The sequence below is a fragment of the Lancefieldella parvula DNF00906 genome (assembly GCF_000758945.1).
Lineage (GTDB): Bacteria > Actinomycetota > Coriobacteriia > Coriobacteriales > Atopobiaceae > Lancefieldella > Lancefieldella parvula_C.
This window is the reverse complement of the sequence record NZ_JRND01000004.1, coordinates 1-57,671: the sequence shown is the minus strand read 5'-3', so window position 1 is coordinate 57,671 and position 57,671 is coordinate 1. Positions and strand designations below refer to the sequence as shown.

Genomic DNA, 57,671 nt, shown 5'->3' with positions numbered 1-57,671 from the left:
CGTACAATCAGGTTAAAGCTGTCGTTGAGGTTCTTGTTGATTCTCCTGTACATAACGTTGAAGTAACCATGAACACTCCAGAAGCTGCTTCGTTAATTCAGAAGCTGTCCAGTGAATATAGTTCTGATATCAATATTGGTGCTGGTACCGTGCTTACTCTTGAAGATCTTCAGACGGCTCATAAAGCTGGCGCCACGTTTGTTTTAGCACCAACACTGTTCTCTGAAGAGATGTTTGACTACTGCAAAGAGCATGAGATTTTGAGTGTTCCGGGAGCGTTTACGCCAACAGAGATTGCTCATGCATTTGCTCTTGGTGCAGATATTGTCAAAGTATTCCCCGCAAATGAGGTTAGTTATGGATACGCCAAAAAGGTGTGTGAGCCTTTAGGAAACTTGCCTCTTATGGCGGTTGGTGGCGTTACAACAGATAATCTTGCTGAAGTATTTGCTGGCGGTTATGCCTATGTAGGAACTGCTAACGGCATCTTCAACAAAAACGATATCCTAGCTGAAGACAAGACTGCCTTAAAACAGTCAGTACGTAAGCTTGCAGAAGAGCTGGAGCGTCTAGGACGTTAGTCTTCTTTTGCTAGCTCAATCAGCTGTTTAAGTTCTGCAAATGATTTGCGCTCAATACGCACATCACCAATGCCATAGATAAGCGCCATATCAATTGAATTTGCGTGGCTTTTCTTGTCATGAAGTGCTGCGCTGTAAAGTTCTTCCACAGTAAATGAAGTGCTGGTAGGAAGGTTATAAGCTTGAGTGAGCGCGGCGATGTTCTCTGCGTCTTCAACAGAACAAAGACCAAGCTTGGAACAGGCTTTTGCCAACAGGGAAGTTCCAGCAGCCACACAGGAGCCGTGTCCAAGTTCAAAGTTGCTGAGCGTCTCAATAGCATGGCCAAGTGTATGGCCCAGATTGAGCAATTTTCTAGACCCTGCTTCTTTGAAGTCTGCTTCAACGATTGTCTTCTTTATTTCAATGCACTCTTGAATGAGCTCTTGTCTATGCGTCACGTCGATGACCTGCACAGGGTTTCTCGCCAAAGAGATTTTATTGAAGAGCTCATGTCCAGAAAGAACGCCATATTTAATAAGCTCTCCGCAGCTATCTTGTAAGAGGGGAGTCGGAATAGAGTTCAGCAGTTCAAGGTCAACAATAACGGCCTTGGGATTATAGAAGGCTCCAACCAGATTTTTCCCAAACGGTAGGTCAATAGCAGTTTTTCCACCAATTGAGGAGTCAATCATCGCTAAAAGAGAGGTGGGGATGTGTACGAGCGCACAACCTCGCATGTAGGTTGCTGCAACAAATCCCGCAAGATCACCAATAACACCTCCGCCAAATGCCACAACAATGTCTTCTCGCGTAAAACGGTTTTCTGCAAGGACGCTTACCAGCTTTTGATACGACTCAAATGATTTTGCGTGCTCACCTGTGGACACTGTGGCGGTTGTAACGGAGTAGCCAGCTGACTCCAACGAGGTAAGAAGCTCAGAGCCAAAGAGCTTGTTCAAATCTGGATGAGTGACCACAAGAATCTTTGACCCTGAGGTGCAGGAACGAATGAGCTTACCAGCCTGCGTAAGCAGGTGATGCCCTACATGAATTTGATATGAGTCGGATGTTAGGTCAACGGAAATAGTATTCATGAGCTCCTCATTTGCTGGTTGAATTCATTTTAGCATGGGAAAATACCAGAAGAAAATTACGCAAACCGTTACAAAAGGCAGTAAGTAGGCTGGGGTATACTTATGCACCATGACTCCGTAGCTCAGTGGATTAGAGCGTTTGCCTCCGGAGCAAAAGGTCGTGGGTTCGAAACCCACCGGGGTCACCACGTGCAAAAAACCGGCCATCACTGACTGGAGATTGTTTATATGTCATTGCAGGGTACTGAAGGTAAGAAGAGTGTACGTTTAGAAGAAACGTATGAAGGTCTGACATCAAAAGAAGTTGCAGAAAGAGTTTCTGCAGGTAAAGTTAATACTAATACAGACGTCAAAACTAAATCTATTGCTCAGATCATTGCAGAGCACAGCCTTACGCTCTTTAACATAGTTAATGTTTTGATGGCGCTCCTTGTTGTTGTAACGGGACAGTACAGAAATGCGCTTTTCATGAGCGTAGTTCTTGCAAACCTGGTCATTGGCATTGTGCAAGAGATTCGTGCAAAACGCATGATTGACCGACTATCTCTTATGACGGCTCAGAGTGTTTGTGTCATCCGTGATGGCAAAGATACCTTCATCAAACCTGACCAGCTTGTCATTGACGATCTTGTGCGCTTGAAGACGGGCGATCAAATTCCTGCTGACAGTATTCTTGTATCAGAGCACGTAAGCGTTGATGAAAGCCTTCTAACTGGTGAGGCAGAGCCCGTACAAAAGACCACGGGAGACGAGCTTCTCTCTGGTAGTTTTGTCGAGAGGGGCGGTCTTGTTGGTAGGGTATGCCGTGTAGGTCAGGAAGGCTATGCTGCGCGTATTAACGCAGAAGCTAAGTTTGTAAAAGAGATCAACTCAGAGATTCTTACCACCATTAAGTCGATTATTCGCGCAGGCTCCATTGCATTGATTCCGCTGGGTATTGGTCTTTTTGTTCGTACCTATTTCATTGATAACGCCGATTTAAATGAAGCGCTTCTTTCGATGATTGCTGCCGTTATTGGCATGATTCCTCAAGGACTCGTTCTTCTCACCAGCTCGGTTCTTGCTATTGCAACCATTAGGCTTGGCCAGAAAAATGTTTTGGTTCAGCAGCAATACTGCATTGAAACGCTGGCACGCGTAGATACCCTTTGTTTGGACAAGACGGGCACTATCACCACGGGAAACATGGAAGTTGCTCGTGTTTTGGATGCTTCGTTTACGCCAATTACTGAGGCTGCGGGTGCTCTGCAAGCGGCTGTAAACGTTGTCGGCGCAAACAAAGATGACGCTAACGATACGGCTACGGCAATCCTTGCGTACGCGTCCAAGCAGGGGATTCAAAGCAAACGTCCTTCTCGCGTTGTGGCGTTTTCTTCCAAGAGAAAGTACTCTGGCTGCGTCACTGAGGACGGACAGGCATTTGTTATCGGTGCTGCTCAGTTTGTGCTTGGTCCCGAGGCAGCGGACGTTATCGCATCGTCCGATGCATTTGCGTCCATTGAACGCGTGCTGGTTGCCTGTACCGTTGATGGATTTGACCAGAATGATAACTTCGAGGGAACTCCTCAGCTCCTAGGTTACGTAGTGCTTAGGGATCAGATTAGAGAGACCGCCCCACAAACCATTGCATACTTTCTTGAACAAGGTGTTGACCTGCGCGTTATTTCGGGCGATGACCCTCGTACTGTCTCCGCTATTGCTGAGCGAGCGGGAGTCCCTTATGCCGACGGCTGGGTAGATGCAACCACACTACACACAGAGGCAGATATTGCTGCAGCTGTCGAGAAGTACCACGTATTTGGTCGCGTTACGCCAGAACAGAAGCGTGAGCTTGTAATTGCACTCCAGAATCATGGTCACACCGTTGCCATGACCGGCGACGGCGTCAATGATATCTTGGCGCTGAGGCAGTCGGACTGTTCTATTTCTGTTGCTTCTGGTTCTGCTGCAGCTAGAAACGTTGCAGAGATTGTTCTGGCAGATAACGACTTTGCCCATATGCCAGAAGTTGTTGCCGAAGGTAGGCGTTCTATTAACAATCTTCAGCGATCTGCTGCGCTCATTCTTGTAAAGACGGTTTATACTGCGGCTTTAGCGCTCTATTGCATTATTGCGCCACCATACCCCTTTATTCCTGTTCAGATGTCGCTGCTTTCATTTGCAACCGTTGGCCTGCCATCGTTTGTGTTGGCGCTTGAGCCAAATCACGATCGCGTAAAGGGCAACTTCCTGGTCAACATTTTGCGTAAGTCACTACCTGCTTCTATTGCGGTAACTATCACGCTCGCGCTTCTTATGACTGCAGGTCATCTGTTTAAGTTGAACCTGTCTCAGGTGTCTACGATGGCGCTTATCACCACCGCAACAGTTGGTTTTGCGCTGCTCAGAAGAATTTCTTTGCCTCTCACCAAGCTCCGCGTTGCACTTCTTGTTGTATGCATTGCCATTGTGGTTGGCGGATGCACGGTAGCGCAGGACTTCTTCCGTATTGCACCTCTCACCCCACGCATCTTGCCGTACTTGGCAATTTGTTTGGTGATTTCCGTTATTATCTTCAACAGAATTTCCGAACGTTACATTCACAACTATGCAAAAGATCGATTCTTTGACCTGGTTGTGAGATTAATGGGAGGAAAGTCAACTTATAGCTCTTCTGCTGATATAAACGATTAAACTGAAGCACAAGCAAAGAGTTGTGGAGGGTGTATGCGTTGTCCAAACTGTGGATCTGAGGTCGATGAAGGGGCTTTAACCTGCCCTCATTGTCAGATTGATCTAAGTTTGACTCAAAGGATTCCTGTTACTCAAGCTGAGTGGTGCCCTCATTGTGGCGCCTTAGTTGGTGCTGCTGCAGAAAGCTGCCCCAAGTGTGGCCTTCCTCTGCCACAGGCAGCGCCTGCTGCTCGTCCCGCGCGAGCCATCAGGCCTACGCGCAACATCTCGCTCCCAGAGATTGATGCCGCTCCAGCACCTGGCGAGAAACACGATCCACTCGCAGATGCAGACCCTCATGCATCATCTTCTGCTGCAGCAGATCCCACTGTTTTGCAGCAAATGCCAGCCGACAACGCTGACCCAGATGCTACCAGCGCGTTTGCCTCAGTAAGTCGTAGACCAGCTCCTCGTTTTGAGTCTGCAATTCCTTCCGAGCCTTCAAAAGAGAACCTTCCTGAGGCAGAAGGAATCCCTCGCACACGCGTTATTCTGCTCTCAGCACTTCTTGTCACAACGCTGGTAGTAGCTGCAATCTTTATCATTACGCACCCGTGGGACCCTCAGGCAACCGATAATCGCGCAAAGGTTGAGGCTCCAGTCTCATCTACTCCTACTACCACTCCCGTTACGCATCTAACGGGACAAGACACTAGTGCAACTCAGCAAAACACAAGTTCAGATGCTGTTTTTGATGCACTTGATAGCGATTATCAGAAGCTGGGAGATCTCTCAAAGCGCCTTGATGATAACGAGAAAACCTTTGATCAGCTTGCTATTACTGGCTCTGATCAAGAGCGCGCTGATGCCCAGCAGGAAGCAGAGCAGATATCGCTGGATATCAGTAATGTTATCTCTGACCTTTCAAGCCTTGATGACTCCAATGGAAACTATCGTCAGACCATTGAAAATCTTACTAAGCTTGGCAACTGGCTTCGTAATCGTTCTGACGCTTTAAGTGATGGATGGAAGCGCTCAGTTGCTTCTAACAATCCTTCTCAGGACAAAGACAACATCTTGGCGCCAGTTGATAACATCAGAGACTCCAGTGGCTCCAGCTCATACCAGAAACTTTTTGATGAAAATTACGTGAATTGGAAGCCACAAAAGCAGTAAATCTCTACCGTTCAGCTGCTTTAATTTCAAAAATCTCATCATACTGGTAAAATAATTAGGTTAGAAAAGAAGTTCTTTATTACTAAGGGTTTCTCGCGTTTTTTCTTCTCTTAGATGTAAAGAAGCTTGGAGGAATTATGTTTGGACTTGATCCATTGTATACACCAGTGCGCCAGGTTACTGGTACTGAGGTCGCCGTCTTTGATACCAACAAGGGAATCATTAAGGTTCAGCTTGACGGTAAGGGCGCACCTATTCATGTGGCAAACTTCTGCGAGCTTGCAGAGTCTGGCTTCTATGACGATACCAAGTTCCACCGTCTTGTCCCTGGCTTTGTTCTTCAGGGCGGAGACCCAAACACTCGCGAGATGAGTGTTGAGGACGTTATTTTTGGTAACCCTGGTCCTGACGGAATTCCTGGTACCGGTGGTCCTGGTTATCGCATCAAAGAGGAGTTCACCACAAATCCTAACAACTCCCACGTTGACGGTGCTCTTGCTATGGCTCGTTCTCAAGATCCAAACTCCGCAGGTTCTCAGTTCTATTTCTGTCTTGGTCCACAGCATGGCTTGGATTCTGGGTACACCGTATTTGGCACAACTATCGAGGGAATGGATGTCATTTCCCAGTTAAAGGTTGGCGATGTCGTCAATTCCATTAGAATTGAAAACGCTTAAAGCCAAGTCGCACAGACTCTTGGAGGATATTGTGAATCAACAGGCATTTGAGTTAGGTAAATCTGCATATGATCAGGGCGACTGGTTTGTAGCTATCAGTCAGTTTGATGTGGCTAAAGAGCCAGGCGAGGTAAACGGTCAGATTGACCACCTTCTTGGAAACGCTTATATGAAGCTTGGACAGTTTGATTCCGCAGCTTCTGCTTACAAGTCCGCTCTTGCTGACGCTTCCTACGGCAAGGTTGGCGCTCTCTCTACTAATCAGGGTCGCGCACTTCTGGCTGCTGGTAGGGTACAGGAGGCTATTGCTGCCCTTACTAACGCTGTCCAGGACGCCTCTTATGCAACTCCTTATAAGGCACAGCTTGCTCTTGGTTCTGCATACGAGAAGATTGGTGATATTCGCAACGCCGGTATTGCTTACAGAAACGCTGCAGTTGACGAGAAGAACCCTAATCCTTCATCAGCGCTTTGCAGCCTAGGCGCATGCTTCATGGGTCTGAACAGGCCTGTTGATGCTGTTGAGGCATATCGTACCGCTCTTGATTTTGCTAATCCTCTGGATAATTCCAATAAGATTTATGCAGATCTTGGTCTTGCATACGTTGCAGCAAATCGCATGTCTGAGGCAGTTGATGCTTTCACTCACGCTACTGCAGACGGCAGCTTTGCTCTGTCTAATCAGCAGCAGTCTGCCTTTGATGCAGCTCGCAGGGCTATTACTGCAATGACTTCTGGCAAGCCATCTGAGACTGATGCCTTCCTTCAGGCAGCTGGCTATGGTGCCTATGATCCACTGGATCCTACAGGTATGTCCGGCGAGCTCATTCCTTCTGCAGAAGATACTGGCTTCTTCCAGATTACTGAGCAGGAGATTATTGAGCAGGATAAGAAGGACAAGAAGATTAGGCGTAAGCATCGCCATACCGGCCTTAAGGTCTTTATCACTATTCTTATTTTGCTTATCTTAGCTGTTGGTGGCGCTGGTTATGCTTACTATCGTGGCTATGGATGGCCAACCCAGCAGTCTGTTGTTCAGGATATTTTCAACGCTAAAGCACAGGGCACTGATATTGGTCGCTATGTCTCTAGTTCTGTTTCTAGCACCACGCTTCAGCAGATTTCTAACAGCCTGCCATCAAGCTCTGCTGTCACCATCAACGGTGTTGACCAGAGCATGACTCACTCAACAGTAAACGCTTCTGTCAGCCTTTCTAACGGCGGAAACGTTGACTACACCATTGAGCTTGTTCGTGATGGTATTGGCTGGAAGGTGGCAAGCGTTACCACTTCGTATGTCAGCCAGAACAATCAGAACTCCGGTACAACTTCTGGTACCAACGGTTCTAACTCGGGAACTACCTCTGGAACTAATGGATCTAACTCCTCAAATTCCTCCAATAGTTCCTCCAGCTCTTCAAAGTCTGGTAACTAGTACTAAACTGTTTTAACCGTTCTTTCTGCAGGATTATTACGCACACGCGTAGCACGTTTGATTGGATATCATGTCTATCTTCGATTCGCTCTTCGGAGAATATGGCGGAGACCTAGCCATCGATTTGGGAACTGCAAACACCCTTGTTGCAGTTCGTGGTCAGGGTATTGTCATCAATGAGCCATCGGTTGTTGCAATCGATAAAAGCGAGAGCCGCGTTTTGGCTGTTGGCGCTGACGCAAAGCGCATGATTGGTCGTACTCCTGGCTCCATCATTGCAGAGCGCCCTCTTAAAGACGGCGTCATTGCAGACTTTGACGTTACTGAGGTTATGCTTCGTTACTTCATCGAGAAGGCCCGTGAGCGCAAATATCCTTGGTCACCACGTCCACGCGTAGTTGTTTGCGTTCCTTCTGGCGTTACATCTGTCGAGAAACGCGCTGTTTTTGAAGCAACTATTCAGGCAGGCGCTCGCCAGGCATTCTTGATTGAAGAGCCTATGGCTGCAGCTATTGGCGCAGACCTTCCAATTGAGGATCCAACCGGTTCTATGGTTGTAGACATTGGTGGCGGTACTACCGAGGTTGCTGTTATCTCCATGGGTGGTATTGTTGTCTCGCAGTCCATTAGAACTGCAGGTGACGAGTTTGATCAAACTATTCTTGAACATGTTCGTGATGCGTATAACCTCTCTATTGGTGAGCGTACCGCAGAAGACATCAAGATTAAGGTTGGCTCAGCAGCTCCTCTTGCAGAAGAGCTTGACGTTGAGGTAAACGGTCGTGACGTCATGAGTGGTCTTCCAAAGACAGTTCGTATTGAGTCAGAAGAGATTCGTCGTGCTCTTGATCGTCCTCTTGACGAGGTCACCAAGGCTGTCAAAGATGCGCTTGATGTGACTCCACCAGATCTTGCATCTGATCTTATGTACTACGGTATTTTGCTTACCGGTGGTGGCGGAATGCTTCGCGGTCTTGACCAGAGACTTCGTGAAGAGACTGGCGTGCCTGTTAACGTAAGCCCAACCGCTCTAGAAAATGTTGTTACCGGTTGTGCAAAGGTTCTTGAGGCTAACGCATTGTCCGGTGGATTTGTTCAGAGTGCAGGCCAATAAATATGCCATTGTCTAATCAGATCCAGGGTGCTTCATCAGGCCTTGGATCTAACAATAATAAGCATACGGGCGGCCGTAGTTTTATTATTCTTTCGCTGCTTTCAATTGTGTTATTGACGGTTAGCGCTCGTATGGGTGCAGGGGGACCGCTCGAGATGGTTCGAGGCGGCTTCTCTACTATTACCATGCCTTTTAGAATGGCAGGTTCTGCTATCGCTATGCCTTTCCAGGGCATTGGTAACATTTTTAGTAACTTAACAGCAGACCAGCAAACGCTTTCTGATCTTAAGGCAGAAAACGAGCAACTGCGTTCAAGAAACGCAGAGCTCGAAGAGACAAATCAGTCTACGCAGCGTCTGCAGGGTCTTCTCGACCTTAAAAATACCTATAACCTGCAGTCTACGGGTGCTCGTGTCATCTCTGGTTCTACTGACTCGTTCAATAACACCATTGTGATTGACAAGGGAACTTCATCCGGACTGGCTGTTGGCATGCCTGTTGTTGATAGCGGCGGCGTTATTGGTCAGATCATTGAGTGCGGTCCTACAACTTCTACCGTTCGTCTTATTACTGACGAGAAGAGCGGTGTGGCTGCTATGGTTCAAAGCAGCCGAGCTCAGGGTATGCTTATGGGTTCCGCTTCAAGGCAGATTACTCTTAACCTGATCAACACCAACCAGAAGGTTGCTGTAGGCGATACAGTAGTTACCAGTGGACTTGGTGGCGTGTTCCCAAAGGGTCTTCCTCTGGGTAAAGTTACCAGCGTTGAAGCAGCGCCAGGATCGCTTTATTACACCATTGTTATTGAGCCTTTTGGAAATGTCAGTACTAACGAAGAGGTAATGGTTATCACGTCTCTTTCTGAGGAGCAAAAAGCTACCGCAGATGATATTGCAGAGGCAGATAAGCAAAACACTCCAACAGCAACTAATTCTGACAGTAAGGATAAAGACTCCAAAGACGGATCTTCGGGTTCTTCATCAAGCAACTCTTCTGGCAGCGGCTCTGCAAACAACACAACAAATTCCCAGCAGAATGCAACGGTTGCTGCTCCAACGGGTAATACACAACATAACAGCGGAAGAACAGATTAAGGGGGATGTATGCAGGTTTCTGATAGAAATAAAAACACACGCAGCATCACCGTTCTTGCTGTTGTTTGCTTCATTTTGCAGATTATGCTTACACCACAGGTTTCTTTTGGTGGGGGAGTCATCAATTTTGCATTGATTTTCTCGGCAGCTATTGCCCTGAGATATGGTGGCAAAACTGGCGTAATAAGCGGCTTTATTGCAGGTCTAATCTATGATCTGACTTCTGCCAACCCCATTGGTCTCATGGCACTCTTGCTTGTGGTCAGTTCTTATTTCATGGGCCAAGAGGTAAGAGACAGAATCTCTGGCAATTTTGGTACCTCTATGGGCTTTGTTGCCCTTCAAACTTTTGGTGTCACCTTTATGTATCAGCTCATTAATTCTTTGATTGGCTCTGGTGGCAACTTCTTTGAGGGGCTGCTGTTTAAGTCTTTCCCCACCATGTTGTTCACCATTTTGGCTGCTCTGCCTGTTTTCTATGTACTTTCTCATTCCCAAAGGTCTCATTCATCTTTGGGTGGAACTTCGCTCTACCGCGGATCTCACCGAGCTCCACAGCGCCTCAAATAAGGGGTTAGTATGAATTTCACCCTTGTTATCCTTGCTTGTTGCGCTGTTGCAGCAATTGGTTTGATCATTGTTTACCTCACCTTTGGTAGAAAAGACTCGCCGTTTACCTTTGATATTGGTGGCGGCGCTCCCAAGGCGTCCGGTGGTTCTGACGGCTCTGCCGAGAAGACCCTCTCGTCCAGACTTATCGGATTTGCAATTGCTGTTGGCGGTATGTTTGCCGTGCTTATTGGTCGTCTTTGGACCATGCAGCTCTTATCGTCAGCTGACTATACTGAGCAAGCAGAGCGCAACCGTACGCGAACAGTTACTACCGCAGCTCCTCGTGGTCGCATTCTGGACAGAAATGGCGTGGAGATTGTTACTAACAGGCCAAGTCCAACGGTAGTAGCTCGAGCAGACGTTGCAGAAGACTACATTAAGCTGCAGATTCTTGCTAACCTTCTGGGCATGCCTATGTTGGCGGTGCGCAGAAAAATCATGGATACCTCTGATGGTGCCCAAGCGCTTCGCACGGTTTCTGTAGATGTTTCTAGGCGCGTAGTTGCCTACATTTACGCTCATGGTGCTTTGCTTGATGGCGTTTCAATTGAGGAGCGTACCCAGCGCGCCTATCCAAACGGTTCTCTTGCAGCTCATGTTGTTGGCTACACCGGAACCGTTACACAAGAGCAGCTTGAAAGCAGTAAAACTGCGGATGGCGGCTTTGTGTATGCCCACGGTGATATCGTGGGACAAACGGGTGTTGAGTATCAGTACGAGTCCGCTCTTCAGGGTGTTCGTGGTGAGCAAACGGTGTATGTTGACGCTGCTGGTAATGTTTTATCTCACTCAACGTCTATTGCTCCTCAGAGCGGCTCAGATGTTGTTTTGACCATTGATGCAAACATTCAAAAAGCAGCAGAAGCATCCCTTGTCAGTGTTATCAACACAGTTAGATCACAAGACTTCCAAGGTCGCAGTGCAAGTGTGGTGGCACTTGATTGTACTAACGGTGAAGTTATTGCTATGGCAAGCTATCCAACGTATTCACCTTCAATGTTTGTTGGAGGTATTTCCAGTTCTGACTGGGATACGCTTTCTTCTGAAGAGGCAAACTATCCGCTGATGAATCGCGCAATTGCTGGACAGTATCCATCTGGATCTACCATCAAAGCACTTACTACCTTTGCTGGACTCAAATATGGCATTTGTGACGGAAATTCAAGCTGGTATTGTACGGGTTTCTGGACTGGTTTTGGCGAGCAGTACGGCATGCACTGTTGGCTTCTTTCTGGTCACGGCACCGTTAATCTGATTACCGGTATTACCAACTCTTGCGATATTGTTTTTTATGAGATTGGTAAGGGCTTCTTCTATAACAACGATCATCCAGAGGGCATGCAAGAGACATTCCGCGCCTTTGGACTTGGTGCGCTTTCTGGTATTGACCTTCCAGAAGAGGCATCTGGCCGCGTTCCTGATGCAGAGTGGAAGTGGAATTACTTTACCAGCTCGCCTGATGATGCTCGTAAGTGGCAGGGTGGCGACAACTGTAACCTTGCAATTGGACAGGGCGATCTTTTGGTAACCTGCCTTCAGATGGCAAATGCGTATTGTGGTATTGCAAACCGAGGTCCAATTTACAAACCACATGTTTTGAAGAGTATTAATGCCAGAAACGGAAATGGCTCTGTTATTGAGTATAAAAACGAGGTCATTCTGAGCCCAGAAGAAAAAGATGAGCACCGAGACATTGTTGCTCGTGGTCTTTATGGCGTTGTCTATGAGGAATCTGCTTCTCAGACTATCCACTGGACCAATCTTGATGTCACGGTTAATGGCAAGACGGGTACTGCTGAGCAGCAGTCTATTGGTGAGCCCGTTGGTTGGTTTGTTGGCTATGCACCTGCTGACAAGCCTCAGTATGTTGTTGCTGCAAATCTAGATTGCGCACCTTCTGGCGCAGGTTCTGGTATGTATATTGTTCGAGACGTTTTTGGTGCAATTTATAATCAGCCAGACAACGTTGGTAGGTAAGGAGGCGAGAAACCCATGGCACTTGATTCATCTGCAGTTACAAAACAAAGAATGAACTCACCTTTTAGGAGGCGTGGAGGTATTCCTTCAGGCGGCCTTGCCAAGAAAGAGAAGCTTACTGGTAAGAATATCTTGAGTAATCTTTATCTAGCACAGCTTGTTCCCGCGGCACTTCTCGTCCTCATCGGCATTGTGGTTATCTGGACCGCATCGATGAACATTGCCGAAGCTAGTTTTCCTAGGCACCTTCTGGGTATTGGTTTGGGCCTTGTTTTTGCCACGCTTATGTGGCGCTATGACTACAGAGCACTTGCAAATATGACAAATGTGCTGATTGTTGGCGTAGTTGTATTGATGATTTTGCCTAAGATTCCCGGCTTTGGCGTTTCGGTTAAGGGTATGACTGGTTGGGTTAATATCCCACTTGTAGGATTTAGATTTCAGCCGTCTGAGCTGGGAAAGATTGTCACAATCTTCCTTATGGCTTCGGTGAGTGCTCAGTATAACGGTAAGGTAGAAACGCTTAGAGACTATGTAAAGCTTTGTGGAACATTGATGGTTCCATTCGGCTCCATTATGCTTTTGCCTGACCTGGGAACTGGCCTGATTATTTTGGTTATCGGAGCCACCATCATCATTTGCTCTGGTGCAAAACGTTCTTGGATTCTTGTGACCGTTCTTTTGCTCATTGCTGTTGTTGCTCTTGTTGTTGTGACTTCTATGATTCCTGGTATTCCTCACATTCTTAAGGAGTACCAGATGAAGCGTCTTACCGTCTTCTTGGATCCTTCTGTTGATCCGTCGGGAGACGGCTATAACCTGCAACAGGCAAAGATTGCCGTAGGTTCTGGTGGCTTTATTGGAAAAGGACCAGGTAACGCTACGCAGGCAAGTGGACGATTCTTACCAGAGGCACACACAGACTTTGTTTTTGCACTCTTCTCGGAAGAGTTTGGCTTCCTTGGTGCATTCGTTATGCTTTCACTTTTTGCATGGATGATTTTTGCAACCATTCTGTTTGCCATGAAGACCGAGAATACCTTCTCTAAACTGGTACTTGTTGGTTGTGCGGCCATGTGGTCGTTCCAGGTTTTGCAGAATGTTGGCATGTGTATTGGTATCATGCCTATTACTGGTATTCCATTGCCTTTTATCAGCTTTGGATCAACATCGATGATTGCTCAGCTCGTTTCTGTAGGAATCGTCCAGTCTGTTTACAGACATAAAACAAAGGCGGCATAAGCCATGGCAAAAAGAAACAGCTTGGGCAAACTTGCTACCTCTGTATTACAAGAATTCCGCGGGTCGCTTTCATCTCTAGAGCCAACTTATACGCATATCTACGTTGATTCCCTTGCTTCTGAAGAGGTAATCCTGGCTGTACATTCGTATTTTATGCCAGAGAGAACAGATGCAACGGTGCGTGTCTCTAAACTTGCCGACGGTGTTTCGTTTGTTTCTGGAGGCATTGGTCGCACGGGAAAGAATGCTGCTATTCCTGATATTGCGGTGATTATTCCTACGCCAACATCACAGTACGAGGACGCCCTTACCATGTTGGTAAGTCATTCAATTCCTTGTGCGGTGGTTGTAGAGTCTGCAGTTGAAGCGCAACAAATTGCTGATACGCTCTACAACACGGGGCTTATTAGCATTGTTGCGGGCACCACTGAAGAAGTGCTCTTTGATCGACTCTCTTCATGGATTGCAACTGCAACAGAAAAATCAGTCTCTTTTGCGGCAGCGTATCCTCTTTGTAGAACTCAAGTGGTCAAACAGATAACCGCTGCTTGCGCTAAAGAAAATGCAGCTATTGGAGCTGTAGCATTGGTTCCTGGCTCTGATATGCCGCTGATGACAGCGCGCCAGATCAGACTGGCGCTTGATATTACCGCCGCCTATAACATCAATATGAATGTTGAAACCATCGCCGAACTTCTCGGCGTTGTGGGCGCGGGCTTTGGATACCGTACGGTTGCACGCACGGTCGCAGGCGCAGTTCCAGGGTTTGGCTGGGCGCTTAAGGCTGGCATGGGGTACGCAGGTACTCACACTACTGCTCGCGTCATTCACGCGTACGCTCGCAAAATTGCCGAGAAACGCGACGAGGTAGCAGCTGATTCTTCTACCAAAACCGGCGCTTCGAGTGCTTCTACAGGCGCAAGCGCAACAGCAGATACAAATTCACAATCAAATACCGTAGAGATAGCAACCACACAGTCCCTCGCCAAAAGATAGAAAGTAGACTATCGTGCGTGTTAAACGAGAAAATCTCTTCCATCTCATTGAGCCCATGCTTCCGCATGTCGAGAAACCCTCAAGATACTTAAATCACGAGTGGGGAGCAGTAGAGGAGCAAGAGGGCCCTTTTCACGTTTGTATGGTCTACGCCGACGTGTACGAGGTGGGTCAGCCTAATTTGGGCATTGCCATTCTCTATAACGCTTTGAATAAGGCACCTCATATTTCTTGTGAGCGCGCCTATCTGCCTTGGGTTGATATGGCAGCTTTGATGCGCAAACGTAATGTTCCTTTGCTTTCTTTGGAAGGTGCTGCACCTCTGGCTTCTTTTGATGTGGTTGGTTTTACGCTTGCACATGAAATGATTGCTACCAACATTATAGAAACGCTTGATTTAGCAGGCATTCCATTGCTCGCTGAAGAACGTGATGAAGAGGACCCACTAATTTTTGGTGGCGGTCCTTCTGTTTGGAACTCAGAGCCAGTGGCCCCGCTCTTTGATGCAATTCTTTTAGGTGATGGCGAAGAAGCGCTGGTAGAGATGTGCGAGTGCGTGAGAACTTCCAAGCTTGACGGAGTTTCTCGCCAAGAGATTTTGCAGAGGTTGTCTGAGATTCAAGGTGTCTACGTGCCGTCGCTTTATCAGATTGTGCACGACAATACCGCAACACGCTGGGGTTATGCGGTCCCTAAAGAGGGAAGTAGTGCACCAAGCGTGGTCTATAAACGTTGCCTACCAGATCTTTCAGTAACAGACCCTGTTGCGCAGCGCATTGTTCCGTATACCGAAATTGTTCAGGACAGGCTGGCTCTAGAGATTCAGCGCGGCTGTGCTCGCGGCTGTAGGTTCTGTCAGGCCGGAATGACGTATCGTCCTGTTCGCGAGCGTCCAGCTCAGCAGATTGTGAAAGCAGGCGAGGAAGGCCTTTTGAAGAGCGGCTACGATGAAGTTTCGCTCACGTCGCTCTCTACAACGGATCACTCTCAGTGCGGCTATATTCTGCGCCGTATGAACTCTGATTTGCGTAAACGCGGCGTGCGAATCTCCATTCCTTCCCAGCGTATGGACGCGTTTGGTGCGGAGATGGCAGACGCCGTTTCTACCTCAAGGCGCGGCGGACTGACGTTTGCTCCAGAAGCAGGCTCTCAGCGCATGCGTGACGTCATCAACAAGAATGTTACCGAGGATGATCTTGAGTCCGCAGCTAGAAATGCGTTTGAAAACGGCTGGCGCCGCATGAAGCTCTACTTTATGATGGGCCTTCCAACAGAAACCGATGAAGACATTCAAGCCATTCCTGCAGTTGCAAAGCGCATTTTAGATATCGGTCGAGAAATTGGCGGCAAGGGCGTTACGGTTTCTGCCTCTGTTGCCGTGTTTGTACCCAAGTCCTACACGCCATTCCAGTGGGTTGGTCAGATTTCTCGTGAGGAAGCCCAGCGTAGGCAGCAGCTGTTGCTGTCTTCTAACCACGATAGGGGACTCAAGATTGCCTATCATGACTCCGGCACTTCGCTGGTAGAAGGTGCGCTCTCAAAGATGGGTCGCGACGGCTTTGATCTGATTTACCAGGCGTGGAAAAATGGTTGCAAGTTTGATGCGTGGACCAGTGAGTTTAACCTTGATGCGTGGAATGCAGCTGCAGAAAGTCTGGGTTTCTCGCTCTCTGAGATTGCAACAGAGACCTTTGATATCCAGGCAAAACTCCCTTGGGATCACACGTCTCCTGGCGTCTCCAAGGGTTATCTACAGCGAGAATATCGTCGAGCACTGGATGAAGTTACCACACCCGATTGCACGTTTAGCTCTTGTACGGGATGTGCGGTATGCCAGACCTTGAAGGTCGACAACGTGTTGATGGGGGTGCGCTCATGATGGATATGCAGGTAGAGAGCGTAGCTCCTGAGGCGGCTGAGCCGGCGAAGAAAGACTGGCGCGCTGGTAGGCCGCAGATTCAGCCAGAGATTATGACGGAGCGTGGAGCAGAGATTTTTAGGCTTCGCGTGGCTTACAAGAAAGATGACCGCCTTGCGTTTTTAGGACACCTTGAGCTTATTGGTACCATTGAGCGCTGTGTTCGCCGAGCTCAGCTGCCATTTAGGGTAGGTAACGGCTTTGCAAAACGCATGGGCGTGCAGTTCTCTCAGGCGCTTCCCGTTGGCGCTTCGTCTGAGGCGGAGTACTTTGACTTGAAGCTCACAGAATACGTGGACCCGGATGAAGCGTTAGAGAGGTTGTTGTCGGCTACGCCTCCCGCGCTTGCTCCGTTTGCTGCCAGCTACGTTGATCGGTCGCTGCCAGCGCTTGAAGCATGGTTGAATGCCGCTCATTGGAGATGTGACATTTTGGGAGAAGGTCTTAGGTCAGACGCGCTGCGTTGGGGGTTTGAGGATCTTCTCGCCAAAAAAGAGCTGACATACAAGCGCGGAGATAAGCAAAAAGTGGTCAATTTAGAGACAACGTTTGCGGGCTATAAGATTTCTGAGAGCTCATCTGAAACGTGCATTTCATTTGAGCTTGATACACTCCAAGATCCAAGAGCAGCGCTTAGACCTGCAGTTTTGATTTATGAGGCGCAAAGAGTTGCTGCTGAGGCAGGCGTGGATGGTCTTCAAGGTATCGATTCGTTGAAGGTGTGCCGCGTTTCACAGGCACACGTTTCAGAAAATGGACTCCTTGTGAAGCCTCTATAACATGTAGTTTTGTCTTGGAATTTTCTGAAATATGCAGTAGACTATTTCGAGTTGTGTTTCTCGCCGAGGGACATGGGACACCGACAGTTTCCCGCGGATGTCACAGGTCACGGCGGCGAAGATCTTTGCTCGGATCTTCAGAAATACAAAGATAGTATTAATCGTTGCAAGAATCAGCAATGAAGGGTTACACACATGTACGCAATCGTAGCAACTGGTGGCAAGCAGTATAAGGTTGCCAAGGGCGACGTAATCAGCGTCGAGAAGCTTGATGCGCAGCCTGGCGATAAGGTAAAGCTTGATGTTCTTATGCTTAACGACGGCAAGAAGGTTGTTGCTGACGCTGCCACTCTTTCCTCTAAGAAGGTTACCTGTGAGGTTCTTGAGCAGTACAAGGACAAGAAGGTCCTCGTCTTCAAGTTCCACAAGCGTAAGCGCTATCACCGCGCCAATGGTCACCGTCAGAACCTTACTAAGCTGAAGGTTACCGCGCTTCCTACCGCTCGTAAGGCTGCTGCTAAGGCATCCGACGAGTCTGCAGAGTAATTGGTCACTTCTGATATTGAGATAGGCAGGTAGCATTTATGGCACACAAGAAAGGTCTCGGCTCTTCCCGCAATGGTCGCGACTCACAAGCACAGCGCCTTGGCGTTAAGATTTACGGTGGTCAGGCAATCAAGGCTGGCCAGATTATCATCCGTCAGCGTGGTACTCACATCACTCCTGGCGTAAACGTTGGTCGCGGCAAGGATGACACTCTCTTTGCACTTTGCGATGGCGTTGTTGAGTTCAAGAAGGGTGCTAAGCACGTCGTTAACGTCGTTGCTGCTGAGGCATAAGTTTTCTTGAACATTCGCAGTTCATTCAAGGGGTCCTTCGGGACCCCTTTTTGTTTCTCGCAGTATCTTACGCGTACCGTTCACAGTTTCTAATTTGTTTCTTAATGTATTTCTTGACACAACCGGGCAAAGTAATGGTATTCTTCTTACATTGCAATTTACGCTCTTGGGAGGAGGACATATCATGCGCGCTACATGCACTCAGCAGTGGTGGTGGAACAACTTGTCTTTCTCCGGTCAGCGATGAGTTGCTTCTGCATACGCATTTAGAGGCTCTCGGGTGACCGAGAGCTTTTTTTGTGCGTACGTTTCTTGCTCAATCCGGATGGCGAGAAACCCGTGTTGTTAAAAGTTTTATTTGTACGTTTTGGTTTTGCGTTAAAGGAGTTTGTATGTCTACAGAAAATTTCAATGAGGTCAACGCCGCAAGTACAGAGACAGGATCTGCAGAGCAGGCACCACGTGTTGTTGCTGTTTCAAAAAATGCAGGTGTATTGGACGTTACTTCTCTAGTTCTTGTTGCCGTTCTTATTGCCGCAGGTTTTATTCTTAACCTAACCGTTGGCAAGGCAATTAGTGCTATTGGAATTGGTCCAGAGTTCATTATTTCTTCGTTCTGCCTGGCTATTCTTTTGCTTAAGCCAAACGCTGTTCAGAGCCTGGTTATTGGTCTTATCGCAGCTACCGTTATTCAGCTGACCACCTCTGTTCCTGGTGCTGATTTTGTTGCAGAGGGCGCAGCTTCACTTGTTATGTTTGCTTTCACAAGGTCTGCTCTTGCAGATAAGCCAGTAATGCCTGCAATTGGTTCTTTTGTAACCACTCTTATTTCTGGCTTGATCTTTGCTGCCATTGCTATTCCAGCAAAGGGTGCAACTATTGAGCTTTTCTACGTAATGCTTCCTGTCATCGTGGGAACCGCATTTTTTAATGCTATTGTTGTTCAGGTTCTTGCGGCTCCTCTTAAGAAGGTTTTGGGTCGATAAGTTCTTAGATACGCACTTATTTCCTGGAGAACACTGTGTCTATTATTGAAGTTCAATCTGTGTCATATAGCTATCCTGATAGCTCAGCGCATGCTCTGAATGAGCTGTCACTGAGCGTTCAGGAGGGTGACTTTGTAGGTATTGTTGGTCCTTCTGGCGCAGGCAAGTCCACGCTTGCTCTTGCGCTTTCTGGCGCTATTCCTCATCACTTTAGAGGAAGTTTCTTTGGAAAGATTCTTGTCGCTGGAATGGACACCTGCACAGTTGCGCTGACTGATATCTCTAAAATTGTGGGTTCTGTAACCCAGGATATCAACGCGCAGATGGTTGCTTCAATTGTTGAGGATGAGCTTCTCTTTGGCCTTGAGAACTTTGCGGTTCCTCATGCAGAGATTCCAGAGCGCATTACCTATGCTCTAGAGACAGTTGGTATTGCCAACCTCCGCTTTAGAGAGATTGCTTCTCTTTCTGGTGGACAGAAGCAAAAGGTTGCTATAGCGGCACTTTTGGCGCTTCAGCCACAGGTTATGGTGCTTGATGAGCCAACAGCGGCCTTAGATCCAACGTCGTCCGAGTTAATCTTCCAGACCCTTTCAGAGCTCAACAAAACCAAAGGCATTACGGTTGTGGTAATTGAGCAAAAAGTGGGTCTTCTCGCTAAGTATTGCTCAAAGATTGCCGTTATGGATAAGGGCTCCATTTGTGCATACGGTAACGGTGAGGAAGTGTTCTCTCAGGTAGATTTACTGCAAGAGGTTGGCGTTGATGTTCCTCGTTGCGTGCGCGTCTCAAAAGGCGTCTATGAGCTCTCTCATCAGTCTGAGTATGCTCACTTGTTATCTGAGGCGGACAGAGCTGCCTGCGATGAAACTGCGTTGTCAGTTCAGTCAGCCGCCAAGCAGCTTGCGTGCTGTGTAGGCGCTCTCCAGCATCGCAGTATTTCCCTTACAGAGGACTCTGAACCAGTAGCTACTAATGACGTCGAGTTAGCAGGGGAGACATATCTTCCAAAAATAGATGGTCCTGTGGTTGCTGAATCGAGCGGGCCATTTGACAGAATTGGTGTTCTTCAAGACGCTGACCAGCCAAGCGTTCAATCTGTTCTTGACGTTATCGACGCCACTTTTAAATATCAGGGGAGTACTGATGGTGTTGAGCGCGTCTCCCTCAGTTTGCATCCTGGTGAGCTTGTGGCACTTGTCGGTCAAAATGGCGCAGGTAAAACAACTTTAACTAAGCTGGTAAATGGCCTGTTGCGTCCTCGATCGGGAGACATTCATATTAAGGGTTCTTCATGCAAGGATTGGAAGACGTCGCAGATTGCTCAGCACGTCTCTACGCTGTTCCAAAATCCCGATTATCAGATCTGTAAAGAGAGCGTTCTTGAGGAGATTGCGTTTGGTCTTGAGCTCAAGGCTGTGTCTGCAGAAGATGCTCGCAAGAAAGCGCTTGAAGTAATTGATCGCATGGGGCTTGATGCAGATGCGTCTCCGTTTATGCTTTCTCGCGGACAGCGTCAGATGGTTGCGCTTGCATCTGTGGTTGCCTGCGAGCCAGATATTCTTGTGCTTGATGAGCCAACTTCGGGTCTGGATTACAAAGAGTGTATGCAGGTCATGAATATGGTCAAATCACTGTGCGAGAAGGGCTGTGCAGTTCTTATGGTCTGTCATGACATGGAGGTTGTGCTGGACTTTGCCACAAGAATTGTCGTTATGGCGCATGGCAGCGTGTTAGATGATGGGGAAGTTACACAGATCTTCTCGACAGATGAGGTTTTGAAAGAAGCGTATGTTGAGGCTCCTCAGATGATTCAGCTGTCAAAGCTTGTAGGGGAGCATGTGGATCCTTCCTTTGCAGGACTTAACAGCGCTTCCGAGGTGCTTGAGGCATTGCAGCATCAGTTTGAGATTGCTCGTATTGCGGCAACGCTGAATGGTAAGGAGGCTCCTCGTGGGTAGTGTTATTGATTACACCGAAGGAACAAGCTTCCTTCACAAGGCAAATCCCGTGGCCAAGCTTGTATTTGCGCTTGAGCTCTTTGTGGCCGCCTTTGCCGCTCAAGGAACGATTGAGGTGCTTGCGGTACTCGCGCTCACTATTTGTGTGGGAGTTGTCTCACAGAATGCTCAGAAGACTTTTAAGCTGGTATTTGGCTTTGCTGTCTTAGGTCTTATCTTGTGCGTTGTACAGACGCTTGTTGCCCCTGCAGGTCAAACGCTCTTTTTATTCATCACGGTAGGTGGTTTGGAGCGCGGCTTTAACGTTGCCCTAAAAACAATTGCGCTGGCACTGCCGCTGCTTTCTATGCTCTCGCTTATGCGCGTAGAAGACCTCATGAATGCGCTGGTAGAAGTTGCGCATGTTCCTTATCCTTATGCGTTTACCATTGCAACGGTTTTGCGTTTTGTGCCTGTCTTTGCTTCCGAGATGAACCATATTATGGAGGCTCAGATGGCTCGCGGCGTTGAGTTTGATACCAAAAATCCAATTAAGAAGCTCCAGCTCACCATGCCTTTGATTGTTCCTTTGTTGGTAAGTTCCGTTAAAAAAGCTGATGCTTCGGCACTTGCAGCTGAGCAACGAGGTTTCTATTTAAGGAACGCTTCATCTGCATTTAAACGCTATCCTTTGGCTCCATCAGACTTTGCTTTGATGATTCTTGGTGTTGCAGTAATTGTTGTTATCCTCGTGTTCTCATAAGAACTTCTCGCGTTTTCACTGTGCTTCGCTGGTAAATGCCGTAACATTAAGGTATTAGAAGGAGGACACGTGGAAACTTTCACTGATCTTTGTCATATCAACGTTAAAGGTGGAGACGGCGGTGCAGGCTGCATGTCTTTCCGCCGAGAAGCATATGTTCCAAAAGGCGGTCCTGACGGTGGCGATGGCGGTCACGGCGGCAATGTTGTCATTGTTGCAGACGCGCAGCTTTCGTCCCTGATTGATTACCGCTACAAACATCACTTTAAAGCAGAGCGCGGCACCCATGGTAAGGGAGCTCGCCGCCATGGTTCTGACGGACAAGATTTGCTGCTCAAGGTACCTCTGGGAACCGTTGTGCGCGAGCTTGATCCAGTTACACAAGAGCCACTCTACGAGATTGCCGATCTTACTTCTCCCGGTGAGCAGGTAGTTGTTGCTCCTGGTGGCAATGGTGGCCGCGGTAACATTCACTTTGTCACCTCAGTGAGGCGTGCACCGGCATTTGCCGAGAAGGGCGAGCCAGCCCAAGAGCATTGGATTGAGCTAGAGATGAAGCTTATGGCAGATGTGGCCTTGGTGGGCATGCCTTCTGTTGGTAAGAGCTCTCTTATTGCACGTATCAGTGCAGCTCGTCCAAAGATTGCTGACTATCCTTTTACCACCCTTGTTCCAAACTTGGGCGTTGTTCGTGCACAGAACGGTCAGTCGTTTGTCTGCGCGGACGTCCCTGGTCTTATCGAGGGTGCCTCTGAGGGTAAGGGTCTTGGTCATCAGTTCCTTCGCCATATTGAGCGCACAGCGCTTATTGTCCATATGGTCGATGTTACCGGTGGCTATGAAGGTAGAGATCCTGTAGAGGACTACCACGCTATTAACGAGGAGCTTAAAGCGTACGCTTCAAAGCTGGCTGACCGCCCTCAGATTGTAGTAGCAAATAAATGCGATATGCCTGGTACAGAAGATGCTATTGAGGCTCTCAGAAAGGCTGCAGAAGCTGATGGTAGGACTTTCTTTGCCATCTCTACCGTAACAGGTTTAAATCTTGATGATTTTGTTACTACCTGTGCTGCAGAAGTGGCAGAGCTCCGCAAAGAAATTGCCATTACTACGCCAACGGTTGACCGCAGTGAGGCTTGGGAGCATCAGCGACTTCGTCGTGACAACAAACTTCGTATTGAGCGAGAAGAGCGTCATGCGTGGCGTGTCTCTGGTGGTCAGATTGAGCGTATGGTTATTCAGACCGATTGGGACAATGATGAGGCTGTGGCATATCTACAGCGTCGTCTTGATCGTATGGGGCTTGAAGTACAGCTGGCAAAGGCTGGTGCAGTTGACGGCGATGAGATTCGCATTCTTGAGCTTACCTTTACCTATGAGGATCCAAATAAACCAAATACAGATGGCATAGAGATTCCTGACGAGGACGCTTCAGATCAGCAATTTGAAGATGTTGAGTTTGAAGAGGCTTCATCTGATCCGTCTCATGTAGCTGAGGCTTCTTCAGAAACTGAGTAGAGTATGGCAGCCGACGTCTTAAATAACATGCACCCTGGCCTGCCTCGTTTGGGACAGGATAAAAACCGCACCTATCGTCTGGGAATCATGGGTGGAACCTTTGACCCCATTCATAACGGTCACTTGGTAGCCGCTGAGCAGGCATATGATGACCTTGATCTTGATGTGGTTGTCTTTATGCCTGCTGGTCGCCCCGCGTTCAAACAAAATAAGGGAGTTACCAGGGGAGAAGACCGTTACTCAATGACGCTTCTGGCAACCTCAGATAATCCTCATTTTGTTGCTTCTCGTTTTGAGGTGGATTATGAGGGCATCACCTACACCGCTGATACGCTCAGAAGATTGCGTAAGGTATATCCCTCTAACGTTGAATTTTTCTTTATTACTGGTGCAGATGCAATTGCTGATATTGTCGCCTGGAAAGATGCACAGACCGTAGCAGAGCTTGCTCACTTTGTTGCTGCAACGCGTCCTGGTTATGAGCTGAGTCGTGCTCAAAAGGTTATTGCAGACTCACCTTATGACTTCAAGGTAACCTATCTTGAGGTTCCCGCACTAGCAATCTCATCAAGCTATCTGCGTAGTAGAGTTCAAAATGGTCAGAGCCTCAGATACCTAACTCCCGATTCTGTAACAGGTTACATTCACAAGCATGGGCTTTATGGCGCCGACACAACGCCACTCAATTAAGTGGTCAAGCCAAAGCGACCCGCTGCTCAGATTGACATACGCCAGTAACAAGGTAGTGTCAAACAGGTAGAGATTAGGCTTGACTCAATATTTTGTAGGACATAATGGAAAGAACACTTATAGCAAAAGATATTGTCTACTCCGCAGAACAACAGGCGCTTATTGATCAGCTTGAGTCTGATTTGAAGAGTCATATGTATCACAAGAACCCTAAGCGTTTTGCGCATTCTATCTCTGTGGGACATTGTGCAGAAACGCTTGCGCAGGCTTATGGTGCAGATATGTTGAGCGCTCGTGTTGCAGGTATTTTGCATGATTGGGAGAAACTTCTTCCTGATGCAGAAACCATTGAACTGGCAGAGCGCTTTCGTATCCAGACGGAAGCTCCTTATCAGAAAATTGTTGGACTCTTACACGGTCCTCTCGCCGCAAAAACGCTACCAGCCATCTATCCTTGGCTTTCTGAGCAGATTCTCAGCGCCATTCAGAAGCACACTGCGGGCGACCGTCAGATGAGCAAGCTAGACAAAATCTTGTACGTAGCTGATCTTATTGAGCCTCTGCGTCCAAACTTTACATCGGTCGAAGAAGCAAGAAACGTATATTTACGTGGCGGTTCTCTCGATGAGCTTTATGAGACGGCGTTTTGTAGCGTTATGATGTATGTGATTTCATCAAGGAGTTATTTGTATCCAAACTCAATTGCCCTATACAATGAGATGATTGAGAAGACATCTAAGTAGCTTGGCTACATGAGAAAACGGAGAAATTCATGGCTGTAACTTCACTTGAGCTTGCAAAGACTGCTGCAATTGCTGCAGATCAGAAGAAAGCTGAAGATATTCTTGTGCTTGACCTCACTGGTCTCAGTGACGTTTGCGATTACTTTGTTATCTGCACTGGTGGAAATGCTCGTTTAGCTGACGCTATTGTTGATGAAGTTCGCGAGAAGGTCACGGCAAATTGCGGCGTTCGTCCAATTTCTACTGAGGGTCGCGACGGTCTCAATTGGATTCTGATTGACTACGGCTCAGTTGTTGTTCACGTATTCCAGCCTGAGGTAAGGTCCTACTATCGTCTTGAGCGACTTTGGGCGGATGCTCCTCGTGTAGAGCTGGATATTGAGGGCGCTATGACTTCTGATATTCCTTATGCCGATCTTCCAGAGGATGCTTTGGCTCCAGCCTTTGAGCTTTCCGAGGATGATCTGGTAGACAATCTTCCAGAATCTGCTGATCCTACTGAGTAGTGCTGGTGTACTAGATTTGTTCGTTTTTGCCTGTAGGCATAGTGTCTGAGACGCGATGCTCAAAGCGTAGGTCTCTACCGTATTGCACAGCATCTGCACCAAATTTATCTTTGAGTTTATCGGTTACCTCGGAGAGATGACGTAAGTCACTCCGAGGTTTCTTTTTTGTTGTAGGCCCAGGGGCTGCGGCGTCAAACGTGTCATTAAATTGATCAAAAAGAGACGTTTGCACTGGTTTGGCATGCTCCTCATCTGAAAATGAGCTAATGCCAACGCCAAGCAGTCTTACTGGCTGACCTTCTTTCCAAATGGATGAAAGAAGACCAACGGCAATCTCTGCAAAGAGGTGCTCATCGTCAGTTGGAGTAGACATTCTTTTTTGAGCGGTATGAGACTCTGTTGCAGAGGCTTTTACCTTAAGCGTTACGGTATAACCTTGTAACTGTTTGCGGCGAAGACGTCTTCCTACAACTCCAGCAATGTGCCTAATAGCTTCTTCTATTTCTTGTTTATCAAACAAATCTGTTTCAAAGGTTCTCTCGTTAGAAACAGACTTAATGTCACGAGGCTGGGCAGCTTCATGAACTTCAGAGATCTCTTTTCCTTGCGCGCGCAAAATCATCTTTGAAGCTGTATTGCCAACAAGGGAAGTGAGGTATGTTGCATCTGCTCTTGAGAGTTCTCCAAGCGTTTTGATTCCTTGCTGATGAAGAGTTTTTGCCATAGCAGGACCAATGCCGCTCATTGCCTCAATGGGCAGTGGTGCTAGAAAGCGGCCCTCTGTACCAGGAAAGACCGCAGTAAGACCTCGAGGCTTTTCTTGTTCAGAAGCAATCTTGGCAATTGTTTTATTTGTTCCTAGTCCAATGGAGCAGGTAATACCTAGTGCTGCAACTTTCTTTTGTATGCGCTTACAAATTTCTAAAGGATTTTCTTTAGAAAATCTTCCAGGAGTAATGTCAAAAAATGCCTCATCAATAGAAACTTGTTCAACAAGGGGAGTCTCATCTTTGAGAAAACCCATAACAAGAGCACTCATTTCTGAGTATCTGTCATAACGTCCTGAAGTCCAAATTGCATGAGGACAAAGCCTTACTGCAGTAGCTGAAGGCATGGCAGAATGAACGCCATACTTTCTTGCTTCATAAGATGCGGTTGAAACAACGCCCCGTTTGTGAGGAGAACCTCCTACAATTACAGGTTTTCCACGCCACTCAGGATGATCAAGTTGTTCTACAGATGCAAAGAACGCATCTAAGTCAAGAAGGCCAATAGCCTTACCATGCCATTCAAAATCACACGATTTACGTGCGGTTTTATCTGATATGTTCTTTGACGTCTCCATAGATATAGTGTATACTTTTTACGTAAATAGAACAAGTGTTTCATACATAAATTACGAGTACTTTTTGAAGAGAACAAATTTATACTTTTCGAGGTTAACGCGTTGTTGTACACTTGTAACCCGATTTGTGGCTTTGCGGTGCAGCCCATCTAACATCCGAGGCACCGCTCGTATGGAGGAGTTTTCATTGGCAGTTAAGATTCGTCTGGCCCGTCACGGTGCCAAGAAGCGTCCGTACTATCGCGTAGTTGTCGCTGATGGTCGCATGCCTCGCGATGGTCGTTACATTGAAGAAGTCGGTCGTTATAACCCACTGACTAGCCCAAAGACGATTGATATCAACCTCGAGAAGGTTGACGAGTGGGTAGCAAAGGGCGCTCAGCCAACAAGCGCAGTTTCTCACCTCATTGAGATTGCTCGTACTGGTGCTCCAGTTGCAGAGAAGAAGACCAAGCTCTCCAAGAAGGCACAGGCAAAGGCTGCTGCAGCTGCAGAGGCTGCTGCTGAGGCTGCTGCCGCAGCTGCTGAGGAGTCCGAGGCTCCAGAGGCTGAGTAAATCGTGTCTGAATTCACAGAGCCCACTGAGGTAGACGCTGTCGATCAAGACATTCAGGAGATGCCTTCTGACAAGGTTGCTGACCTTGTTGAGTACATCGTTTGTGGTCTTGTCGATAATGAAGATGCTGTTGCACTCGACGTCACCGATCGCGAGGATGGAGCCTTGATTGAGGTTTCTTGCTCTGAGGAAGACGCTGGACGTGTCATCGGCCGCAAGGGTAGAACCATTAAGGCTATTCGTACTTTGGCTCGTGCTCTTGGCCAGCGTGTTGGCACCTCTGTTGATGTCGAGGTTGTAGGCTAATTTTGCGTAAACACTGGCGAGCAATTGCTCAAATTGTTAAAACGCATGGTAAAAGAGGGGAGGTTGTGACGGTTCCCGTTCACAGCCTTCCTTCTCTTATAGCTGAAGGCATGACAGTTGTTCCTGTTCCGCCTGCACTTAAAGGCCCAAGGCAGTTCTCAGTTGTCTCTGTTGAGTCAGATGACAGAGAAGGTAGTCTTGTAACTTTTGAAGACGTAACTACCATCTCAGACGCTGAAGAGCTTGTGGGTAAAACGCTTCTGGTAGAAGAAGATTGTCTTCCAGAAAACTTTGGTCTGGTCAATGTTTCTCTGCTTGTGGGTAGAGAAGTACTTGATATAGAACATGGTTCTCTGGGTGAAATTTCAGAGGTTCTTATTGGACCCACACAAAATGTGTGGGTACTTGAGGGACCTTTTGGCCAGGTAATGATGCCTGCTGTTGATGAATTTATCAAAGAGGCTCCAGCTGAGGGTCCCATTACCGTCTCAATTCCTCAGGGTCTTCTTAGGTTAGGTGAGTAGCATGCGTCTAGAAACGCTCTCAGTATTTCCTGAGGTCTTCTCGCCCTATTTACATGCTTCTATTATGGGCAGAGCTCAAAAGGCAAACATTTTTGAGTTCTATGCACATGATTTGCGTGACTGGACACATGATAGGCATCGTACGGTAGACGACGCTCCTTTTGGCGGCGGACAAGGCATGCTTATGAAGCCTGCTCCCATCTTTGAGGCAGTTCGTGCAATTTCCGATCAAGCGGAACCTAAGCCCTATGTGGTGTTTTTCTCACCAGTTGGTAGGCAGTATTCTCAGGCAATTGCCCAAGAGCTTTCTGAAAAAGACCGCATTTTATTTGTCTGTGGCCGCTATGAGGGTATGGATGAACGCGTCTATGATCTGGCAGATGACGTAATTTCTATGGGAGATTACGTATTGACTGGTGGAGAGCTTCCTGCACTTACCGTTATTGACTCCGTTGTGCGTCTACTTCCAGGTGCGCTCGGCGATGAAATGAGCTCCCAAGATGAATCGTTTTCTGATGACGGTCTTTTGGAGTATGCTCAGTACACGCGACCATCAAATTTTGAGGGGCGAGAAGTTCCGTCGGTGCTTCTATCGGGAGACCATGGTGCTGTTTCGGTCTGGAGACGACGCTCCGCACTTGCTCGTACACGTGCTTGGCGACCAGACCTTCTTGAGACAGCTCAGCTCACCGATGATGATATTGCGTATTTAGCAGAACTTGATCAGCAATCTGGTGATGACGATGAGTAGTGGACACTCGAAAGCAGTTGAACTTTTTCAGTACGTAGCAATTGTTGTTGTTGCAGTTTTACTGGCATTTTTTATCAGAACCTTTGTCGCTGAAGTCTATGAAGTTCCAACGGGCTCCATGCTCAATACCATTCAGCTGGGGGACCGTTTGGTAGGAGAGAAGCTCACCTATCGTTTTGGTGGAACTCCTCAGGCAGGGGATGTAATTACCTTTACCAGTCCTCTAAACTCTGACACACTTTTGGTAAAGCGTGTTATTGCTACAGCTGGTCAAACGGTTGATTTACGCGATGGTGCAGTGTACATTGACGGCCAGCTTATGGACGAGCCTTACACCGAAGGTAAGCCAACGTATTCTCTTGCAGATCGCAACGGTGCCGTAATTCAGAATTATCCGTATACTGTTCCTGCAGGTCATATTTTTGTTATGGGTGACAACAGAACAAACTCGCTGGATTCCAGATATTTTGGTCCTGTTGCGGTATCTACCGTGACTTCTAAGGCAATGTTTATTTTCTGGCCCTTTGATCATGCTCGCGGGCTATAGTACTTACGTCGGACATTTGAGAGAAAGAACATCATGGGCGCAACACCACTTACATTTCAAGATATGATTTTGACCCTTGAACACTATTGGGCAGAAAAAGGTTGTACGGTCATGCAGCCATATGACTCTGAGGTAGGTGCCGGTACCTTCCATACCGCAACTATCCTGCGCTCACTTGGCCCCGATGCCTGGCGTACCTGCTATCCTCAGCCTTGCCGTCGTCCTGCTGATGGACGCTATGGCGAGAACCCCAACCGCTTGCAGCATTACTATCAGTTCCAGGTTTTGATTAAGCCATCTCCTGCAGACTCTCAAGACCTCTATCTTGGCTCACTTGCCGCTATTGGCCTTGATCCAAAAGACCACGACGTTCGCTTTGTTGAGGACGACTGGGAGAGCCCAACGCTTGGTGCTTGGGGTCTTGGCTGGGAGGTCTGGCTCAATGGCATGGAGGTCACTCAGTTCACGTACTTCCAGCAGGTAGGCGGTATTGAGGTAGACCCAGTTCCTGTTGAGATTACCTATGGTCTTGAGCGTATTGCTATGTACGCTCAGGGTGTAGATTCCGTCTATGACCTGGTATGGAGTTACTTGCCAGACGGCACGCCAATGACGTACGGCCAGGTATTTTTGGAGAACGAGCGTGAGTTCTCAACTTATAACTTTGAGGTAGCCAACATTGAGCTTATGCGCGAGAAGTTCGACGAGTATGAGGCAGAGTGCCACAGCTGCCTTGAGCGTAAGCTTCCACTACCTGCGTATGACTGCGTTATGAAGTGCAGCCATGCATTCAACCTACTTGACTCTCGTGGTGCTCTTTCTGCTGTTGAGAGAGCTAACTATATTCTTCGTGTTCGCACTGTTGCTAAGGCATGCTGTGAATCGTATTTGGAGGAGGTTGCTTCTAAGAAAGCACCTGCAGCAACTACTCAGGAGGAGGTGGCTTAAGTGGCTGAGGTTAGAGACTTCCTTTTTGAGATTGGTTCTGAAGAGATGCCTTCTGCTCCATTGCAGAAAGCTATTGCTCAGTTCAATAAGCTTGTCGTTTCCGGACTTAAAGACTCTGGCTTGTCATTTGGAGAGGTTAAGATTCTCTCGACACCTCGTCGTTTAACTGCCTATGTAAAGGACGTTGCTGAGGCTACAGAAGAGATTTCAGAGGTCAAGCGTGGTCCTAAGGCAGAGATTGCTTTTGATGCAGAGGGTAATCCAACTAAGGCTGCCGAGGGGTTTGCTCGTAAGTGCGGCGTAAGCGCTGATGCGCTGACTCGTCGTGTAGACACTGACGGTCATGAGTATGTTTTTGCAGAGCTCAATATTCCTTCAGTTCCTGCCACAAAGATTCTCTCTGAGCTGGCAACTTCTTGGATTTCTGCACTTGATTGGCCTCGTAGTCAGCGCTGGGGTTCTTTCCATGAGCGCTACGTTCGACCTGTTCGTTGGCTGTGCGTCCTCTTTGGTTCAGAGATTGTTCCTGTTACGTACGCTGATGTAACTAGCTCAAACACCACCCAGGGCCATCGTGTTCTTGGTCCTGGATACCATGAGGTAGCAAGTCCAGCTGACTATGAGCAGGTACTTAAAGATGCTGGCGTTTTGCTTCAGGAGCAGAGAAAAGACGTTATTCTCGCCGGCATTAAAGAGGTTGAGGTTGCTCGTCCGGGCTCTCACGTTGATATGCCAGAGAAGGTCTTTGAGGAGGTCATTAACCTAACTGAGTGGCCTCAGGTTCTTGTGGGTACCTTTGACGAGGAATTCCTTAACGTTCCTTCAGAGATTATTACTGAGTCCATGCTTTCCAACCAGCGCTATTTCCCAATCTATGACGCTGAGGGTAAGCTGACTCGCGAGTTTATTGTGGTTTCTAATGCAGACCCATCTTGTGCAGAGCGCGTCATTGACGGCAACGAGCGTGTTGTTCGTGCTCGTCTCGACGACGCTAAGTTCTTCTTTGAGGAGGACTTGAAGCACACGCTTGACGAGTTTGCTCAGCGCCTTGAGACTGTTGTTTTCCAGGAGAAGCTTGGTACGGTTCTACAGAAGACCCAGCGTATGGAGGTTCTTGCTGCAGAGATTGCACTCGACGAGACATCTAGCAAGGAAGAGGCAGAGCTTGCTGCTCGCGCCGCTCACCTTGCTAAGGCAGACCTTGTCAGCCAGGCAGTTGTCGAGTTCACCAGCCAGCAGGGCGTTATGGGTGGCTACTACGCAGAGGCAGCTGGCGAGAAGAGCGATGTAGCTGCAGCAATTCGCGAGCACTATCGTCCTCGCTTTGCTGGCGACGAGCTCCCAAGTGGCCAGATTGGTCGCTTTGTAGCTATTGCTGACAAGCTTGATACCATCTGCGGCATCTTTGCTATCAACGAGCCACCAACCGGCTCTTCCGATCCTTACGCTGTTCGTCGTGCAGCAATTGGCGTCATTGCGCTGGTCCGTTCTACCTCCAACCTTGACCTCAAGAAGCTTATTGCAAGCTCTCTGGAGCTTTACCGCCAGCAGGGTCTTGCTGTTGACGAGTCTGTTCAGTCTCAGGTTGAGCAGTACTTTATTGGCCGCCTTGCATCTATTGCTAAGGACGAGAAGATCTCTGCAGATGCTATTGAGGCTGTCAGTGCAATTGACGTTATCAATCCTGATGAGTTCCTTCAGCGTGCTCGCGCACTTGATGAGGCTCGCCAGAATGAGCCTGAGCTCTTTGAGGACCTCGCTACTGCTTATGCACGTGCAGCTCACCTCAGTGACGCTTCTCTTGGCGTAGAAGTTGATATAGAGCTTCTCACTGAGCCAGAGATGTCATTGCTCGCTGCTTGCGAAGAAGGCCAGAAGCAAGTGGCTGCTGCTCTTGCTGGTGCAGACTATGCTGCTGCTGTTTCTGCGCTGTCTCAGCTGCGTGAGCCAATTGATATTTTCTTCGACAAAGTACTTGTCATGGATGAAAATGATACCGTTCGCCGAAATCGTTTGCGTCTTTTGAACAAGTTTGCCCAGGTATTTAGTAATGTCGCCGATATTAGTGTGCTTTCTCGCAAGAAGTAGGGTACGCTTAGATTGATAAATGTTTGTATCTTTCTGAATACTTGACTGAAAGGGTTACAGCATGAGCACACTTGATATTGATAACAACTCTCTTGGTGATGGTCTGCCTATCGTCTACGTTTTGTCAGACTCTCGTGGAGAGACCGGTGCTGCAGTAGTTAAGGCTGCTGCTGCTCAGTTTGGTGATGAATCCGTAGAGATTGTAAGGGTTCCAAACATTCATAGCGTTGATGATGTTCGTGCATACTTCAACGAGCATGAAGATGAGAATCGCCCTCGTGCAGTCTTCCACACCTTTGCAGATGGCTCTCTCAGAAGAGAGATTCGTCGTGAGCTTGATCAGCGCCTCATCCCATCAATCGATCTTCTGGGACCAGCGGTAAACGTTATTTCTACGCTTACCGGCGAAGAGCCAAGCCACGCAATTGGCGCATTCTTTGAGGGAGTTACGCGCTAAGAGAGCGCTGATGCCTCAAAATATCAAAAAGTTAAATGAGCATCCATTTTGGGTGCTCGTTTTCTTTATGGAGAATTTCACAATTTGCAACCATAAGTTTGTAAATAATTCTGTGAACGGTCGATATTGACCGCTCACCGTTATTTTGTTCAGATGAATCGCGTAGGTTGGTAACATACTATGAATGTGAGGACAGAACCAACTGTGTTTGGTTTGATGTCTTTACGTTCAATCGTGTTGGTGCACGCTTTGCGTGTGACAGTTTGAGAGTTTGGAGTGTTATGTCCGAGAAGCACGTTTACAGCTTCGGAAAGGACCACGCCGGTAACGATGTTACTGAGGTCGCTGGCGCATCCGTAGAAGAGGCAAAGTGGATTGTTGGTGGCAAGGGAGCAAACCTTGCAGAGATGTCTAAGATTGGTCTGCCTGTACCTCCAGGATTCTCAATTACTTGCCAAACTTGCGTTGCTTATTCCAACAACGGCAACGTCTGGCCTGAGGGCGTCACTGATGAGATTGACGCAGCTATGGCTACCCTTGAGGAGCGCATGGGCAAGAAGCTCGGCGATGCAGAAGATCCACTGCTTGTCTCCGTCCGTTCTGGTGCACCATTCTCCATGCCTGGCATGATGGACACTGTTCTTAACCTTGGTCTTAACGATGAGTCCGTTCAGGGCCTCATTAAGCAGACTGGTAACGAGCGCTTTGCTTGGGACTCTTACCGTCGTTTTGTTCAGATGTTCTCTGGCGTTGTTATGGGCGTCTCTGGACAGCTCTTTGAGGATGCAATTGCTGCTAAGAAGGCCGAGAAGGGCGTTAAGCTTGATACAGAGCTGGACGCAAATGACCTTCGTGACCTTGTAACTTGGTTCAAGGGAATCTTTGCTGCAAACGTTGACGTTAAGGAGCACCCAGAGGTCTCCAAGAACGGCTACGCTGTCTTCCCATCTGATCCTTACCTCCAGCTCCGCCTTGCTGAGCAGGCAGTCTTTGGTTCTTGGATGAACGACCGCGCAATCCTTTACCGCAAGCAGAACAAGATTCCTGATGAGCTTGGTACTGCAGTTAACGTTCAGGTCATGGTCTTTGGTAACAAGGGTGAGACTTCTGCAACTGGTGTTGCATTTACTCGTAACCCTGCAGACGGTACCAACGAGCGCTACGGTGACTTCCTGATTAACGCTCAGGGCGAGGACGTTGTTGCTGGTATTCGTAACACTGAGCCTATTGCAGACCTTGTTAAGGTTCCTGCACTCAAGGAGGCAGGCGAGGAGCTCTTCCACGTCTTCGAGATTCTTGAGGACCACTACGCAGACATGATGGACATCGAGTTCACCATTGAGAATGGTAAGCTCTGGATGCTTCAGACTCGTGTTGGTAAGCGTACTGCTCTCTCTGCACTCAAGGTTGCAATTCAGATGTACGAAGAGGGTCGTATTACCAAGGAGCAGGCTGTTTCTCGTGTTGCTCCTGAGCAGCTCGATCAGCTTCTGCACCCACAGTTTGATCCTAACGCTGAGTATGAGACCATTGCAAAGGGTCTTAACGCTTCTCCTGGTGCAGCTGTTGGTGCTGCAGTCTTCTCTTCTGCAGACGCTGAGGCTTTTGCAGAGGCAGGCAAGCCTTGTATTCTTGTCCGTTGGGAGACCACTCCAGATGACCTTCACGGCATGGTTGCTGCAGAGGGCATCCTAACTTCCCACGGCGGCAAGACAAGCCACGCAGCTGTTATTGCTCGTGGTATGGGCGCTCCTTGCGTCTGCGGTGTTGATACACTTCGCATTGACGCTGCTAACAAGCGCTTCACCGTTGCTGATTCCGGCCTTGTTGTTAACGAGGGCGATGTTATCTCCATCGACGGTACCACTGGTGACGTCATCCTTGGTGCTGTTGAGCTTGTTCAGCCAGAGCTCTCTGGTGACCTCCAGACCATCCTTGCATGGGCAGATGAGGTCCGCCTTGACGAGTCCCGTGGTCGCGTCATTGGCGTACGTGCAAACGCTGATAACCCAGCAGATGCTCAGACTTCCGTTGATAACGGTGCAGAGGCAATTGGTCTTGACCGTACTGAGCACATGTTCCTTGGTGAGCGTAAGCACCTCATTCAGGACTTCATTCTTGCAGACTCTGAAGACGTTAAGCAGCTTGCTATCGAGCAGCTTGGTCGTGCTCAGAAGGGTGACTTCCTTGGTATGTTCAAGGTAATGGACGGCAAAGACGTTGTTGTCCGTCTTCTTGACCCACCACTGCATGAGTTCCTTGATTCCCCACGTGAGCTTGCTGTCGAGATTGCTCGCGATGAGGAGCAGGGTAAGGACACCGCTGCAAAGCGTGCTCTTCTCGCTAAGTTTGATGCCTTCCAGGAGGCAAACCCAATGCTCGGCCTTCGTGGCTGCCGCCTTGGTCTTGTCTACCCAGAGCTCAACGTTATGCAGGTCCGCGCTATCGCAAGCGCAGCTGCAGAGCTTAAGCGCGTTGGTCTTGACCCTCGTCCAGAGATCATGGTTCCTCTGGTTGGCTTCGAAGAGGAGCTCATCCAGGTCCGTGAAGAGGTTGAGCAGACCATCAAGCAGGTTGCTGACGAGTACGGTGTTGAGCTCAACATCCCAGTTGGTACCATGATCGAGCTTCCACGTGCAGCTATCATGTCTGAGGAGATTGCTAAGCACGCAGACTTCTTCTCCTTCGGTACTAACGACCTCACCCAGACTTGCCTTGGCTTCTCTCGTGACGACGTTGAGTCTGCATTCATGCCTCTCTATCTTGAGCGCAAGATTGTTAAGACCAACCCATTCGCAACCCTTGATAAGGGTGTCGCAGAGCTTGTCCGTATGGGCGTTGAGGGTGGCCGTAAGGGTAATCCTAACCTCACCATTGGTGTCTGCGGTGAGACTGGTGGCGATCCAGAGTCCATCCACATGTACTACAACCTTGGTCTTGACTATGTCTCCTGCTCACCATACCGTGTACCAATTGCACGTCTTGCTGCAGCACAGGCTAAGATTCAGGCTAACGGTGGTCCACAGAAGATTGCTACTAAGTAGGTTTTCTTCTAGACACACTGCAACAAACTCTAGAGGGCGGCTTCGGTCGCCCTCTTTTGCTAGATAGTAATATCCTGCTATTATGAGGAAAAGATGCAGGTACAAGGAGGTTCTATGTTATCCATTAGACGAGAAGATCTTGAAGCTCGCGAGCATCAAATCTTATCTCCTGAAGCGGCTTTTTCTGATCAAAGTAAAGGTCGTGCGATTGCAGAGGAACCTGACCAGTACCGTACCTGTTATCAGTGTGATAGAGACCGTATTTTGCATAGCAAGAGCTTCAGAAGACTTGCTCACAAGACACAGGTTTTTCTCGCCCCAGAAGGGGACCACTATAGAACCCGTCTTATTCATACACTTGAGGTTTCGCAGATTGCGCGCTCAATTGCGCGTCCTCTGGGCTTAAACGAAGACCTTACTGAGGCAATTGCACTTGGACATGATTTAGGTCATACGCCGTTTGGCCATATTGGCGAGAAGGCGCTTTCGCACGCCATTAGCCTGTATAGGGGAATGGACCCCGACGCTCCAGGAAATGAGTATATTTTTGCCCATAATCAGCAGAGCGCTCGCATTGTTGAGTATCTGGAGAAAGACGGACAAGGTCTTAATCTTTCTCATGAGGTTATTGATGGTATTAGATGCCATTCAGGTAATCTACGCGCAGAAACAGCAGAAGGAAGAATTGTTGCCATTTCGGACCGCATTGCGTATGTAACGCACGATATTGATGACGCAAAACGAGCAGGGCTTCTTTCGGAGGAGTATCTCCCAACTGAAGCTCGTGAGGTTTTAGGAAATAGCTCACCTGAGCGCATTGAAAACATGGTTCACGATATTGTCTCTGAGAGCTCTCGCGTAGGCGATATTAAAATGACCGACTCTATGTGGGGCGCCATGATGACCATGAGAGCATTCCTGTTTGCTAATCTGTACGCATCAGGAGACGCAAAATATGAAGAGCCCAAGGCATATGACCTTATCATTGAGCTGTTTGATTACTTTGTTAACCATTTAGATGAGGTTCCTGCAGAATACAAGTGTCATGACTTTGATCATCCAGAGATTCAAGTAGCGGATTACGTGTCTGGTATGACCGATAGATATGCAACCAGAGTGTTTGAAGACCTTCGCTTGCCTCGTTCCTGGGGTAAAAGAAGATATGTAAAGTAAGTTTTATCCAAACTAACCCTTGTACAGTGGAAAGTATTCACGTATACTTTCCGTCTGTGTGTTAACTATGTGTCGTTCGCAAGGGCGTCGGCACCTCTAGAGATGAGGAAACAATGGACTACATTCGCGCTATTGAGCGTCAGCAGATCCGCGAGGACATTCCTGAGGTCCGCGTTGGTGACAACGTAAAGGTTCACTATCGTATTGTCGAGGGTGACCGTACTCGTGAGCAGGTCTTCCAGGGTGACATCATTCGTCTTTCCGGCGAGGGTTCTCGTGAGACTTTTACCGTTCGTAAGATCAGTTTCGGCATTGGTGTTGAGCGTACTTTCCCACTTCACTCACCAAAGATTGCTAAACTTGAGGTTCTTCGCCACGGTGTTGTTCACCGCGCTAAGCTCTACTTCCTGCGCGATCGTGTTGGTAAGGCTGCTCGTCTTCGCGAGAAGCGCTAATCAACTTCATATGCTCTTTAAAGCCGCCTCCGGGCGGCTTTTTTAGTACCATAGTCATGTGGTTTGGAGAAAACATGGCTGATTCTGCTAAAGACATAATTGCTCGTTTAAGCGACGCTCCAGAGTCTGAGGTATACGAACTCATAGCTCGTTATAGCGAAGATCCTCGTAAACAAGTTATCAAAGCGTTGGAATCAGCTAAAAAGCGTATTGAAAAAGAACACGTCGAGAAGGCCCGTGTAGAAGAAATGTATCGCTTTCAGAAGGAGCTTTCTGGAGGCGGACTGGTTGTTGGCGTTGATGAGGTTGGTAGAGGCTCTGTAGCTGGTCCTTTAACAGTTTGTGCGGTATGTCTGCCTGATGAGCCTATTATTTACGGACTTAATGACTCAAAAAAATTGACCGCAACAAAGCGAGAGATTCTTGCAGAGCAAATTCAAGAAATTGCGACAGCAATTGGTATTGCTCATATTGCGCCTCAAAGGATTGATGAAGTTGGTATGGCACAGTGTCTAAGAGACGCTATGCTACAAGCTGTCAAAAACACAGGTATTGAGCCTGACTGTGTCTTGATTGATGGAAATCCTATGCACATCCATCCTAAAGAGAAGACTCTTGTTAAGGGTGACGCACGTATTGCATCTATTGCCGCTGCCTCAATTGTGGCAAAAGTAACACGAGATGCTTTAATGGTGGCCTATGACGAGGAGTACCCCGGCTATCACCTGGCAGAATGTAAAGGATATGCCTCCGCTGAACACATTGAAGCTATTGGTGAGATGGGACTTTCTCCCATACATCGTGCGTCGTTTTGTGGAAACTTTGTTAAGACGCAAAGACTGTTTTAATGCGCCCAATTTAAGTAATCAGATTAACTTTCAGACGCAAACAGAGACCCGTTCATTCCAAGAGGATTGAACGGGCTTTTTCTATAGCCGCAAGCCCGTAATATCAAATTTTTTACTTTCGTCAGAATCATTACGCTGTTTAGACAGACAGCAGTCAAGTTAGTGTCAAAGTGCTCCTGCAAACTGAACTCTCCCACAATGAAAGGAGAGTTATGAGCAAGAAAGAAACAAGTAAGCATGTAGGCGCAACATCTAACGAGGTAGAGGAGAAGCCTGTTCCACAGGAAGAGCCAAAGGCTCTGGATAAGAGTCCTCAGGAGGATGACGAACAAGAGGGAAGAATTCCGCTAGAAGAGATGTCTTCTCGTCAAATTGGCGAGAAAGGCGAGGAGATTGCTGCAAAATACGTCATCAAAAGAGGCTACAAAATTATCCAAACTAACTGGACGTGTCAGATTGGTGAGGTTGATATTGTTGCTCAAGATGGCGATAACGTTGTGCTTGTTGAGGTAAAGACAAGACGTATTTTGAACAAAGACGATAGCATCATGCCTGAGCTGGCTGTAAATAGGGCAAAGCAGGAAAAATACAGAACGCTTGCGCTTATGTATGCAGCGCTTCATCCAGCACTTACCTCTATTAGATTTGATGTTGTTGCTATTAATCTGGTGGCTCCAAGCACAGCAAGCCTAAGGCATTTAATTGGAGCATTTAGCTGGGACGAGCAATGAGTCAAGCAACCATCTGCGTTCATACCGCAACTCTTAGAGGAATTGAGGCAATACCTGTAGATGTGGAAGTGGGTATTTCAGGCGGCATACCTGGAATAACCATCGTAGGTATGCCCGACGGATCCATTATGGAATCTCGTTCTCGTGTGCGCTGCTCACTAAAAGCTGTTGGTTTTACCATCCCTCGATTGCTGGTAACAATCAATTTGACGCCTGCGGATATAAAAAAGACAGGTACTGGATTTGATTTGCCTATAGCCGTTGCTATTCTTGCAGCTACTGGACAGATTCCTCAAGAGATTGTGCATAACAGGCTGTTTGTTGGAGAACTCTCATTAAACGGCAAGATCTCTTCAGTGAGAGGTATGGCAGCGTATGCAATGCTTGCTAAGAAACTGGGAATGAAACTAATCTCCTCTTCAGATTGCAATTTGTTTGGTTCTGACTGGAGTCACGTCATAGGAATTCAATCATTGCTCAACTTGAGTTTAAGAGATCAATCATTTTGTAAGCCATTGGTTCAGCGTAAGCATGCTGTTGAAACAGTAATGCTCAGCGAGAATTTAGACTTTGAAGAGGTGATTGACCAGGAATTAGTCAAGCGAGCTATCGTAATCGCAGCCACAGGAAACCTGGGGATGCTCATGATTGGCCCGCCAGGTGCAGGTAAAACTATGCTTGCTAAAAGAATTCCAACTATCCTCCCAGAACTCTCTAAAGAAGAGCGCGACGAGGTTTTGCTCATACATTCTGTAGCGGGGTGTGAAACAGATTCTATTCAAGCAGGTGTACGGCCCTTTAGGTCTCCTCATCATTCAGCTTCTGTAGCAGGCATGATTGGAGGTGGCAGACCTGTCATCCCAGGAGAAATTTCTCTTGCCCATAAAGGTGTGCTCTTTTTAGATGAGCTGCCCGAGTTTGCTTCTAATACGCTGCAGGTTTTACGTCAGCCAATCGAAGATGGATATGTACGTCTTGCGCGAGTGGATGGTATCTATAAGTTTCCTTCTCAGTTTCAGCTCATTGCTGCAGCTAATCCCTGTCCCTGCGGATACTTTGGAGATAAAACTCACACCTGCAAGTGCTCTCCAGGAAAGATTTCTACGTATCAATCAAAAATTGGAGGTCCTTTAATGGATCGAATAGACATTGTGTGTGATGTGGCCCGACCTTCTTCTGATCGAGTAATTCAAGGTGAGTTAGGACTCACTTCAGCAGGTATGCGCTCACTTGTTGTCTCTGGTAGAGACTTTGCCTCTTGGCGAGAAACCCGTGGAGTGGATGGCACTTCTCGCCAAAAGTACATGGAGAGTTTTGATGAATCAGCTTTGCAACTATTGCATAGATTTGCTCGAGGACTTCATTTAGGAGGTAGAGCAATAACGCGTACTTGCAGAGTTGCGCGGACAATCGCAGATATTGCTCACCATGAAAAGGTGACAAAAGACGACGTATCTGAGGCTGTAGCTTATAGGTCTCGTTCTTTGGAGTAGTAATGGAGAAATGGGAGATTTCATCAGAAGATGAGGATTATCCAAAAGAGCTGCTATTGCTCAATCATCCTCCCGAAGTGATATACGGAATGGGAGATAGAAGTGTTTTGCAAGCACCTTGTATGTCGGTAATTGGAGCTCGTAGAGCCACTCCATACGGAATGGCAATTGCAGAAATGGCTGGTAGATGTGCTGCTGATAACAATATTGTGGTGGTATCTGGCGGAGCTCTTGGCTGCGACTATAGGGCGGGTATGGCTTCTCTTAATGCTGGTGGAAAGACTGTTGTAGTGGCAGGCTGTGGTGCAGACGTGACCTACCCAACTACCTCTGCAGAGCTTTTTGATGCAGCGCGAGAAGGAAGGGGAGCAGTTATTTCTCTAGACAGGTGGGGAACACCTCCTAGACGTTATGCCTTTCCTAGAAGAAATGCGGTTATTGCAGCATTAGGTAAAGTGCTCTTGGTAACGGAAGCAGGGCTTTGCTCAGGCACCATGAGTACTGCTGAGTTTGCTAACGCTCTTGGTAAAACTATTTATGCAATACCCGGGTCTATCTTTTCTCCTGCTTCTGCTGGTACGAATAGACTCATCTCTGAAGGTGCTCAAATTATTCCTGATGAGACATCATTGGGTATTGCAATCTCTTTAGATTTTGATTGTCTAGTTCAGGAACAATTGAAGCAAGATAAGAAGTTGACACCACTTTTATCTTCACTTATTGCTTCTCCTTCAAGACCAGAAGAACTTGCATGGAGGCTATCAGAAAACGTACTTACCGTGTTAAATTCTCTTACTGATTATGAAGCTCGTGGAATGGTAAAAAGATTACCGGATGGAAGGTATACTCCTTCTAAAGAGTTTTATTTGGATTCGTAGTGTGTGATAGGTGAACAATGACACAAAAAGTTACTGTAGTTGGCGCTGGTTTAGCTGGAAGCGAATGTGCTTTACAGCTTGCTTCACGTGGTGTTTCTGTAGAGCTCATTGAGCAGCGCCCTGTTGTTTCTTCTCCAGCACACCACACAGATATGTTTGCTGAGCTGGTCTGCTCCAACTCTCTGAAGTCAACTAAGGAAGATTCTGCAGCTGGAATTTTAAAGTCTGAGCTTAAAAAGATGGGCAGTTTTCTGCTCCGTATAGCAGAAGAAAACTCTGTTCCTGCAGGCGGCGCGCTTGCGGTCAATAGAGAAGAGTTTTCAAAGGCTGTTACTGAGCAGATCATAAATCATCCAAACATCTCGGTAACTCATGCAGAGGTCACGGAGTTATCTGATGAGCCAACAGTTATTGCTGCAGGACCACTGTGCTCAGATAGCTTGTACGAAGCAATTTCTAAGCGTGTTGGAACTAACAGAATGTCGTTTTTTGATGCAGCAGCGCCTATTGTGTCTTATGAATCAATTGACCATTCAATTGCCTTCTCTCAATCTCGTTATGAGGACTTGGGAATTGGCGATTACCTCAATTGCCCCATGAATAAAGAGGAATACGACACATTTGTTGATGAGTTACTTGCAGCTAAACGTGTTATTGGCCACGATTTTGAGCAGTCTGATTTGTTCCAAGCTTGTCAGCCTATTGAGGAAGTAGCAAGAACAGGACATGATTCCATTAGATTTGGCGCTTTAAAGCCAGTAGGACTTATTGACCCCAGAACGGGTAAACGCCCCTGGGCAGCAGTTCAGCTTCGTGCAGAAAATGCAGCTAAGACAGCATTTAATCTGGTTGGTTTTCAGACAAATCTTACCTGGGGAGAGCAAAAACGCGTATTTACCCTCATCCCAGGGTTGGAAAACGCTGAGTTTGTTCGCTACGGCGTCATGCACAGAAACTCTTTTGTTGACTCTCCTCATGCACTTGATGGCTCGTTTGGAATTCCGGGTACTTTTACTATTCTTGCAGGTCAAATAACGGGTACAGAAGGCTATGTTGAGGCTATAGCATCTGGATTGCTTGCTGCGCTTAACTTGTACGCTCGTTTGTTGAACAAAGAGGAAGTCAGGCTTCCTTCGACCACTTCGTTTGGCTCTCTTGTAGGTTATGCGACAAACCCAAACACCAAAGATTATCAGCCCATGCATGTTAACTTTGGAATTTTTGAGCCACTGGACGAGCATATCAAAAGAAAAGACGAACGTCGTCAAAAGATGGCAGAGCGTGCTCATAAAGACTTTGATGACTACATCTCTTCTCGTCAGGATCTTTTTGATTGCATGAAGTGTGATTAACGTGGCTATTTCAAAAGAGCAGGGTAGTCATGTTGAACAATTTATTGAGTATCTAAGTAAGGTCAGGAATCTTTCCGAGAATACCCTAAGGTCATATCAGACTGATCTTTTGGCATTTGAGCAGTGGTGTAGTAGGGAAGGTATTGCCGTAACTCGGGTTGATCACAGAAGCCTTCGTCTCTATTTGGCCTATCTCAAACAGGCTCAATATTCAGCAAAAACACTAAATAGGCATTTATCTGCGTTGCGTGGTTTTTACAAATGGATGCAGCGAGAAAAACTGATTGCCACAGACCCAGCTCTTTCACTGAGCAATCCTCGAGCGCCACGAAATCTTCCACACACTATGACTGATTCCGATGTAAATAGGCTTTTAGAATCATGTGATGTTTCAACCGCGGTAGGGCTTAGAGATAGAGCATTTCTTGAGTTTTTGTATGCAACAGGAGCTCGTATTTCTGAGGTAGCGTCTCTCAAGCTTGAACAGGTTGATTTGCAAAATGGAACAGTGCGTCTCTTTGGTAAAGGCTCTAAAGAGCGAATTGTTCCGCTCTATGAGTCAGCTATCGGGTGGCTTAAAAAGTACCTAAGTTCTTCTCGACCTACGCTTTTGTTGAAAGATAAAGCGGGCCGTGCACATTCGGCTCTTTTTATTTCCGTAAGAGGAAATACTATGAGCGCGGATTCTTTGCGCAAGGTTTTTTCGTCGTATCTAACGGCTGCAGGACTAGATAGCTCACTCTCTCCACACGCTATGAGACATACATACGCCACAGAACTTCTTGGTGGTGGAGCAGATCTTCGTGTTGTACAGGAGCTTTTAGGTCATGAATCACTTTCAACTACACAGGTGTATACGCATTTGTCAGTTGACAGGCTCAAAGAAGCAGCAAAAGCAGCTCATCCAAGATCAAAATAAGCTGAGCGTTGTTGCGAAATATCTTGCGCAAAGAAGTTTATTGCATTTACGCAGTATTTGTAGAGGTTATGGTCTAAATTCTTTATAGACGCAACCCTTGTTTTCCTGCTATACTTTCAAAAGTTGTGTAGAAGCACAACATGCTGTTACCAAACAGCACAAAATCGCACGTACGACTACTTGTTTGCCGTGGTGCCTAACGCTAAGCCAGGTGTTGGGTGGTTTTAACAAGGCTTGAACTCGTACGGAGGAACAACCAATGGAGGTAAAAATGGCTGCAAAGATTACTATTCAGACTCTTCTGGATGCTGGTTGCCACTATGGTCACCAGACTCGTCGTTGGAACCCTAAGATGAAGCCATACATCTTTGGTGAGCGCAACGGCATTTACATTCTTGACCTTAAGCAGACCATGCTTGGCGCAGACGCTGCTTACACTTTCCTGAAGAATGTTGCATCTAAGGGTGGCCGCGTTCTCTTCGTCGGTACCAAGAAGCAGGCTCAGGAGCCAATCGCTACTGAGGCAGCTCGTGCAAACATGCCTTACATCAACCAGCGTTGGCTTGGCGGTATGCTCACCAACTTTGTCACCATGCGTTCCCGCATCAAGCGCCTTGAGGAGCTTGAGGCAATGGTAGAGGATGGCCGCATGGCAACTCTTCCTAAGAAGGAGCAGGCTCTTAAGAACAAGGAGCTTCTGAAGCTTCAGCTTAATCTCGGTGGCGTCCGTGATATGACTTCTCTTCCACAGGCTCTCTTTGTTGTTGATTCCAAGCGTGAAGAGAACGCAATCCGTGAGGCAAACCGTCTTCACATTCCAGTTGTCTCCCTGCTTGACACCAACTCTGATCCAGATGTTGTTGATTACGGCATTCCTGCAAATGACGATGCTATTCGTTCCATTTCTCTTATGTGCCAGCTTGCTGCAGACGCAATTCTTGCAGGTAGCGGCAAGGAGCAGATTTCTGCTGAAGAGATGGGCGCTGAGTCCGAGACCCCAGCTGCTGAGTAACTCTTAGCAACGGGTTAAATAATTTAGTTATTCAGTAGATTTTTGGGAGGAAAACATGGCAGAGATTACCGCAGCACTTGTTAAGCAGCTTCGTGATATGACCAGCTCTCCTATGATGGAGTGCAAGAAGGCACTCGTCGAGGCTGAGGGCGATATTGAGAAGGCAGTAGATATTCTTCGTACTATGGGCGTTGCTAAGGCAGTTAAGCGTGCTGGTCGTGACACCAACGAGGGTACCATTGCTACCTTCATCAGCCCAGACGGCAAGACTGGTGCAATCCTCGAGCTCTCCTGCGAGACTGACTTTGTTGGTACTAACCCACAGTTCACCGGCTTTGCTGGCGAGCTTGCTTCAGTTGTCGTTGAGAGCAACCCAGCTGACGTTGAGGAGCTCAAGGCTGCTAAGCTTGGCGACGAGACCGTCGACGAGGCAATCACCGATAAGATTCACAACATCGGTGAGAACATGCGTGTTCTTCGTTTCCAGCGTGTTGAGGCTGCAAACGGTGCACTTGCTAGCTACATCCACCTTGGTGGCAAGCTTGCTGACATTGTTACCTTTGAGTTCAACAAGCCAGAGACCGCTGAGTCTCAGGACTTCAAGAACTTTGCACACGACGTTGCAATGCAGGTAGCTGCAGCTGCTCCAGTTGCTGCTCGCCGTGAGGATGTTCCACAGGACATCGTTGATCACGAGCTCTCCATTTACAAGGCACAGGCTGCTGAGTCCGGCAAGCCTGAGGCTATTCAGGAGAAGATGGCTTATGGTCGTCTCGAGAAGTACTACAAGGAGTATGTCCTTACTGAGCAGGCATTTGTTAAGGACCCAGATATGACCATTTCTGAGTACGCAAAGCTGCTCTCCAAGAAGGTTGACGACGAGGTTAAGATTGTCAGCTTCGTGCGTTTTGCTTTTGGTGAAGAGTAAGACTTTTTACTTCAATTATTTTGAGCCGGTTGTCTTCAACCGGCTCTTTTTTTAACGCGATTCCTGCAAAACTTACGGCGTCGTTTGTTAAAATTATTACAACTATGGCAAACGGAGAGAGCGAGGAAGCTTTGTCTTCAGCTAAATACAAGAGAGTACTTTTAAAGCTTTCTGGTGAAGCATTGATGGGTGAGCAATCCTTTGGTATTGACCCTTCAATTCCAGAAATGCTTGCTAAAGAAATTAAGCCTGTTTGGGAGTCTGGCGTTCAGGTTGCCATTGTTGTTGGCGGCGGAAACATCTTTAGAGGCGTTTCTCAGGCAGCAGCTGGCATGGATCGTGCCCAGGGCGACAATATGGGCATGCTTGCAACAGTAATCAACGCTCTCTCACTCCAAGATTGTTTTGAGCGCAATGGCATGGATTGCCGTGTTATGAGTGCAATTTCCATGGCTCAGGTTGCAGAGCCTTATATTCGCCGTCGTGCCATTAGGCACCTTGAGAAAGGCCGTATTGTCATCTTTGCTGCAGGTACCGGTAACCCTTACTTCACTACTGATACTGCTGCAGCTCTTCGCGCTTGCGAGATTGGCGCAGAGTCTCTGATGAAGGCAACAAAGGTAGATGGTATTTACGACTGCGATCCAGTTACTCATGCAGATGCCGTTAAGTATGACACGGTCACCTACAAAGATGTTCTCGCTAAAGAACTTAAGGTTATGGACGCTGCAGCAATTGCACTGTGCAAAGACAATAAGATGCCAATTCTTGTATTTGACATGCAGTCTGAAGGCGTTTTCATGAAGGCAATTTCCGGAGAAGAAGTCGGTACTACTGTCGTTGAGGAGGACTAATGAGCGTTCATTCTGATAAAGCTAAGCAGTCTATGGAGAAGTGCATCGAGGCACTTAAGAATAACTTTGGTCGTGTTCGTACTGGTCGCGCAAATCCACATGCGCTTGATCACATCAAGGTAGACTACTATGGCCAGCCAACCCCAATTTCTCAGCTTGCAGCTATCAAGGTTCCTGAGGCATCTATGCTGCTTGTAGAGCCATGGGATAAGACTGCTCTAAAGAGCATCGAGAAGGCCATTGAGACTTCTGACCTTGGTATTACTCCATCTAATGATGGCTCTGCTATCAGGCTTCCTTTCCCAATGCCAACCGAGGAGCGCCGTCGTGAGCTTGCTAAAGAGTGCTCTCAGATTGCTGAGGAGGCTCGCGTAGCTGTTCGTAACGTTCGTCGTGACGTTAACGGCAAGATTGAGCGCGATGAGGAGCTCTCTGAGGACGATCAGAAGCGCGAGAAGAACGGTATTCAGAAGCTGACCGATACCTATATTGCACAGATTGAGTCTCTTCTTAAGACCAAGACTTCAGAAATCATGGAGATTTAAGTGCAGTTTGATACAGACAAACTCGTCCAGTATTTCTCTGACGCACCAGAAGATATCAGTCTCTCTGATATCAATTTAGAAAGTATTCCGTGTCACGTTTCCATCATTATGGATGGAAACGGCAGATGGGCTACAGCTCGCGGACTTGACAGAACTGAAGGTCATAAGGCCGGTGTTCTTTCTTTGCGCGAGGCTGTTACTACAAGCGTGCGTCTTGGATTGGACGTTCTGTCGGTTTATGCGTTCTCTACAGAAAACTGGAAACGCCCTCAGCGTGAAGTTGACTTGCTTATGCGTCTGTTTGCAGAGACGCTACTCAAAGAGCTTCCGCTGTTTCATCAAGAGAACGTAAAGTTGCGTTTCTTTGGTGACCTTGAGGCTTTGCCAGAGAAGACTCGCAAGACCTTCCAGCGCGGACTTGATGAGACCGCACAAAACACTGGTATGACGTTTGCACTTGCGGTTAATTATGGCTCCCGCGCGGAGCTGACCAGGGCAGCTGTTCTTCTCGCCAACCAAATTGCTGAGGGTAGTGTGTCTGCTGATTCGGTGACTCCAGCAGACCTCGAGAAGAACCTCTATACAGCAGGACTTTCTGATCCAGACCTTTTGATTCGCACGTCAGGAGAGCTGAGGCTTTCTAACTATTTGCTATGGCAGCTGGCTTACTCGGAGCTGTATGTTACGCAAACTTACTGGCCTGACTTCTCTAAGTGGGATTTTTTGCGCGCCATTAAGGACTATCAGAGTCGCGAGAGGCGATTCGGAGGAGTGAAATAGTGGTGGACAATACGCGCGATTCCAAAAAGCCTACTTCCAGGATTGATACTGACTCTCAGTTAAATCCTGAAGAAACAGGTAGTGTTGGAATTGATAGACAGATTGAAAAGCTGGAGATTCGTCGCTCACTTAAAGAGCTGCAGAGATCCGCTGGTAACCTTATGGGCCAGCGTGTTCGTGGCGTCACCGAAAAGCTTTTGACCAGAACTCTGTCTGGCGTAGTTTATGCAGCTATTGTGCTTGCAGCTCTGTTTGTGGGCAAAGAAGCCACCATTGTTTTGATTGCTGGTATGGGATGGCTGTGCTGCTCTGAGTTCTTCCACATTTGTCGCATGGGCGGACGTATGCCAAACGAGCCTCTTGGCCTTGTTTTCTCGCTTATTTTCCCCATAATTGCGTATTTTGGTCACGTTTTTCCGCTGGCATTCTCCCTGCTTTTGATTATCCTTTGTGGTCTTTGGTATGTCTTTACTCCGCGAGCAAACCTTGCAGACGTGGCTGTTACGGCCTTTGGACCATTGTATACCTCGCTTTCTCTTTCTACAGTGGTGCTACTAAGGTCCACAGAGCCTAGTTTTTCTATTCCTTGGATCACGCTTGCTGTCATGCTCTCTGTGTGGGCTAACGATTCTTTTGCGTATTTGTTTGGATCTAAATTTGGCAAGCATAAACTGGCGCCAAGAATTTCTCCAAATAAAAGCTGGGAAGGCTTCTACGGTGGCCTTTTAGGCTCAATGCTGGTGTGGTTCTTGATTGCCGTGTTTGGTGCCATTGATATGAATCCTCTGTTTGCCCTGCTCTTTGGCATAACTGAGGGTATTTTCTCCGTTGTGGGAGACCTCTTTGAGTCTCGCATTAAGCGAGGAGTAGGTCTTAAAGACTCCGGTTCAATTATGCCTGGCCATGGTGGCCTGCTTGATAGAACCGATTCGATGATTTTTGGAACTATGGCGGCGTTTCTTCTCTTCCAGCTTGCCGTGCTCTTTAGCCAGGTCAAGCTTCCTATTGCGCTGCCGTTTGGAGCATAGGTTTTGAGCATTTTTGAAGATACTGCGCCTCGTGCCGCTAGGCATGAGCCATTACGCGTTGCTGTCCTTGGAGCTTCGGGCTCTGTGGGCATGCAGACGCTTGATGTATGCCGTCATTTCCCGCAAAAGGTGCAGGTAGTTGCCCTTGCGGTGAGGTCGTCGGCTGAGTTTGCCGTGAAGGCAGCAACTGAGTTCAACTGCAAATACGTTGCTTTTGCCGATGCAAGTGTCAAGGGCAACGCTCTTCTCGACAGCTTGCCTCAAGGCTGCAAGGCAAGCTTTGGTCCCGAGGCAGTTCAGGCGCTTGCTGAGCTGGACGAGGTTGACTGCGTGGTCAACGCAGTAGTGGGAGAGGCTGGCATTTACGCCGGTCTAGCTGCTGTAAAGGCTGGCAAGGTGCTGGCATACGCCAACAAGGAGTCCATTGTTGTTGGCGGAGACCTTCTGATGCCTCTGGTCAAGCCTGGCCAGCTCATCCCCGTTGATTCCGAGCACAGTGCCATTTTCCAGTGCCTTATTGGCGAGAACCCCGCTGATATCCAGAGGATTTGGCTGACCTGCTCTGGTGGTCCGTTCTTCGGATATTCTCGCGAGCAGCTCAAACACGTTTCGGCCGACGACGCCTTGGCGCATCCAACCTGGAAGATGGGTGCCAAGATTACCATCGACTGCGCCACGCTCATGAACAAGGGCCTTGAGCTCATTGAGGCTCATCATCTCTTTGATACTCCTATGGACAAGCTTGAGGTGCTGGTACATCGCCAGAGTCGCATTCATTCTATGGTTGAGTTTGTGGACGGCTCTGTTAAGGCTCAGCTTGGAGCCTCTGATATGAGGCTGCCTATCCAGTTTGCATTGAGCTATCCACATCGCTGGCCGGCAATTGCAAAGCCTGTCGAGTGGCAAGAGACTGCTCCTCTCACAGGCGACTATGCTGACGAGAAAACCTTTGGATGCCTAGCTCTTGCTCGTCATGCAGGAACTGTTGGAGGAACGCTTCCTTGCATTATGAATGCAGCTAATGAAGTTGCTAACCATGCATTTAGACGAGGAAGATGTTCATTTCTTGATATTGAGCGCATTGTTGCAGAGACTATGAATGCCTCTGAAGTTCAAAGGGTAGAAGACCTTCAACAATTGACGCTTGTAGACGCAGAAGCACGAGCTTTAGCCCGTTCTTTTGTGGGATAGGAATTTTGTGAATTTGTTAGCTATTCTTTCACCAATTTTTTGGGGACTCTTGGTCCTCTCGCTCCTTGTATTTGTTCACGAGGCTGGCCATTACGGTATGGCTCGCCTGTGTGGCGTTCGTGTTACTGAGTTCTTCTTGGGCATGCCGTTCAAGTACAAGCTTTCTCACAAGAGCAAAAAATATGGTACTGAGGTTGGTGTGACACCACTTCTTTTTGGTGGCTATACGCGTATCTGCGGTATGGAAGGCGAGCTAGATGAGCTGCTTCCACAAGCTCTGATGAGCGTTCAAGAGGCGGGTTCACTTGAGGTTGGTGCTCTTGCAGCAAAACTTAACTGTGAGGATGAGCGCGCCTACAATCTGCTGTACACCCTTGCAGATTGGGGTTCCATTGAGCTTGTCAAAGAGTCAGATGAGCTGGCACATATTACCTTCCAGACTCTTGCACGAGATGCTGAGCTTCGCTGTGAGTATGATCGTGGTCACAACTTTGAGCTTGAAGGCTCTACAGCAGCAGGGGAGCCTCGTGTTCCACAGCTGTCCGCTGATGATTTCTTTGCTCAAGAAAAGGCTCATACCTATGTTGGTGTAAATGTTCCCAAGCGCCTGCTCATGATTTTAGGTGGACCTTTGGTCAATATTGCGCTAGCCTTTGTGCTGGTAGTTGGCTCTTTGATGTTTGTTGGCGTTCCTGCGGCTCAAAACAAGGCTCAGCTTGGATCCGTTGAATCCGGCTCTCTTGCTGCTATTTCAGGCCTTACTGCTGGAGACACTATTCTTACCTTTAACAAGGTAGAGGTACATACCTGGGAAGACCTTACTGCTGTTATCAAGGATGCAATGTCCAATGGAGGCAAGGATATTCCAATCACGTATGAGCGCAATGGCATTCAACTTGAAACTACCATTAAGCCAGTTTTGCGTCCTGACGATAAAATCATCGGCGTGACACCTGTCATGACCACCTATCACTTCTCGTTTATTGACGCATCGGCTGCAGCTGTATCGTATGCCGTGCAGGTTGGTCAGTTTGCGCTCAGACTGCTCATCCCGACGCAGACCATGGAAGTTCTCAATCAGTCGTCTTCTGTTGTAGGAATTTCTGTAATGGCATCAGAAGCTGCTGCAGAGGGTTTCTCGACCCTTATTATGCTGGTAGCAGCTATTTCCATGTCACTTGGATTCATGAATCTTTTACCTATTCCACCTCTTGACGGTGGAAAGATTCTGATTGAGGTAATTCAGGTGATTATGAGAAAGCCTCTGTCTATCAAAGTTCAAAACATTTTGTCTTACATTGGACTGGCGTTTTTCCTGTTTGTCTTTGTTGTTGCACTGAGAAACGATATTCTTCATTTACTTTTTAGGTAGCTGATTTTATGTCTGAGATTGCTCGCACAAAAACTCATCCCGTCATGGTTGGATCTGTCCAGGTTGGCGGCGGCGCTCCCGTTTCCGTTCAGTCTATGTGCACCACTAAAACAGATGATCCAGACGCAACGCTCCTTCAGATCAAGGGGCTTGCCGAGGCAGGGTGCGAGATTATCCGTGTGGCAATTCCAGACGCAAAGGCCCTCGACGGCTTTGAAGAGATTTGCAAATACTCGCCACTTCCTGTTGTTGCCGATATTCACTTTGACTATAAGCTGGCGCTTGAAGCTGCAAAGCGAGGTGCGGCAGCGCTTCGTATTAACCCAGGAAACATTGGTTCTATGGAGCGTGTTGACGCCGTCATTGAGGCAGCTAAAGAGGCACATATTCCAATTAGAATTGGCGTTAACGCAGGCTCTCTTGCTAAAGAATTTGATACAAGACAAGATATGACCCTTGTCGAGAAACTCGTGGCATCGTCAAAGTCTTTTGTAGAGCATTTTTCTTCTCGCGGTTTTGACAACATTGTTTTGTCTGCAAAAGCTCACGATGTTCCTACTACGCTTGCGGTATATCGAGCGCTTTCCAAGGAGCTTCCACAGATTCCTCTGCATGTAGGCGTTACAGAAGCCGGTGCGTTAAGGCAGGGAACGGTAAAGAATTCTGCTGCGGTGGGCATTTTGCTTGAGAGCGGTATTGGCGATACCATGCGTCTCTCTCTAACGGCCGACCCTGTAGAAGAAGTTCACGTAGCATGGGAACTTCTTGCGGCTCTTGGTATGCGTCGCATTAAGCCGGAGCTGGTTAGCTGCCCTACCTGCGGCAGGTGTGGTGTTGACATGATTCCTATTGCAGAGGAAGTTACCAAGCGCCTGGATGGCGTTCGTGCCCCAATTTCTGTGGCAGTCATGGGTTGCGTTGTTAACGGACCTGGTGAGGCCAGGGGCGTTGACCTTGGCGTTGCCTGTGGCAAAGGCCAGGCAGTGTTGTTTGAAAACGGCAATCCTATTAGAAAAGTTCCTGAAGATAAGATTGTTGATGAGTTATTCGCCGAAATCGAGAATCGTTTTGGCAAAAAATAAGTAAACTATACGTATTACTTCATATTGAAAGGAAACTACCTTGAAGCACTGGATGCGCATGTCTTCTTTGTATGCACCAACACTCAAAGAAGATCCAGCTGAGGCTGTACTTGCAAGTCACCGCCTGCTCCTTCGTGCTGGCATGATCAGAAAGACCGCTGCGGGTCTTTACTCTTATCTGCCACTTGCATGGCGCTCTCTTTTAAAGATTGAGGCCATCATTCGCGATGAGATGGACGGTATTGGTGCTCAGGAGATTCTTGTTCCTATTATGACCCCTGCTGAGCTCTGGGAAGAGTCTGGTCGTTGGGATGTCTATGGTGATGAGCTCATGCGTATGCATGACCGTCATGATCGTCAGTTTGCTCTTGGCCCAACTCACGAGGAAACCTTCACAGACCTTATTAGAAATGAGCTCAAGAGTTATAAGCAGCTTCCGGTAACGCTCTATCAAATTCAGGATAAGTTCCGTGACGAGCGTCGTCCACGTTTTGGCCTTATGCGTGGCCGTGAGTTCATTATGAAAGACGGATATTCCTTCTCGGCAAATCAAGAGTCGCTGCAAGAATGCTATGACCAGGAGAAGGTTGCTTACCAGAACGTTTGTGATCGCACGCGTCTTAAGGCTCTGCAGGTAGTTGCAGACTCTGGTCAGATTGGTGGAGACACCTCTGTTGAGTTTATGGCGCTGGCAGAGGCTGGCGAGGCAAGCCTAGTCTATTGCGATTGCGGCTATGCTGCAGATACTGAGGCAGCTGCAGCAAAGATCAACGTAGAAGAGCGTGAGTCTGGCAAGATGTGTGAGATTCACACCCCTGGTATTGGCTCCATTGATGATGTAGCTGAGTTCCTTCACGTTTCACCTGCAGCAACTCGTAAGGCTCTAGCTCTTGTTGACGGAAACGGTAAGCCAGTTGTGTGCTTTGTTCCAGGTACTCATGAGCTCAATGAGGTTAAAGCTGAGCACGTCTTTGGTGACTATCACATGATGACCGATGAAGAGCTTGAAGAGCATGGCCTCATCAAGGGCTTCATTGGACCTGTTGGTCTACCTGAGGGTATCCGCGTTGTTGGAGACCTCTCTCTTGAGGATAGTCAGTGGTGGCTCTGCGGTGCTAACAAGGCAGACTACCACCTTGATCACGTTGAGCTTGGTCGTGACTTTGAGATTAACGAGTGGAAAGACCTTGTCACTTCTCAGGAGGGCGATATTTGCCCTGAGTGTGGACTTCCTCTGCACGCCGCTCGTGGTATTGAGGTTGGCCAGGTCTTCCAGCTTGGCACCAAGTACTCTTCAGCTCTTAACGCTACCTTCACAGACGAAAACGGCGAGGACAAGCCTCTGGTTATGGGCTGCTACGGCATTGGTGTTTCCAGACTGCTTGCTGCTGTTGTTGAGCAATACAATGACGAGAAGGGCATCAAGTGGCCAGTCTCTGTCGCTCCTTATGAGGTTTCTGTTCTTTGCCTCTCTGACAAAGACCCAGAGATTTGGAATGCAGCTGGTGCTGTAGCTGACGCCTGTGTTACAGCTGGTCTTGAGACTGTTGTTGATGATCGTGCAGAGCGTCCAGGCGTTAAGTTTGCAGATGCAGACCTTATCGGCTTCCCATGGCAGGTTATTGTGGGCAAGAAGGGCGTTGCTAACGGAATCGCAGAAGTCAAAGAACGCGCTACCGGTGAGCGCTTTGAGGTTGCTCTTGATGAGGTTGCTTCTTGGTTGGCAGAGAAGATTCTTCCAGAGCGCGAGCTTTAAAATATACAACCAATTAGAAAATTGTCGAGAAAAACAGAGCTTTGGTTTGCTATAGTATTTCCCGCACCACGTTCGGGGAATTAGCTCAGCTGGGAGAGCGCATGACTGGCAGTCATGAGGTCAGGGGTTCGATCCCCCTATTCTCCACCACGCATTCTGGCGGCGGCATCTGTCGCCGCTTTTTTCTTACGGGCTCATGGCGCAACGGTTAGCGCAGGGGACTCATAATCCCTGGGTTGGGGGTTCAAATCCCTCTGGGCCCACCAAATACACATGTGGCGAGAAATCCTTTGGTTTTCTCGCCATTTCTTTTACCGAAACACTCTACCGTTCAATGATTCGATTACTTAATTTATATAAAAGACGGGTACAATAGCCAAAGTGATATTTGATAGATAGGGGATATATGACTCCTGAGACTCGTAAAATGAAGCTCTTCAGTCTGGCGCTTTTGATTGGCGGACTTTTAGGTCTTGTTAATGTTGCGGTTCTTGTAATTGGTGCTGGTCCATCAATTGATTCCGCTCTTCTTTTGCTTGCAAGTATGATCTCGCTTCTAACTGGTGGTTATGCAGCTAGAGAGGCTAATGTACCTAATAGAGCTGCAGCCGCTTATCCCATGATTTTTGGATCATGCGTTGTATTAGCTGCTATTGTTGTGGGACAGTTGGTGCTTAAACCATCTGTTACCTTGCAGTTTATTGAGCTGTTTGCGCTATTGGCAATGGCAAGTGCTGTTGCTCGAGGATCTCATAAAGTTAAAAAGTCTCTTGAGGCCAAGTAAATTATTTAGTTGACGTCGTTTTATTGTTCTATCTCCTCTTGTGTACGTTTTTTCTTTGTGAACTGACTTGTTGGGGGTTTGTATGGATCGTGGAACTAAGTTGATGATGGCGCTTTCCTCTATGCTTGGTGCGCTTGGCGTTGCCGGAATTGTCATCTTTGCCTTCTCAGTTGGCTATGGTCGTTTCTCTTCAAGCATGATTGTGCTTCTGCTATGCAGCTTAATGGCAGTTTATTGCTGCTATATTCTTCAGAAATGCATCAGCTTGGCTAAAGACTTTGAGAAAACCCACGGCATTGTCCGTCTTGTTGCTGGTATTGAGCTCATTCTCTTTACCATTGAATGGGTTTTTGTCTCGCAGCTTTCATCTCAGCCTATGGTAATTACGCCACTGATTCTTCAGCTTATCTTCCTGGGAATTATTCTTGTTCAGATGAATAAAGCTGTGTCTACGTATTCACCTTCAAAAAAGTCAAAAGCTAGAAATTAGCGTCATTGTTTGTTATTATTGCAAGTCGTTCGGGCGATTGGCTCAGGGGTAGAGCACTTCCTTCACACGGAAGGGGTCGCTGGTTCAAATCCAGCATCGCCCACCATAGAAATTTAAAGGCCTAGGTAACTGGGCCTTTTTTGTTAGTACTTAGTTACAGTAATGACTAATATTTTATTACCAAGCACACATCTTAGAGCTTCCCTTATATACTTGAGCCCTAGGAAAGGGGAGATGTATGACAGATTCAACTAACAATTCCAGCGCTCTTAATCCAGTCGAGCAGTTTGATATGTATGTTGCTCACGTTGGTATTAACGCAAGCAATGCGGACGAGGCGGAAAAGATTGCAAACCTGTTTACCGCTCTTATGGGACTTCCAACTATTGAGCAGCCACCCTCATTTTTTGCAGGGACCCTGGTAGAGGTCATGAAACAAAATGGGCGAGGCACAAAGGGTCATATTGGCTTCCACGTTAACAACATCCCAGCTGCCGAGAAATACTTTGCAGGTCGTGGCTTTGAAATCGATGAGTCTTCAAGAAGGCTTAATCCAGATGGCAGTACGTTTTTGGTCTATTTCAAAGACGAGATTGCTGGCTTTGCTATTCATCTCACCATGGATAAATAAGCCAACTTCATTAAATTGATTGACGATTTTTTGGCGAGAAGGTCTTTCATGTAGAAGGGCCCTCTCGCTTTTTGTGTGTGGTTGGATAGGGAATAGCTGTTTATAACTAATTCTAATTGTTGATGATATGAAAATTTAATAAATTGCAATTTAGAATGCAGTTTATATTCATTTTAATGATATTTTCTTTTATCATTTGAATTAGATATTTGTAATCCTTTATGGATTTGGAAGGTTTGAAGTGAAAAAGTTCAAGTGTGTAGCAGCGTCAATTTTGGTAGCGCTATGCTGCGTAATTGTAATTGGAGTTCCAAAGTTTGCGCTTGCAGAAGCAGCAGTTCAAAATCAGCTCACGGTTAATGTTACTGATGACTATTATGGTCAACCTGTTGATGGTGTAACAATTACCGTGACTAATACAGTTACCGGTACCAACGCTGCAACTATGATTACTAACCAAAACGGTAGAGCTCAGACTAGCCTTGCTAACGGAAGTTATAAGGTTGAGCAGACAACGTTTAAAGCTGGATATGTTATTGATCACACAGCTAAAAACGTGACTTTCTCCGCTCCTGCTGGTAGTGATGGCGATCCTCAGACCATTAACTTTGAAAATGTCCATATTATGGGCCAGCTTTATGTTGGTGGCGAAGACATTCCAACCTCTAGTACTATTACTAATATCCAATTTGATATTGAAGATGAATTTGGAAATAGAATTGCCTCAAATGTTCCAGGTGGACAAAGCGTCACTGTTCCGGTAACAGGAAGTTATACGGTTATCCCAAAAAATTATCCTAATGAACTAGCTTATAATTCCGATGCTGTAATGATTGATTCCGTCTTTGCATGCACTCCAGGTAGCATTAATGGTATGGTCCCTCTTCATGCGGTAACATTCCCTTACGATTCAGATACACGTCTCTTTGAGGAAACAACTCGAGTAACAGTTAAATTACCAAATAGGCGCGGAAATATTATCGTGAGAGTAGTCGATCAGTATGGAAGTCCTATTGCCGGCGCAACTTTAAAAGCAAACCCCTCCTATGATAATGCGTCTGGAATCGCAGCGCCTGCATGTCCTCCTTCTATGGGCGGATTTAATACTCCTGATCCAGCTTATTTGCCTGGTACTAGTGATCCTCGTGCTATGACTCAGGATGCACCAAATCCTGGTGTTCCTTATACTCAGACAGGTGAGTTAAGCAGAGATGACCATAACAATTATCTGCTTACAACTGGTCCTGATGGCACCGTAATTATTCCTGATTATCTAATAAATGCTAACGCAATTATTACTCAGCTAACCACCCTTGATGGCTATACCATTGATGATCCTAATCCACAGGTTGGTGAGATTACTGGCTCTAACGAAACAACTACGGTTACGTTTGTAAATCGTAGGCCAGAGCCACCTGCTCCAGAGCCACAGCCAGAACCTCAGCCAGAACCTCAGCCAGAACCTCAGCCAGAACCTCAGCCAGAACCT

55 protein-coding genes and 4 tRNA genes (1 of these 59 running past the window's edge) are annotated in these 57,671 nt (G+C 47.5%); 57 read left to right on the top strand and 2 right to left on the bottom strand.

Going from position 1 to position 57,671, the window contains the following annotated elements:
• On the top strand, positions 1 to 581 hold the 3' portion of the coding sequence (locus HMPREF1647_RS00940; RefSeq protein WP_035431269.1) for a bifunctional 4-hydroxy-2-oxoglutarate aldolase/2-dehydro-3-deoxy-phosphogluconate aldolase. Its footprint begins 46 nt before the window's first position; only the last 581 of its 627 coding nucleotides appear in the window; the start codon falls outside the window, past its left edge; the stop codon is at positions 579 to 581.
• On the opposite strand, the gene aroB is transcribed toward HMPREF1647_RS00940, so the two are convergent.
• A complete protein-coding gene (aroB, locus tag HMPREF1647_RS00935; RefSeq protein ID WP_035431267.1) occupies positions 578 to 1,657 on the bottom strand; it encodes a 3-dehydroquinate synthase in 1,080 nt (359 codons plus the stop codon). The genes HMPREF1647_RS00940 and aroB overlap by 4 nt on opposite strands.
• Positions 1,658 to 1,768: 111 nt before the next feature.
• Here aroB and HMPREF1647_RS00930 point away from each other — a divergent pair.
• The 22 genes from HMPREF1647_RS00930 to rsfS all read left to right on the top strand — a co-directional run bounded on the left by HMPREF1647_RS00930 (position 1,769) and on the right by rsfS (position 25,314).
• Positions 1,769 to 1,845, top strand: a tRNA-Arg gene (locus HMPREF1647_RS00930).
• A gap of 40 nt (positions 1,846 to 1,885) precedes the next feature.
• Positions 1,886 to 4,330 (top strand): HAD-IC family P-type ATPase, encoded by a 2,445-nt coding sequence (locus HMPREF1647_RS00925; RefSeq protein WP_035431265.1) that lies wholly within the window; start codon positions 1,886 to 1,888, stop codon positions 4,328 to 4,330.
• Between the two features lie 33 nt (positions 4,331 to 4,363).
• A complete protein-coding gene (locus tag HMPREF1647_RS00920; RefSeq protein WP_035431262.1) occupies positions 4,364 to 5,485 on the top strand; it encodes a zinc ribbon domain-containing protein in 1,122 nt (373 codons plus the stop codon).
• A 137-nt stretch (positions 5,486 to 5,622) separates the two neighbouring features.
• The gene (locus tag HMPREF1647_RS00915) at positions 5,623 to 6,162 is read left to right on the top strand and encodes a peptidylprolyl isomerase (protein WP_035431260.1); all 540 of its coding nucleotides are present in this window, start codon (positions 5,623 to 5,625) and stop codon (positions 6,160 to 6,162) included.
• A 31-nt stretch (positions 6,163 to 6,193) separates the two neighbouring features.
• Positions 6,194 to 7,597, top strand: coding sequence for a tetratricopeptide repeat protein (locus HMPREF1647_RS00910; protein WP_035431258.1), 1,404 nt, complete (start codon positions 6,194 to 6,196; stop codon positions 7,595 to 7,597).
• A gap of 70 nt (positions 7,598 to 7,667) precedes the next feature.
• The gene (gene mreB / locus HMPREF1647_RS00905) at positions 7,668 to 8,711 is read left to right on the top strand and encodes a rod shape-determining protein (protein ID WP_012808756.1); all 1,044 of its coding nucleotides are present in this window, start codon (positions 7,668 to 7,670) and stop codon (positions 8,709 to 8,711) included.
• A gap of 2 nt (positions 8,712 to 8,713) precedes the next feature.
• Positions 8,714 to 9,805, top strand: a complete 1,092-nt coding sequence (gene mreC, locus HMPREF1647_RS00900; protein WP_035431254.1) for a rod shape-determining protein MreC — start codon at positions 8,714 to 8,716, stop codon at positions 9,803 to 9,805.
• A gap of 9 nt (positions 9,806 to 9,814) precedes the next feature.
• Positions 9,815 to 10,375, top strand: a complete 561-nt coding sequence (mreD, locus tag HMPREF1647_RS00895; protein WP_035431251.1) for a rod shape-determining protein MreD — start codon at positions 9,815 to 9,817, stop codon at positions 10,373 to 10,375.
• A gap of 9 nt (positions 10,376 to 10,384) precedes the next feature.
• Positions 10,385 to 12,394, top strand: coding sequence for a penicillin-binding protein 2 (gene mrdA / locus HMPREF1647_RS00890; protein WP_035431249.1), 2,010 nt, complete (start codon positions 10,385 to 10,387; stop codon positions 12,392 to 12,394).
• A 15-nt stretch (positions 12,395 to 12,409) separates the two neighbouring features.
• Positions 12,410 to 13,636 (top strand): FtsW/RodA/SpoVE family cell cycle protein, encoded by a 1,227-nt coding sequence (locus HMPREF1647_RS00885; protein WP_035431247.1) that lies wholly within the window; start codon positions 12,410 to 12,412, stop codon positions 13,634 to 13,636.
• Between the two features lie 3 nt (positions 13,637 to 13,639).
• Positions 13,640 to 14,632 carry a hypothetical protein gene (locus HMPREF1647_RS06775; protein ID WP_052039074.1) on the top strand — a complete coding sequence of 331 codons (993 nt, stop codon included), beginning with the start codon at positions 13,640 to 13,642 and terminating at the stop codon, positions 14,630 to 14,632.
• 13 nt (positions 14,633 to 14,645) lie between these two features.
• Positions 14,646 to 16,511: a TIGR03960 family B12-binding radical SAM protein gene (locus HMPREF1647_RS00875; protein WP_035431244.1), complete on the top strand. Its 1,866-nt coding sequence runs from the start codon at positions 14,646 to 14,648 to the stop codon at positions 16,509 to 16,511.
• The gene (locus HMPREF1647_RS06770) at positions 16,463 to 17,329 is read left to right on the top strand and encodes a TIGR03936 family radical SAM-associated protein (RefSeq protein ID WP_187468902.1); all 867 of its coding nucleotides are present in this window, start codon (positions 16,463 to 16,465) and stop codon (positions 17,327 to 17,329) included. The genes HMPREF1647_RS00875 and HMPREF1647_RS06770 overlap by 49 nt, the downstream gene beginning before the upstream one ends.
• A 195-nt stretch (positions 17,330 to 17,524) precedes the next feature.
• Positions 17,525 to 17,875 carry a 50S ribosomal protein L21 gene (rplU, locus tag HMPREF1647_RS00865; protein WP_035427428.1) on the top strand — a complete coding sequence of 117 codons (351 nt, stop codon included), beginning with the start codon at positions 17,525 to 17,527 and terminating at the stop codon, positions 17,873 to 17,875.
• A 38-nt stretch (positions 17,876 to 17,913) separates the two neighbouring features.
• Positions 17,914 to 18,168, top strand: coding sequence for a 50S ribosomal protein L27 (rpmA, locus tag HMPREF1647_RS00860; protein WP_012808765.1), 255 nt, complete (start codon positions 17,914 to 17,916; stop codon positions 18,166 to 18,168).
• A 392-nt stretch (positions 18,169 to 18,560) separates the two neighbouring features.
• Positions 18,561 to 19,154, top strand: a complete 594-nt coding sequence (locus HMPREF1647_RS00855; protein ID WP_035431242.1) for a hypothetical protein — start codon at positions 18,561 to 18,563, stop codon at positions 19,152 to 19,154.
• A 35-nt stretch (positions 19,155 to 19,189) separates the two neighbouring features.
• Positions 19,190 to 21,115, top strand: a complete 1,926-nt coding sequence (locus tag HMPREF1647_RS00850; RefSeq protein ID WP_035431239.1) for an ABC transporter ATP-binding protein — start codon at positions 19,190 to 19,192, stop codon at positions 21,113 to 21,115.
• The gene (locus tag HMPREF1647_RS00845; RefSeq protein ID WP_035431236.1) at positions 21,108 to 21,857 is read left to right on the top strand and encodes an energy-coupling factor transporter transmembrane component T family protein; all 750 of its coding nucleotides are present in this window, start codon (positions 21,108 to 21,110) and stop codon (positions 21,855 to 21,857) included. Before HMPREF1647_RS00850 ends, HMPREF1647_RS00845 begins: the two co-directional genes overlap by 8 nt.
• A 69-nt stretch (positions 21,858 to 21,926) precedes the next feature.
• Positions 21,927 to 23,375, top strand: coding sequence for a GTPase ObgE (obgE, locus tag HMPREF1647_RS00840; protein ID WP_035431234.1), 1,449 nt, complete (start codon positions 21,927 to 21,929; stop codon positions 23,373 to 23,375).
• A gap of 3 nt (positions 23,376 to 23,378) precedes the next feature.
• The gene (gene nadD, locus HMPREF1647_RS00835) at positions 23,379 to 24,065 is read left to right on the top strand and encodes a nicotinate-nucleotide adenylyltransferase (protein ID WP_035431231.1); all 687 of its coding nucleotides are present in this window, start codon (positions 23,379 to 23,381) and stop codon (positions 24,063 to 24,065) included.
• Between the two features lie 104 nt (positions 24,066 to 24,169).
• Complete coding sequence (gene yqeK, locus HMPREF1647_RS00830) at positions 24,170 to 24,808, top strand: bis(5'-nucleosyl)-tetraphosphatase (symmetrical) YqeK (RefSeq protein ID WP_035431229.1); 639 nt, start codon at positions 24,170 to 24,172, stop codon at positions 24,806 to 24,808.
• A 29-nt stretch (positions 24,809 to 24,837) separates the two neighbouring features.
• Positions 24,838 to 25,314 carry a ribosome silencing factor gene (gene rsfS / locus HMPREF1647_RS00825; RefSeq protein WP_035431226.1) on the top strand — a complete coding sequence of 159 codons (477 nt, stop codon included), beginning with the start codon at positions 24,838 to 24,840 and terminating at the stop codon, positions 25,312 to 25,314.
• A 10-nt stretch (positions 25,315 to 25,324) separates the two neighbouring features.
• Here the strand turns inward: rsfS and dinB are convergent, their stop codons facing one another.
• Positions 25,325 to 26,659 (bottom strand): DNA polymerase IV, encoded by a 1,335-nt coding sequence (gene dinB, locus HMPREF1647_RS00820; protein ID WP_035431224.1) that lies wholly within the window; start codon positions 26,657 to 26,659, stop codon positions 25,325 to 25,327.
• Positions 26,660 to 26,846: 187 nt separating this feature from the next.
• On the opposite strand from dinB, the gene rpsP reads away from it, so the two are divergent.
• From rpsP to HMPREF1647_RS07030, 34 genes are all read left to right on the top strand, one after another.
• Positions 26,847 to 27,215: a 30S ribosomal protein S16 gene (rpsP, locus tag HMPREF1647_RS00815; protein WP_035427446.1), complete on the top strand. Its 369-nt coding sequence runs from the start codon at positions 26,847 to 26,849 to the stop codon at positions 27,213 to 27,215.
• A gap of 60 nt (positions 27,216 to 27,275) precedes the next feature.
• Positions 27,276 to 27,521, top strand: coding sequence for a KH domain-containing protein (locus HMPREF1647_RS00810; protein ID WP_081433531.1), 246 nt, complete (start codon positions 27,276 to 27,278; stop codon positions 27,519 to 27,521).
• A gap of 2 nt (positions 27,522 to 27,523) precedes the next feature.
• Positions 27,524 to 28,045, top strand: coding sequence for a ribosome maturation factor RimM (locus HMPREF1647_RS00805; protein ID WP_035431221.1), 522 nt, complete (start codon positions 27,524 to 27,526; stop codon positions 28,043 to 28,045).
• A 1-nt stretch (position 28,046) separates the two neighbouring features.
• Positions 28,047 to 28,796, top strand: coding sequence for a tRNA (guanosine(37)-N1)-methyltransferase TrmD (gene trmD / locus HMPREF1647_RS00800; RefSeq protein ID WP_035431217.1), 750 nt, complete (start codon positions 28,047 to 28,049; stop codon positions 28,794 to 28,796).
• Complete coding sequence (gene lepB / locus HMPREF1647_RS00795; protein ID WP_035431214.1) at positions 28,789 to 29,343, top strand: signal peptidase I; 555 nt, start codon at positions 28,789 to 28,791, stop codon at positions 29,341 to 29,343. The genes trmD and lepB overlap by 8 nt, the downstream gene beginning before the upstream one ends.
• 33 nt (positions 29,344 to 29,376) lie before the next feature.
• Positions 29,377 to 30,291: a glycine--tRNA ligase subunit alpha gene (locus HMPREF1647_RS00790; protein WP_035431212.1), complete on the top strand. Its 915-nt coding sequence runs from the start codon at positions 29,377 to 29,379 to the stop codon at positions 30,289 to 30,291.
• On the top strand, positions 30,292 to 32,379 hold the full coding sequence (gene glyS, locus HMPREF1647_RS00785; protein WP_035431211.1) for a glycine--tRNA ligase subunit beta: 2,088 nt from the start codon (positions 30,292 to 30,294) through the stop codon (positions 32,377 to 32,379). It begins immediately after the preceding gene.
• Between the two features lie 61 nt (positions 32,380 to 32,440).
• Positions 32,441 to 32,836 (top strand): kinase/pyrophosphorylase, encoded by a 396-nt coding sequence (locus HMPREF1647_RS00780; protein ID WP_035431209.1) that lies wholly within the window; start codon positions 32,441 to 32,443, stop codon positions 32,834 to 32,836.
• 281 nt (positions 32,837 to 33,117) lie between these two features.
• Positions 33,118 to 35,880 (top strand): pyruvate, phosphate dikinase, encoded by a 2,763-nt coding sequence (gene ppdK / locus HMPREF1647_RS00775; RefSeq protein WP_035431207.1) that lies wholly within the window; start codon positions 33,118 to 33,120, stop codon positions 35,878 to 35,880.
• A 114-nt stretch (positions 35,881 to 35,994) separates the two neighbouring features.
• Entirely contained in the window at positions 35,995 to 37,053 is a 1,059-nt protein-coding gene (locus tag HMPREF1647_RS00770; protein ID WP_035431206.1) for a deoxyguanosinetriphosphate triphosphohydrolase, read from the top strand.
• Positions 37,054 to 37,166: 113 nt separating this feature from the next.
• Complete coding sequence (gene rplS, locus HMPREF1647_RS00765) at positions 37,167 to 37,508, top strand: 50S ribosomal protein L19 (protein WP_035427471.1); 342 nt, start codon at positions 37,167 to 37,169, stop codon at positions 37,506 to 37,508.
• Positions 37,509 to 37,582: 74 nt separating this feature from the next.
• Positions 37,583 to 38,356 (top strand): ribonuclease HII, encoded by a 774-nt coding sequence (locus tag HMPREF1647_RS00760; protein ID WP_156095530.1) that lies wholly within the window; start codon positions 37,583 to 37,585, stop codon positions 38,354 to 38,356.
• A gap of 212 nt (positions 38,357 to 38,568) precedes the next feature.
• A complete protein-coding gene (locus tag HMPREF1647_RS00755; RefSeq protein WP_035431201.1) occupies positions 38,569 to 39,087 on the top strand; it encodes a YraN family protein in 519 nt (172 codons plus the stop codon).
• Positions 39,084 to 40,580: a YifB family Mg chelatase-like AAA ATPase gene (locus HMPREF1647_RS00750; RefSeq protein ID WP_035431199.1), complete on the top strand. Its 1,497-nt coding sequence runs from the start codon at positions 39,084 to 39,086 to the stop codon at positions 40,578 to 40,580. Before HMPREF1647_RS00755 ends, HMPREF1647_RS00750 begins: the two co-directional genes overlap by 4 nt.
• A 2-nt stretch (positions 40,581 to 40,582) precedes the next feature.
• Positions 40,583 to 41,458, top strand: a complete 876-nt coding sequence (locus tag HMPREF1647_RS00745; RefSeq protein WP_035431196.1) for a DNA-processing protein DprA — start codon at positions 40,583 to 40,585, stop codon at positions 41,456 to 41,458.
• A 17-nt stretch (positions 41,459 to 41,475) separates the two neighbouring features.
• Positions 41,476 to 42,810 (top strand): methylenetetrahydrofolate--tRNA-(uracil(54)-C(5))-methyltransferase (FADH(2)-oxidizing) TrmFO, encoded by a 1,335-nt coding sequence (gene trmFO, locus HMPREF1647_RS00740; RefSeq protein ID WP_035431193.1) that lies wholly within the window; start codon positions 41,476 to 41,478, stop codon positions 42,808 to 42,810.
• A 1-nt stretch (position 42,811) separates the two neighbouring features.
• Positions 42,812 to 43,729, top strand: a complete 918-nt coding sequence (xerA, locus tag HMPREF1647_RS00735; RefSeq protein ID WP_035431301.1) for a site-specific tyrosine recombinase/integron integrase — start codon at positions 42,812 to 42,814, stop codon at positions 43,727 to 43,729.
• A gap of 271 nt (positions 43,730 to 44,000) precedes the next feature.
• Entirely contained in the window at positions 44,001 to 44,741 is a 741-nt protein-coding gene (gene rpsB / locus HMPREF1647_RS00730) for a 30S ribosomal protein S2 (RefSeq protein ID WP_035427711.1), read from the top strand.
• 55 nt (positions 44,742 to 44,796) lie between these two features.
• Positions 44,797 to 45,669: a translation elongation factor Ts gene (gene tsf, locus HMPREF1647_RS00725; protein ID WP_035431190.1), complete on the top strand. Its 873-nt coding sequence runs from the start codon at positions 44,797 to 44,799 to the stop codon at positions 45,667 to 45,669.
• Between the two features lie 131 nt (positions 45,670 to 45,800).
• Positions 45,801 to 46,523, top strand: coding sequence for a UMP kinase (gene pyrH / locus HMPREF1647_RS00720; protein ID WP_035431299.1), 723 nt, complete (start codon positions 45,801 to 45,803; stop codon positions 46,521 to 46,523).
• Positions 46,523 to 47,068 carry a ribosome recycling factor gene (gene frr, locus HMPREF1647_RS00715; RefSeq protein WP_035427490.1) on the top strand — a complete coding sequence of 182 codons (546 nt, stop codon included), beginning with the start codon at positions 46,523 to 46,525 and terminating at the stop codon, positions 47,066 to 47,068. Before pyrH ends, frr begins: the two co-directional genes overlap by 1 nt.
• A complete protein-coding gene (locus HMPREF1647_RS00710; protein WP_035431187.1) occupies positions 47,069 to 47,848 on the top strand; it encodes an isoprenyl transferase in 780 nt (259 codons plus the stop codon).
• Positions 47,848 to 48,876 carry a phosphatidate cytidylyltransferase gene (locus HMPREF1647_RS00705; protein ID WP_262363761.1) on the top strand — a complete coding sequence of 343 codons (1,029 nt, stop codon included), beginning with the start codon at positions 47,848 to 47,850 and terminating at the stop codon, positions 48,874 to 48,876. The genes HMPREF1647_RS00710 and HMPREF1647_RS00705 overlap by 1 nt, the downstream gene beginning before the upstream one ends.
• 3 nt (positions 48,877 to 48,879) lie before the next feature.
• The gene (gene dxr / locus HMPREF1647_RS00700; protein WP_052039071.1) at positions 48,880 to 50,067 is read left to right on the top strand and encodes a 1-deoxy-D-xylulose-5-phosphate reductoisomerase; all 1,188 of its coding nucleotides are present in this window, start codon (positions 48,880 to 48,882) and stop codon (positions 50,065 to 50,067) included.
• Positions 50,068 to 50,074: 7 nt separating this feature from the next.
• Positions 50,075 to 51,439: a M50 family metallopeptidase gene (locus HMPREF1647_RS00695; protein WP_035431185.1), complete on the top strand. Its 1,365-nt coding sequence runs from the start codon at positions 50,075 to 50,077 to the stop codon at positions 51,437 to 51,439.
• 8 nt (positions 51,440 to 51,447) lie between these two features.
• Positions 51,448 to 52,521 (top strand): flavodoxin-dependent (E)-4-hydroxy-3-methylbut-2-enyl-diphosphate synthase, encoded by a 1,074-nt coding sequence (gene ispG / locus HMPREF1647_RS00690; protein ID WP_035427499.1) that lies wholly within the window; start codon positions 51,448 to 51,450, stop codon positions 52,519 to 52,521.
• Between the two features lie 52 nt (positions 52,522 to 52,573).
• Positions 52,574 to 54,277: a proline--tRNA ligase gene (locus tag HMPREF1647_RS00685; protein WP_035431292.1), complete on the top strand. Its 1,704-nt coding sequence runs from the start codon at positions 52,574 to 52,576 to the stop codon at positions 54,275 to 54,277.
• Positions 54,278 to 54,351: 74 nt separating this feature from the next.
• Positions 54,352 to 54,427: transfer RNA gene (locus tag HMPREF1647_RS00680), tRNA-Ala, on the top strand.
• Between the two features lie 40 nt (positions 54,428 to 54,467).
• A tRNA-Ile gene (locus HMPREF1647_RS00675) sits at positions 54,468 to 54,543 on the top strand.
• 140 nt (positions 54,544 to 54,683) lie between these two features.
• Positions 54,684 to 55,061 (top strand): hypothetical protein, encoded by a 378-nt coding sequence (locus HMPREF1647_RS00670; protein WP_035431182.1) that lies wholly within the window; start codon positions 54,684 to 54,686, stop codon positions 55,059 to 55,061.
• An 82-nt stretch (positions 55,062 to 55,143) separates the two neighbouring features.
• On the top strand, positions 55,144 to 55,551 hold the full coding sequence (locus HMPREF1647_RS00665; RefSeq protein ID WP_035431180.1) for a hypothetical protein: 408 nt from the start codon (positions 55,144 to 55,146) through the stop codon (positions 55,549 to 55,551).
• A 31-nt stretch (positions 55,552 to 55,582) separates the two neighbouring features.
• Positions 55,583 to 55,657, top strand: a tRNA-Val gene (locus HMPREF1647_RS00660).
• A 132-nt stretch (positions 55,658 to 55,789) separates the two neighbouring features.
• Positions 55,790 to 56,182 (top strand): VOC family protein, encoded by a 393-nt coding sequence (locus tag HMPREF1647_RS00655; protein ID WP_035431178.1) that lies wholly within the window; start codon positions 55,790 to 55,792, stop codon positions 56,180 to 56,182.
• A gap of 241 nt (positions 56,183 to 56,423) precedes the next feature.
• A partial coding sequence (locus HMPREF1647_RS07030) for a SpaA isopeptide-forming pilin-related protein (RefSeq protein ID WP_035431175.1) occupies positions 56,424 to 57,671 on the top strand: 1,248 nt, incomplete at its 3' end.

Bases quoted from the DNA above. Each gene is read 5' to 3' on its own strand.
- HMPREF1647_RS00920 (WP_035431262.1), top strand. From the start codon at position 4,364: ATGCGTTGTCCAAACTGTGGATCTGAGGTCGATGAAGGGGCTTTAACC.
- HMPREF1647_RS00685 (WP_035431292.1), top strand. From the start codon at position 52,574: ATGCGCATGTCTTCTTTGTATGCACCAACACTCAAAGAAGATCCAGCT.
- HMPREF1647_RS00810 (WP_081433531.1), top strand. From the start codon at position 27,276: ATGCCTTCTGACAAGGTTGCTGACCTTGTTGAGTACATCGTTTGTGGT.
- HMPREF1647_RS00885 (WP_035431247.1), top strand. From the start codon at position 12,410: ATGGCACTTGATTCATCTGCAGTTACAAAACAAAGAATGAACTCACCT.
- HMPREF1647_RS06775 (WP_052039074.1), top strand. From the start codon at position 13,640: ATGGCAAAAAGAAACAGCTTGGGCAAACTTGCTACCTCTGTATTACAA.
- HMPREF1647_RS00665 (WP_035431180.1), top strand. From the start codon at position 55,144: ATGGATCGTGGAACTAAGTTGATGATGGCGCTTTCCTCTATGCTTGGT.
- nadD (WP_035431231.1), top strand. From the start codon at position 23,379: ATGGCAGCCGACGTCTTAAATAACATGCACCCTGGCCTGCCTCGTTTG.
- dinB (WP_035431224.1), bottom strand. From the start codon at position 26,659: ATGGAGACGTCAAAGAACATATCAGATAAAACCGCACGTAAATCGTGT.
- lepB (WP_035431214.1), top strand. From the start codon at position 28,789: ATGAGTAGTGGACACTCGAAAGCAGTTGAACTTTTTCAGTACGTAGCA.
- mreB (WP_012808756.1), top strand. From the start codon at position 7,668: ATGTCTATCTTCGATTCGCTCTTCGGAGAATATGGCGGAGACCTAGCC.
- HMPREF1647_RS06770 (WP_187468902.1), top strand. From the start codon at position 16,463: ATGCCAGACCTTGAAGGTCGACAACGTGTTGATGGGGGTGCGCTCATG.
- mreC (WP_035431254.1), top strand. From the start codon at position 8,714: ATGCCATTGTCTAATCAGATCCAGGGTGCTTCATCAGGCCTTGGATCT.
- HMPREF1647_RS00780 (WP_035431209.1), top strand. From the start codon at position 32,441: ATGAGCACACTTGATATTGATAACAACTCTCTTGGTGATGGTCTGCCT.
- yqeK (WP_035431229.1), top strand. From the start codon at position 24,170: ATGGAAAGAACACTTATAGCAAAAGATATTGTCTACTCCGCAGAACAA.
- rpmA (WP_012808765.1), top strand. From the start codon at position 17,914: ATGGCACACAAGAAAGGTCTCGGCTCTTCCCGCAATGGTCGCGACTCA.
- HMPREF1647_RS00750 (WP_035431199.1), top strand. From the start codon at position 39,084: ATGAGTCAAGCAACCATCTGCGTTCATACCGCAACTCTTAGAGGAATT.
- HMPREF1647_RS00770 (WP_035431206.1), top strand. From the start codon at position 35,995: ATGTTATCCATTAGACGAGAAGATCTTGAAGCTCGCGAGCATCAAATC.
- rplU (WP_035427428.1), top strand. From the start codon at position 17,525: ATGTACGCAATCGTAGCAACTGGTGGCAAGCAGTATAAGGTTGCCAAG.
- HMPREF1647_RS00755 (WP_035431201.1), top strand. From the start codon at position 38,569: ATGAGCAAGAAAGAAACAAGTAAGCATGTAGGCGCAACATCTAACGAG.
- trmFO (WP_035431193.1), top strand. From the start codon at position 41,476: ATGACACAAAAAGTTACTGTAGTTGGCGCTGGTTTAGCTGGAAGCGAA.
- HMPREF1647_RS00655 (WP_035431178.1), top strand. From the start codon at position 55,790: ATGACAGATTCAACTAACAATTCCAGCGCTCTTAATCCAGTCGAGCAG.
- tsf (WP_035431190.1), top strand. From the start codon at position 44,797: ATGGCAGAGATTACCGCAGCACTTGTTAAGCAGCTTCGTGATATGACC.
- ppdK (WP_035431207.1), top strand. From the start codon at position 33,118: ATGTCCGAGAAGCACGTTTACAGCTTCGGAAAGGACCACGCCGGTAAC.
- rsfS (WP_035431226.1), top strand. From the start codon at position 24,838: ATGGCTGTAACTTCACTTGAGCTTGCAAAGACTGCTGCAATTGCTGCA.
- HMPREF1647_RS00790 (WP_035431212.1), top strand. From the start codon at position 29,377: ATGGGCGCAACACCACTTACATTTCAAGATATGATTTTGACCCTTGAA.
- ispG (WP_035427499.1), top strand. From the start codon at position 51,448: ATGTCTGAGATTGCTCGCACAAAAACTCATCCCGTCATGGTTGGATCT.
- frr (WP_035427490.1), top strand. From the start codon at position 46,523: ATGAGCGTTCATTCTGATAAAGCTAAGCAGTCTATGGAGAAGTGCATC.
- rpsB (WP_035427711.1), top strand. From the start codon at position 44,001: ATGGCTGCAAAGATTACTATTCAGACTCTTCTGGATGCTGGTTGCCAC.
- HMPREF1647_RS00915 (WP_035431260.1), top strand. From the start codon at position 5,623: ATGTTTGGACTTGATCCATTGTATACACCAGTGCGCCAGGTTACTGGT.
- HMPREF1647_RS00745 (WP_035431196.1), top strand. From the start codon at position 40,583: ATGGAGAAATGGGAGATTTCATCAGAAGATGAGGATTATCCAAAAGAG.
- aroB (WP_035431267.1), bottom strand. From the start codon at position 1,657: ATGAATACTATTTCCGTTGACCTAACATCCGACTCATATCAAATTCAT.
- mreD (WP_035431251.1), top strand. From the start codon at position 9,815: ATGCAGGTTTCTGATAGAAATAAAAACACACGCAGCATCACCGTTCTT.
- HMPREF1647_RS00925 (WP_035431265.1), top strand. From the start codon at position 1,886: ATGTCATTGCAGGGTACTGAAGGTAAGAAGAGTGTACGTTTAGAAGAA.
- HMPREF1647_RS00760 (WP_156095530.1), top strand. From the start codon at position 37,583: ATGGCTGATTCTGCTAAAGACATAATTGCTCGTTTAAGCGACGCTCCA.
- trmD (WP_035431217.1), top strand. From the start codon at position 28,047: ATGCGTCTAGAAACGCTCTCAGTATTTCCTGAGGTCTTCTCGCCCTAT.
- rplS (WP_035427471.1), top strand. From the start codon at position 37,167: ATGGACTACATTCGCGCTATTGAGCGTCAGCAGATCCGCGAGGACATT.
- HMPREF1647_RS00670 (WP_035431182.1), top strand. From the start codon at position 54,684: ATGACTCCTGAGACTCGTAAAATGAAGCTCTTCAGTCTGGCGCTTTTG.
- mrdA (WP_035431249.1), top strand. From the start codon at position 10,385: ATGAATTTCACCCTTGTTATCCTTGCTTGTTGCGCTGTTGCAGCAATT.
- HMPREF1647_RS00855 (WP_035431242.1), top strand. From the start codon at position 18,561: ATGTCTACAGAAAATTTCAATGAGGTCAACGCCGCAAGTACAGAGACA.